The organism is Pseudomonas sp. GW821-FHT01A09 (assembly GCF_058986725.1).
Genome location: NZ_JBYSWB010000023.1, coordinates 1 through 57671, shown reverse-complemented (window position 1 = coordinate 57671; position 57671 = coordinate 1). Strand labels below are relative to the sequence as shown.

At 61.7% G+C, this 57671-nt stretch carries 51 protein-coding genes and 2 pseudogenes (1 of these 53 running past the window's edge); 25 read left to right on the top strand and 28 right to left on the bottom strand.

All coding sequences use genetic code 11. From position 1 onward, the window contains the following. Window positions 1-849 carry the 3' end of a cytochrome c biogenesis protein DipZ gene (locus tag AC3WJP_RS22170; protein WP_493723107.1) on the top strand. The gene continues 879 nt to the left of window position 1, outside the view, so only the last 849 of its 1728 coding nucleotides appear in the window; the start codon falls outside the window, past its left edge; its stop codon occupies window positions 847-849. 168 nt (window positions 850-1017) lie between these two features. Here the strand turns inward: AC3WJP_RS22170 and AC3WJP_RS22165 are convergent, their stop codons facing one another. Continuing rightward, window positions 1018-1905 (bottom strand): LysR family transcriptional regulator, encoded by an 888-nt coding sequence (locus tag AC3WJP_RS22165; RefSeq protein WP_493723108.1) that lies wholly within the window; start codon window positions 1903-1905, stop codon window positions 1018-1020. 126 nt (window positions 1906-2031) lie between these two features. Between AC3WJP_RS22165 and argC the strand changes: the two genes are divergently transcribed. The 5 genes and pseudogenes from argC to AC3WJP_RS22140 all read left to right on the top strand — a co-directional run bounded on the left by argC (window position 2032) and on the right by AC3WJP_RS22140 (window position 7150). Next, on the top strand, window positions 2032-2958 hold the full coding sequence (gene argC, locus AC3WJP_RS22160; protein ID WP_493723109.1) for an N-acetyl-gamma-glutamyl-phosphate reductase: 927 nt from the start codon (window positions 2032-2034) through the stop codon (window positions 2956-2958). A 130-nt stretch (window positions 2959-3088) separates the two neighbouring features. Beyond that, window positions 3089-4117, top strand: a pseudogene (locus AC3WJP_RS22155) (TRAP transporter substrate-binding protein). Between the two features lie 2 nt (window positions 4118-4119). Next, complete coding sequence (locus tag AC3WJP_RS22150) at window positions 4120-4614, top strand: TRAP transporter small permease (protein WP_493723110.1); 495 nt, start codon at window positions 4120-4122, stop codon at window positions 4612-4614. Beyond that, window positions 4611-5897, top strand: coding sequence for a TRAP transporter large permease (locus AC3WJP_RS22145; protein ID WP_493723111.1), 1287 nt, complete (start codon window positions 4611-4613; stop codon window positions 5895-5897). Before AC3WJP_RS22150 ends, AC3WJP_RS22145 begins: the two co-directional genes overlap by 4 nt. Before the next feature lie 26 nt (window positions 5898-5923). Next, on the top strand, window positions 5924-7150 hold the full coding sequence (locus AC3WJP_RS22140) for an aminotransferase class III-fold pyridoxal phosphate-dependent enzyme (RefSeq protein WP_493723112.1): 1227 nt from the start codon (window positions 5924-5926) through the stop codon (window positions 7148-7150). On the opposite strand, the gene AC3WJP_RS22135 is transcribed toward AC3WJP_RS22140, so the two are convergent. Then, window positions 7123-8010: a LysR substrate-binding domain-containing protein gene (locus tag AC3WJP_RS22135; RefSeq protein WP_493723113.1), complete on the bottom strand. Its 888-nt coding sequence runs from the start codon at window positions 8008-8010 to the stop codon at window positions 7123-7125. The two genes, AC3WJP_RS22140 and AC3WJP_RS22135, sit on opposite strands and share 28 nt — an antisense overlap. Window positions 8011-8254: 244 nt before the next feature. Beyond that, window positions 8255-9136 carry an Abi family protein gene (locus AC3WJP_RS22130; RefSeq protein WP_493723153.1) on the bottom strand — a complete coding sequence of 294 codons (882 nt, stop codon included), beginning with the start codon at window positions 9134-9136 and terminating at the stop codon, window positions 8255-8257. Between the two features lie 385 nt (window positions 9137-9521). On the opposite strand from AC3WJP_RS22130, the pseudogene AC3WJP_RS22125 reads away from it, so the two are divergent. Further along, window positions 9522-9752: pseudogene (locus tag AC3WJP_RS22125) on the top strand (TauD/TfdA dioxygenase family protein); the annotation flags it as partial. Window positions 9753-9776: 24 nt separating this feature from the next. Here the strand turns inward: AC3WJP_RS22125 and AC3WJP_RS22120 are convergent. Beyond that, window positions 9777-11282 (bottom strand): PAS domain S-box protein, encoded by a 1506-nt coding sequence (locus AC3WJP_RS22120; protein ID WP_493723114.1) that lies wholly within the window; start codon window positions 11280-11282, stop codon window positions 9777-9779. 272 nt (window positions 11283-11554) lie between these two features. Between AC3WJP_RS22120 and AC3WJP_RS22115 the strand changes: the two genes are divergently transcribed. Together AC3WJP_RS22115 and AC3WJP_RS22110 are read left to right on the top strand one after the other, a co-directional pair. Then, window positions 11555-12544 carry a tape measure protein gene (locus AC3WJP_RS22115; RefSeq protein WP_493723115.1) on the top strand — a complete coding sequence of 330 codons (990 nt, stop codon included), beginning with the start codon at window positions 11555-11557 and terminating at the stop codon, window positions 12542-12544. A gap of 151 nt (window positions 12545-12695) precedes the next feature. Beyond that, complete coding sequence (locus tag AC3WJP_RS22110; protein WP_493723116.1) at window positions 12696-13547, top strand: urea carboxylase-associated family protein; 852 nt, start codon at window positions 12696-12698, stop codon at window positions 13545-13547. Window positions 13548-13590: 43 nt separating this feature from the next. Here AC3WJP_RS22110 and AC3WJP_RS22105 read toward each other — a convergent pair whose 3' ends face one another. From AC3WJP_RS22105 to msrA, 18 genes are all read right to left on the bottom strand, one after another. Continuing rightward, window positions 13591-14172, bottom strand: coding sequence for a DedA family protein (locus AC3WJP_RS22105; protein ID WP_493723117.1), 582 nt, complete (start codon window positions 14170-14172; stop codon window positions 13591-13593). A 2-nt stretch (window positions 14173-14174) separates the two neighbouring features. Further along, on the bottom strand, window positions 14175-16007 hold the full coding sequence (glmS, locus tag AC3WJP_RS22100; protein WP_493723118.1) for a glutamine--fructose-6-phosphate transaminase (isomerizing): 1833 nt from the start codon (window positions 16005-16007) through the stop codon (window positions 14175-14177). Between the two features lie 2 nt (window positions 16008-16009). Beyond that, window positions 16010-16789, bottom strand: a complete 780-nt coding sequence (locus AC3WJP_RS22095) for a DeoR/GlpR family DNA-binding transcription regulator (RefSeq protein WP_493723154.1) — start codon at window positions 16787-16789, stop codon at window positions 16010-16012. A gap of 243 nt (window positions 16790-17032) precedes the next feature. Further along, complete coding sequence (glmU, locus tag AC3WJP_RS22090; RefSeq protein ID WP_493723119.1) at window positions 17033-18400, bottom strand: bifunctional UDP-N-acetylglucosamine diphosphorylase/glucosamine-1-phosphate N-acetyltransferase GlmU; 1368 nt, start codon at window positions 18398-18400, stop codon at window positions 17033-17035. 112 nt (window positions 18401-18512) lie between these two features. Further along, window positions 18513-18941 carry a F0F1 ATP synthase subunit epsilon gene (locus tag AC3WJP_RS22085; RefSeq protein WP_493723120.1) on the bottom strand — a complete coding sequence of 143 codons (429 nt, stop codon included), beginning with the start codon at window positions 18939-18941 and terminating at the stop codon, window positions 18513-18515. 44 nt (window positions 18942-18985) lie between these two features. Then, entirely contained in the window at window positions 18986-20365 is a 1380-nt protein-coding gene (atpD, locus tag AC3WJP_RS22080; RefSeq protein WP_493723121.1) for a F0F1 ATP synthase subunit beta, read from the bottom strand. A gap of 27 nt (window positions 20366-20392) precedes the next feature. After that, window positions 20393-21253, bottom strand: a complete 861-nt coding sequence (gene atpG, locus AC3WJP_RS22075) for a F0F1 ATP synthase subunit gamma (protein WP_493723122.1) — start codon at window positions 21251-21253, stop codon at window positions 20393-20395. 50 nt (window positions 21254-21303) lie between these two features. After that, window positions 21304-22848, bottom strand: coding sequence for a F0F1 ATP synthase subunit alpha (gene atpA, locus AC3WJP_RS22070; RefSeq protein WP_493723123.1), 1545 nt, complete (start codon window positions 22846-22848; stop codon window positions 21304-21306). Between the two features lie 21 nt (window positions 22849-22869). Then, the gene (locus AC3WJP_RS22065; RefSeq protein WP_493723124.1) at window positions 22870-23406 is read right to left on the bottom strand and encodes a F0F1 ATP synthase subunit delta; all 537 of its coding nucleotides are present in this window, start codon (window positions 23404-23406) and stop codon (window positions 22870-22872) included. Between the two features lie 12 nt (window positions 23407-23418). After that, window positions 23419-23889 (bottom strand): F0F1 ATP synthase subunit B, encoded by a 471-nt coding sequence (locus AC3WJP_RS22060; RefSeq protein WP_493723125.1) that lies wholly within the window; start codon window positions 23887-23889, stop codon window positions 23419-23421. Between the two features lie 57 nt (window positions 23890-23946). After that, a complete protein-coding gene (gene atpE, locus AC3WJP_RS22055) occupies window positions 23947-24204 on the bottom strand; it encodes a F0F1 ATP synthase subunit C (protein WP_194788647.1) in 258 nt (85 codons plus the stop codon). A gap of 93 nt (window positions 24205-24297) precedes the next feature. Continuing rightward, a complete protein-coding gene (gene atpB / locus AC3WJP_RS22050) occupies window positions 24298-25167 on the bottom strand; it encodes a F0F1 ATP synthase subunit A (RefSeq protein ID WP_493723126.1) in 870 nt (289 codons plus the stop codon). 16 nt (window positions 25168-25183) lie between these two features. Beyond that, window positions 25184-25591, bottom strand: coding sequence for a F0F1 ATP synthase subunit I (locus tag AC3WJP_RS22045; protein ID WP_493723127.1), 408 nt, complete (start codon window positions 25589-25591; stop codon window positions 25184-25186). A gap of 149 nt (window positions 25592-25740) precedes the next feature. After that, entirely contained in the window at window positions 25741-26613 is an 873-nt protein-coding gene (locus AC3WJP_RS22040) for a ParB/RepB/Spo0J family partition protein (RefSeq protein WP_493723128.1), read from the bottom strand. A gap of 9 nt (window positions 26614-26622) precedes the next feature. Continuing rightward, complete coding sequence (locus tag AC3WJP_RS22035) at window positions 26623-27414, bottom strand: ParA family protein (RefSeq protein ID WP_226503834.1); 792 nt, start codon at window positions 27412-27414, stop codon at window positions 26623-26625. 18 nt (window positions 27415-27432) lie between these two features. Further along, window positions 27433-28080: a 16S rRNA (guanine(527)-N(7))-methyltransferase RsmG gene (gene rsmG, locus AC3WJP_RS22030; protein ID WP_493723129.1), complete on the bottom strand. Its 648-nt coding sequence runs from the start codon at window positions 28078-28080 to the stop codon at window positions 27433-27435. Next, window positions 28077-29975, bottom strand: a complete 1899-nt coding sequence (gene mnmG / locus AC3WJP_RS22025) for a tRNA uridine-5-carboxymethylaminomethyl(34) synthesis enzyme MnmG (RefSeq protein ID WP_493723130.1) — start codon at window positions 29973-29975, stop codon at window positions 28077-28079. Before mnmG ends, rsmG begins: the two co-directional genes overlap by 4 nt. Window positions 29976-30430: 455 nt before the next feature. Beyond that, window positions 30431-31138: a peptide-methionine (S)-S-oxide reductase MsrA gene (gene msrA, locus AC3WJP_RS22020; protein ID WP_493723131.1), complete on the bottom strand. Its 708-nt coding sequence runs from the start codon at window positions 31136-31138 to the stop codon at window positions 30431-30433. A 237-nt stretch (window positions 31139-31375) separates the two neighbouring features. On the opposite strand from msrA, the gene AC3WJP_RS22015 reads away from it, so the two are divergent. The 5 genes from AC3WJP_RS22015 to AC3WJP_RS21995 all read left to right on the top strand — a co-directional run bounded on the left by AC3WJP_RS22015 (window position 31376) and on the right by AC3WJP_RS21995 (window position 37637). Continuing rightward, window positions 31376-32113 carry a response regulator transcription factor gene (locus AC3WJP_RS22015; protein WP_493723132.1) on the top strand — a complete coding sequence of 246 codons (738 nt, stop codon included), beginning with the start codon at window positions 31376-31378 and terminating at the stop codon, window positions 32111-32113. Then, window positions 32110-33567 carry a sensor histidine kinase gene (locus AC3WJP_RS22010; protein ID WP_493723133.1) on the top strand — a complete coding sequence of 486 codons (1458 nt, stop codon included), beginning with the start codon at window positions 32110-32112 and terminating at the stop codon, window positions 33565-33567. The genes AC3WJP_RS22015 and AC3WJP_RS22010 overlap by 4 nt, the downstream gene beginning before the upstream one ends. Before the next feature lie 68 nt (window positions 33568-33635). After that, window positions 33636-34142, top strand: a complete 507-nt coding sequence (locus AC3WJP_RS22005) for a sigma-70 family RNA polymerase sigma factor (protein ID WP_493723134.1) — start codon at window positions 33636-33638, stop codon at window positions 34140-34142. Beyond that, a complete protein-coding gene (locus AC3WJP_RS22000) occupies window positions 34143-35087 on the top strand; it encodes a FecR domain-containing protein (RefSeq protein WP_493723135.1) in 945 nt (314 codons plus the stop codon). Between the two features lie 102 nt (window positions 35088-35189). Beyond that, complete coding sequence (locus AC3WJP_RS21995) at window positions 35190-37637, top strand: TonB-dependent siderophore receptor (RefSeq protein WP_493723136.1); 2448 nt, start codon at window positions 35190-35192, stop codon at window positions 37635-37637. A 20-nt stretch (window positions 37638-37657) separates the two neighbouring features. Here AC3WJP_RS21995 and mnmE read toward each other — a convergent pair whose 3' ends face one another. From mnmE to rpmH, 5 genes are all read right to left on the bottom strand, one after another. Next, window positions 37658-39028, bottom strand: coding sequence for a tRNA uridine-5-carboxymethylaminomethyl(34) synthesis GTPase MnmE (gene mnmE, locus AC3WJP_RS21990; protein WP_493723137.1), 1371 nt, complete (start codon window positions 39026-39028; stop codon window positions 37658-37660). An 84-nt stretch (window positions 39029-39112) separates the two neighbouring features. After that, complete coding sequence (yidC, locus tag AC3WJP_RS21985) at window positions 39113-40801, bottom strand: membrane protein insertase YidC (RefSeq protein ID WP_493723138.1); 1689 nt, start codon at window positions 40799-40801, stop codon at window positions 39113-39115. 2 nt (window positions 40802-40803) lie between these two features. Beyond that, a complete protein-coding gene (yidD, locus tag AC3WJP_RS21980) occupies window positions 40804-41049 on the bottom strand; it encodes a membrane protein insertion efficiency factor YidD (protein ID WP_493723139.1) in 246 nt (81 codons plus the stop codon). Continuing rightward, entirely contained in the window at window positions 41042-41443 is a 402-nt protein-coding gene (gene rnpA / locus AC3WJP_RS21975; RefSeq protein WP_493723140.1) for a ribonuclease P protein component, read from the bottom strand. The genes yidD and rnpA overlap by 8 nt, the downstream gene beginning before the upstream one ends. 16 nt (window positions 41444-41459) lie before the next feature. Beyond that, window positions 41460-41594 (bottom strand): 50S ribosomal protein L34, encoded by a 135-nt coding sequence (rpmH, locus tag AC3WJP_RS21970; protein WP_003213577.1) that lies wholly within the window; start codon window positions 41592-41594, stop codon window positions 41460-41462. 603 nt (window positions 41595-42197) lie between these two features. On the opposite strand from rpmH, the gene dnaA reads away from it, so the two are divergent. Genes dnaA through gyrB form a run of 4 tightly spaced genes read left to right on the top strand, consistent with a single transcriptional unit; the run spans window position 42198 to window position 48397 of the window. Continuing rightward, window positions 42198-43712 (top strand): chromosomal replication initiator protein DnaA, encoded by a 1515-nt coding sequence (dnaA, locus tag AC3WJP_RS21965; RefSeq protein ID WP_493723141.1) that lies wholly within the window; start codon window positions 42198-42200, stop codon window positions 43710-43712. A 38-nt stretch (window positions 43713-43750) separates the two neighbouring features. Next, window positions 43751-44854: a DNA polymerase III subunit beta gene (dnaN, locus tag AC3WJP_RS21960; protein WP_493723142.1), complete on the top strand. Its 1104-nt coding sequence runs from the start codon at window positions 43751-43753 to the stop codon at window positions 44852-44854. 17 nt (window positions 44855-44871) lie between these two features. Next, window positions 44872-45975, top strand: coding sequence for a DNA replication/repair protein RecF (gene recF / locus AC3WJP_RS21955; protein ID WP_493723143.1), 1104 nt, complete (start codon window positions 44872-44874; stop codon window positions 45973-45975). Between the two features lie 4 nt (window positions 45976-45979). Then, entirely contained in the window at window positions 45980-48397 is a 2418-nt protein-coding gene (gyrB, locus tag AC3WJP_RS21950; protein WP_493723144.1) for a DNA topoisomerase (ATP-hydrolyzing) subunit B, read from the top strand. Window positions 48398-48440: 43 nt separating this feature from the next. Here gyrB and AC3WJP_RS21945 read toward each other — a convergent pair whose 3' ends face one another. Then, window positions 48441-49379, bottom strand: coding sequence for a LysR family transcriptional regulator (locus AC3WJP_RS21945; protein WP_493723145.1), 939 nt, complete (start codon window positions 49377-49379; stop codon window positions 48441-48443). Between the two features lie 205 nt (window positions 49380-49584). On the opposite strand from AC3WJP_RS21945, the gene AC3WJP_RS21940 reads away from it, so the two are divergent. From AC3WJP_RS21940 to AC3WJP_RS21910, 7 genes are read left to right on the top strand one after another with little or no spacing between them, the layout of a single operon-like run. Next, window positions 49585-51105 carry an ABC transporter substrate-binding protein gene (locus tag AC3WJP_RS21940; protein ID WP_493723146.1) on the top strand — a complete coding sequence of 507 codons (1521 nt, stop codon included), beginning with the start codon at window positions 49585-49587 and terminating at the stop codon, window positions 51103-51105. A gap of 57 nt (window positions 51106-51162) precedes the next feature. Next, window positions 51163-52080: an ABC transporter permease gene (locus AC3WJP_RS21935; protein WP_226503813.1), complete on the top strand. Its 918-nt coding sequence runs from the start codon at window positions 51163-51165 to the stop codon at window positions 52078-52080. A gap of 8 nt (window positions 52081-52088) precedes the next feature. Then, entirely contained in the window at window positions 52089-52991 is a 903-nt protein-coding gene (locus AC3WJP_RS21930) for an ABC transporter permease (RefSeq protein WP_493723147.1), read from the top strand. A 12-nt stretch (window positions 52992-53003) separates the two neighbouring features. After that, window positions 53004-54017: an ABC transporter ATP-binding protein gene (locus AC3WJP_RS21925; protein WP_493723148.1), complete on the top strand. Its 1014-nt coding sequence runs from the start codon at window positions 53004-53006 to the stop codon at window positions 54015-54017. Next, a complete protein-coding gene (locus AC3WJP_RS21920; RefSeq protein WP_493723149.1) occupies window positions 54014-55003 on the top strand; it encodes an ABC transporter ATP-binding protein in 990 nt (329 codons plus the stop codon). Before AC3WJP_RS21925 ends, AC3WJP_RS21920 begins: the two co-directional genes overlap by 4 nt. Next, window positions 55000-56406, top strand: coding sequence for a M20 family metallopeptidase (locus AC3WJP_RS21915; protein ID WP_493723150.1), 1407 nt, complete (start codon window positions 55000-55002; stop codon window positions 56404-56406). The genes AC3WJP_RS21920 and AC3WJP_RS21915 overlap by 4 nt, the downstream gene beginning before the upstream one ends. Then, window positions 56406-57554 carry a M20 family metallopeptidase gene (locus AC3WJP_RS21910; RefSeq protein WP_493723151.1) on the top strand — a complete coding sequence of 383 codons (1149 nt, stop codon included), beginning with the start codon at window positions 56406-56408 and terminating at the stop codon, window positions 57552-57554. Before AC3WJP_RS21915 ends, AC3WJP_RS21910 begins: the two co-directional genes overlap by 1 nt. Window positions 57555-57671 lie beyond the last annotated feature (117 nt).

Sequence of the window (57671 nt, the reverse complement as noted above, 5' to 3'; positions counted from 1 at the left end):
TGCATCAACTGCCTGCGCACCCTGCCCTACATCACCGCCTGGGCGGACAAATACCGCGATCAGGGCCTGGTGGTGATCGGCGTGCATTCACCGGAATTCGCCTTCGAGCAGGACGTGGGCAACGTTACCAAGGCCATGAAGAAGCTCGGCGTCAACTACCCGGTGGCCATCGATAACGACTTCAAGATCTGGCGCGCCTTCGACAATCAATACTGGCCGGCGCACTACTTCGTCGACGCCCAGGGCCATGTGCGCTATCACCACTTTGGCGAAGGCAACTATGCCGAGTCGGAAAAAGTCATTCAGCAACTGCTGCGCGAGGCCGGGCACAAGAACGTCAGCAGCGACCTGATCACCGCCAGGGCCAGCGGCGTGCAGCAAGGTTCCGATGGCCAGGACATGCAATCGCCGGAAACCTACGTGGGCTATCGCCGCTCGGAGAATTTCGCCTCGACGCCCGATATCGCGGCCGACAAGAACGCCACCTATCAGCTGCCCGCGCAGCCGACTCTCAACCAATGGGGCGTCGAAGGGCGATGGATGCTCGGCTCCGAGCAAGCCACCCTGGCGACCGCAGGCGGCAAGATCGGCTATCGCTTCCACGCCCGCGACCTGCACCTGGTGCTGGGCCCGGGTCAGGACGGCAAGCCGGTGCGCTTCAAGGTGATGATCGATGGCAAAGCGCCAGGCGACGCCCACGGTACCGATGTCGCGCCCGATGGCACCGGCACCGTCACCGAGCAGCGCCTCTATCAACTGGTACGTCAGCCGAGTGATGTGAGTGATCACACCTTCACCATCGAGTTTCTCGATCCGGGTGTGAATGCCTACGCGTTTACCTTTGGTTGATCGACGCGATCTGGACCGCTACTCCTGTGGCGAGGGGACTTGCTCCCGATACGGGGTGTCAGATTGACATGTGTGTCTGCCACCCCGTATCGGGAGCAAGCCCCCTCGCCGCAGGGTTGTCCCAGGTGAGCCAGGCGCCCACGCCTTGTCCTCGATCTCTGAAGCGCCTCAGGCGTTGACTTCCATCTCGCTCAGCACATCCAGCACGTGCTGGGTGCTTTGCTCTACTGCCCCGGCGCGATGGGCGATGCCCAGTTCGCGCCACAGCGCCGGGCGCAGCGGGCACATGACCAGGCGCGGGTCCGGCTGCGGGGAATGGGCCTCGAACGGCAGCAAGGTGGCGCCGTAGCCCGCCGCCACCAGGCTCTTGATCGCATCGTTGTAGTTGAGCTGGATCCGCGCCTGGGGCTGCAGGCCGGCGCTGGCGAACCACTCCCCCGTGACCCGGGACAACTGCGTGGTCACATCGTTGAGGATCAGCGCTCGGCTGGCCAGCCAGCTCGGCGTGACGCGGGCGGGAACATCCCAGCTGGCAGGCAGAAAGGCCAGGATCGGATCGCGGCGCCACGGCTGCAGTTCAAGCCCGCCCACCGCCGCCTGCGGCAGCGCCACCAGGCCGATGTCGAGGCTGCCATCGACCAGCCGTGCGAGGGATTGCCGGGACGTCAGCACCGCCACCTGCACATCGATGCCCGGATGGCGCTTGCCCAGCACATCCAGCACCTGGGGCAGCAGATAGGCCAGCGCCCCGGTCGAGGCACCGAGGCGCACGCGGCCGGCCAGGCCCTGGACCTGACGCTGCACGTCGTCCAGCGCCTGGGAGGCATCCTCCAGCAACCGCCGCGCCCGCTCGATCAGGGTTTCGCCGATCGCCGTGGGATGCACCTGCCCGCGTTTACGCGACAGCAAGGGCGCGCCGATGCGCGCTTCGAGGTCGGCGATATGCAGGCTGACGGTGGGTGGCGCGAGGTTCAAGGCACGGGCGGCCTTGGCGAACGAGCCGAGTTCGGCGATCACCACCAGGGTGCGCAGGCGATCCAGACTGATTTCACGCATAGGCAGGCTTATCCGGGGCAATAACGTTCAGGAAACATGCACCTGATCGTCACTATATTCAAATTTTCTTTATCTCAAGCTTGTTCGATGATGACATCTCACCCAGCCTCCTCGCGAGACAGCGTCATGACCCAGCCCATTGTTTTCATCGACGGCGACCAAGGCACCACCGGTCTGCAGATCCATGCCCGCCTGCGCGGGCGCAGCGATATCCAGCTGCTGACCTTGCCCGCCGCCGAGCGCAAGGACCCGCAGCGCCGCGCCGAGGCGATCAACAGCGCCGACGTGGCCATCCTCTGCCTGCCCGACGACGCGGCCCGTGAAGCAGTCGCCTCGGTGGTCAGCCCGACGGTGCAGGTCATCGATGCCAGCTCCGCGCACCGCACCGCGGCCGGCTGGGTCTACGGTTTCCCGGAAATGGACGAACGCCAGGCCGAGCTGATCGCCCAGGCCAAGCGCGTCAGCAACCCCGGCTGCTATCCCACCGGTGCCATCGCCCTGCTGCGGCCGTTGATCAGCGCCGGGCTGGTGCCGGCCGACTACCCGATCACCATCAACGCCGTGTCCGGCTACTCGGGCAGCGGCCGCGCCGGCATCGAGCAGTACGAGACAGCGGGCGCGGCACCCGGCCCGGCGCTGCGCGTCTATGGCCTGCAACTGGCGCACAAGCACGTCCCCGAGATGCAGCGCCACGCCGGACTGGCGTTCGCGCCTGTGTTCGTGCCGGCCTATGCCGCCTACGCTCAGGGCATCGTGCTGACCATCGCCTTGCAGACGCGCCTGCTGCCCACTGGCGTGCAGGCCAAGCAACTGCACCAGCGGCTGAGCGAGTTCTATCAGGGCTCGCGCTATGTGCAGGTGGCGCCGCTGGAACAGGCCAGCGCCACGGCGCAGCTGGACCCGCAGGCCTTGAACGGCAGCAACGACCTGCGCCTGGCGGTATTCAGCAATGACGCACAGGGGCAGGTGCTGCTGACGGCGGTGTTCGACAACCTCGGCAAGGGCGCGTCAGGGGCGGCGGTGCAGAGTCTGGAGTTGATGTTGCAAGGCTGAATGGGCGGGGTGTCGCGGGATCACCTGCACACCCCGACAACCGCTGCATAAATAATCGTATGGATGCATTTCGTAGTTTAATCGCAAATGGCCAGCCCTTGATTGACGCTGCGCGGACCTGTCGTAGTTAATAGCTTCAACGCTATTTCACTTCGAGGTCGCCATCGTGTTCAGATCCCTGTCCCGTAAAAATCTCGCCGTCAGCGCCCTTACCGGCCTGGCGCTATTCATCGGTGCAGGGAGCGCCATGGCCGACCAGACCCTGCGTCTGGCCCACGCGTCCAGTTCCGACAGCCTGATCAACCAGGCCATGGTGCGCTTCGCCGCCGAAGTCAGCAGCGAAACCAAAGGCGAGCTGAAAGTGCAGATCTACCCCGATGGCCAGCTGGGCGACGAAGCCCCCATCGTCGACTCGGTGGGCGCCGGGGCGATCGACATCGGCCTGGGCGGTTCCACCGACGGTATCGACCCGCGCCTGAATGCCTTGTCGCTGCCGTTTCTGTTCAAGGACGCGGCCGCCGTGCATGCTTATCTGGACAGCCCCGCTGGCAAGACCTTCTTGCGCATGGGTGAGGCCCACGGCTTCATCATGCTTTCGGCGCTGGATTCGGGCTTTCGCCAGTTCGCCAACAGCAAGCACCCGATCCTCAAGCCCGCCGACCTCAGCGGCCTGAAGATTCGCACCCCGCCGAACCCGGTGATCCTGGCGACCATCAAGCAGCTCGGCGCCTTGGGCCAGTCGATTCCGTTCGGCGAGGTCTATACCTCGCTGCAATCGGGCGTGGTGGATGGAGTCGAGCCTTAACTGCGCGATTTCTATGACCAGAAATGGTACGAAGTGGCGAAAAACGTATCGGTCTCCAACTACGTCTGGTCGGCCAACTTCTGGTTCATCAACAAGGACAAGTACGAGAGCCTCAGCGCGACCGAACGTACTGCCCTGGACAAGGCCGTGGCCGACGCCACCGTCTGGTACCGCTCGCAGCTCGAAGCCGTGTACAGCAAAATCCAGACTGAAATGCAGAGCAAGGGCGTCAAGTTCAACGAGGTCGACACCGCCCCGTTCCGCGAGCTGACCGGCCCGGTCTATGCGCAGTTCGGCAAGGTCTGGGGTGAAGCCTTCGTCAACCAGCTGCGCCACGACGCGCAAGGCCAGTAGCCATGTCCATCAGCCAGCACCCGGACCAGCCGGCGCGCGGTTGGCCTGAACGGGTCCTCGCCGTGGTCGGCGCGGTGATGTTCGCCATCACCTTCCTGGCCATCCTGGCCGGGGTGTTCTCGCGCTACTTCAACCTGCACGGCTTCGAGTGGTCGTTCGAGATCGCCACCATCGGCTTCATCTGGGTGACCTTCATCGGCACGGTGATCGCCGAGATCCGCCATGAGAACGTGCGTTTCCAGGGCCTGGTCAATCTGCTGCCGCCACCGGTGCACAAGGTGCTCGATGCGGTGGCCAGCGTGGCGCTGCTGGGTATCAGCCTGTGGCTGCTGTACAGCGGTAGCGCATTCATCGCCCGCACTGGCTGGGCACCGACGCCGGTGCTGCGCTGGCCTGCGGGCTTGAGCTCGGCGGCGCTGATCAGCGCCGCGGCCATGCTCGCCCTGTTGGCCTTGGTGCGCTTGGCTCGCCTGATTCGTACCGGAGCTCGTTCATGACCGTCGTGATTCTGTTTCTGGCCTTCCTGTGTCTGCTGCTGGCCGGCTTGCCCGTGGTCTGGGCGATGGCCGGTGGCTCGATCGCTGCATTGCTGTTCGGCGACCTGCACCTGCCGTTGGCCTGGCTGGCTCAGCAGACCCTGCGCGGCGCCGATTCCTCCACCCTGGCTTCGATCCCGCTGTTTCTGCTGGCGGGCGAGCTGATGAACCGTGGCGGCCTGACCCTGCGGATCATGCGCGTGGCCGAGCACTGCTTCGGGCGCCTGCGTGGCGGCCTGGGCCTGGTCAACGTCGCCACCGCGTTCATCTACGGCGGCCTGACCGGCTCGGCCACCGCCGACACCGGCACTGTGGCCAAGGTGATGATTCCGGTGATGGAAGCCCGGGGCTATCCCCGAGATTTCGCCGCCGCAGTCACGGCGGCGTCCGGCACGCTGGGCATCATCGTCCCGCCGAGCGTGATCTTGATCATGTTCGGGGTGCTCACCAATACCTCCATCGGCGGCCTGTTCATGGCCGGGGTGATCCCGGGCGTGATGCTGGCGGCGGTGTTCATGCTCACGGCCTATGTGGTCGGCGTGCGCGAACACTTCCCCAAGGTCGAAGGCCGGATGGACTGGCCCGAGTTCCTGCGCGACCTACGCGGAGCCTTGCCGGCGCTGCTGATGCCGATCATGGTGTTGGGCTCGATCGTCAGCGGCTTCGCCACCGCTACCGAAGCCGCCTCACTGTCGGTGCTCTACGCGCTGGCCGTGGGCACCCTCATCTACCGGCAACTGGGCTGGCGCGATCTGTTCCCGGCGGTGACCGAGGCGGTGACCATCACGGGCTCAGTGATGATCATCATGGCGGTGGCCATGCCCTTCGGCTGGATCCTCACGTTCGAGTTGGTGCCGCATACCGTCGCCTCGTGGATCGTCAACCTGCACACCGGGCCGCTGATCACCATCCTGCTGGTCATCCTGGTGCTCAAGGTGGTGGGCTTCTGGCTGGATCTGGGGCCGGCGATGATCATCCTCGCGCCGATCCTGGTGCCGGTGGCCAAGGCCGCGGGCTTCGAGCCGTACCAGATCGGCTTGATCTTCACCATGACTCTGGGCTGGGGGCTGTTCACGCCGCCCATCGGCACCAATATTTTCGTGGTGTGCAATGTGGGGCGCATCGACATCGGCTCGGTATCGAAACGGCTGGTGCCCTTCTGGATCGCCACCGCCTGCGCCATCGCCCTGCTGGTGTTCTTCCCCGGCCTGACCCAGTGGCTGCCACGGGTCATGGGTTACTGAATTCCCTTACTGCCTAGAGACAATAGATGAAACATTTGATCGGTGGAATTTCCAGCGGCGGCCGCGCTTTGCCTGAAATCGATGGCCAGGCCTTCGAGGTTGCGCGCTCTCAAGGCCCATGGCTATGGGATACGCAGGGCGTGCGCTATGTCGATACCGCCATGGGCTTTGGTGCGACGATGCTCGGTCACGCTCAGCCGGATGTGGTCGCTGCCAGCAGCGCGGCGCTGCGCAACGGGCCCATGCCGTCGTTCGCCCATGCCGACGAAGAACGCGCCGCTGCTGCTTTGGCGGCCTTCACCGGCGACCTGAGCCAGGTGATCTTCCTCAATACCGGCAGCGAGGCCGTGCACCTGGCGTGCCGCACCGCCCGGGTGGCCACCGGCCGCCAGCGCATCGTCAAGTTCGCCGCCGGTTACGACGGCTGGTACGACATCGTGGCCTTCGGTAACGCCGGCCATGACACGGCGCTGATGACCGGCACCCAGCGCCCGGAGCGCGATGGCGTGGTGCTACTGCGCTACAACGACTTCGCCGACGCCGAGCAGCTGTTCAAGGACTGCGCCGACATCGCCGCAGTGGTGGTCGAGCCGGTGCTGGCCAATGCCGGCTGCATCGCCCCGGCGCCCGGTTACCTGAAGCACCTGAGCGACCTGGCTCATGCCCACGGCGCCTTGGTGATCCTCGATGAAGTGCTGATGGGGTTGCGTCTGCAACCGGGCCTGAGTGGCACCTTGCTGGGCGCCGAGCCCGACCTGGGCTGCGTCGGCAAGGCCATCGGCAGCGGCGTGCCGGTAGCGGCGCTGGTGGGCAAGCCGCAGTACATGAGCCTGTTCGAACAGGGCCGGATCGTCCGGGCCGGCACCTACAGCGGCGCACCACCGGCCTGCGCGGCGGTGCTGGCGACCCTCAAGCACCTCGCCGTGGCCGACTACCCGGCACTGCTGGGCCGGGGCGAGGCCTTGCGAACCGCGCTAGTCGCCGCCTTTGCCGCCAAGGGCATGGCCGCGAGCACCAGCGGCTATGGCTCGGTGTTCACCCTGTGGCCCTCGGCCGAGGCACCCAAGGATTACGCCGAGGCCGCCAGGCTGGCCGACAGCGACTGGACGCTGGCGCTGCACAAGGCCCTGCGCCGTCATGGGGTGATGACCATGCCCTTCGCCTTCGGCCGCGTCTACTTGACCTTCGCCCACGATGACGAGGCCCTGCAGGCCCTGCTCGATGGCTACAAGGCGGCAATCGCCTCGCTCTGAACGCTGTCTTCGCGCGCCGCCTGAAACCAGTCGTGAACGAAATGCGCCAGGCGGCGGGTGTTCAGCAGCGCGTGCTCGGGCTTGATCAGCGCCAGTTCGATGCTGGGCAACGGCGGCAACTGCTCGCCCTGCAGCACTCGCCAGCCAGGCGGCACCACCGAAGCGGGCAGCACAGTGATCGCGGTGCCCAGGCGCACCGGGTGCATGACGCCCGGCAAATGCGACGACGAACTCACCACACGCCAGGGCGTGCCCAGGCGGTCGAGGGCCTCGATGATCTGCGGCCGCGCCCGGCAGCTGTCGGTGAACAACGATAACGGCAAGGTGCGCTGCTGTTCGGGAAAGTGTCCCGGCGCGGCGCACCAGTGCATCGGCTCGCAACGCAGCAGCTCGCCCTGCTGCTTGGTGCTGGCGCGGGTAATGATCGCCAGGTCGATACTGCCCTCGGCGATCAGTGCTTCGAGCCGTGAGGAGAAGTCACAGATGATCTCCACCTGCAGGTGCGGATGGCGCTGGGTGAACGCCTGCATCAGCTCGCAGCCCAAGGTTTCGAGATAGTCGTCCGGCATGCCGATACGCAGCCGCGTAGCCTCCTGCCCGCAGTCGAGCGCCGCCAGCGCCTCGTCTTCGAGCATCTGGATGCGCCGCGCATAGCCGATCAGGCGTTCACCGTGCTCGGTCAAGGTCACGCCCTTGCGGGCCCGCTCCAGCAGTTTGCGGCCCACCCTGGCCTCCAGACGGCCGAGCATCAGGCTCACCGCGGCTTGGGTCTTGCCGATACGTTCACCGGCAGCGGTGAATCCGCCGCAGTCGATGACCGCGACGAAGGCGGCCAGACAGTCAGTGTCGAGATGGCGCATGGGGTGGGTACCTCGGTATAGGTGACGACTTGAACCACCCTTTATGCATTTTCCATTCCGTTGTCTTCGCGCCTCTATCCTGTCCGCTGTCGGGCATGGGGTGCACCAGGATGGCGCGGGTGCCTGTTATCGGGCGAAGGGTAGCGTGGGCTGTTCCACAACACATTGCTCAAACGTCGCTTGTCATCGGTGTTGCGCATAGGTAAGGCTGAGCACGACTTGAAGTGGCATGAGCCAACCGGCCTCAAAATCCGAATGCCGCCCGAGGAAAGCCGGTCTCGTCCGGGAAGCCCATTGCCTTGAAGGTACAGCCAGGGAGCATCGGTTTGCTATCGATCAAGTCCGCGACATCGTTGATCCAGGTCGACGAAGGGGCGATCCGCTGCAGCAGAAACCATATGATCGCAATCGTCCCGTAGATGCGCTTGAGCGCATGTTGATCCAGCATCAACCTTCGGAAATAGGGATCAACAGGGACGGACAATGGATTGAGCGAAGCCTGATTCCAGATACGAGTATGGTGCGCGCATCGGTTACGAAGATGACTGGTTTGTTGCATCCAGCGGCTGAGCATTTTCGCGTTGTTCAAGCCCAGCCTGGAGAGTACGAGGTTCTGATATCGGCTATTCAGCAACTCGAAAAATTCAGAGAGATCACGAAAATCCCAAGCTTCCACAGCGACCCAGACAGGGATGGATTTGCCTGCGCGCAAGTGCCACTGGATGCAATCTTCTTTACTGCGTGCGATATGCGACTGCTGTTTCTGGCTCCACTCATTCCACTTGTTCCGCACATTACCGCGGCTATCCGTATAGGGCTGGGTCCATTTGCGCAGCATGAAGCTCGCATTGGTGTAAGCCATAGGATCGTGATACCCGACCTCGTGGGCGATCACTGTCTTGAAATGGACCTCCAGACGCTCGATCGCATCGAGCATCAGCATTCGCAGGTGTTTGTCGAATTGGTATAGCTCGACAGCTTTATCGAAACAGGTAGCTGCCTGGAAAGTATCCAGACGCTGCGGCTTGCCGGTGACCGCGCATAATTCAGGCTGCGCACCGCACATCTTGAAATTCCGAGCTGGATACCAGAACCCGCTGAGGCGGTAATAGCCTAGCTGCGCCAGCTTGCGCTAAGCACGAGATGGGTCATTGATAGTGATGCCCCGATGGACGAGCAGCGCCACGAGATCGGTATAGGTACGGAACGGTTTCGGAGGGGCGGGTACTGACAACTTCCGTGTCCCAGAAATAAGAAGGCCCAAACGTAATGCCGGACTAGCCAGCACCAGAGGATCGGGCGCGATTGCGATCAAGTCTGCCGTTGGGCAGCCACCGTGTCAACGGCAGCAGGGGAAGGCTGCAGGAGTGTTTCGTATCGAGGTGTAACCGGCCGAGCGCGTCATACCTGACCGGCGGCGCTTATCCGACCACGATAAATCAGTAAATTTGATATTGAAATCCATAAAAATAACGGATTTACATAATTAGCTTAGCGCTAGACAGTTCGTCGGCTGGTCCGTCGAAGACAGCCGCGAACTGGTGGCCGAGTTGCTGCGCGAGTTCAGCAACCCCGAGTATCAGCTGCGCTTCAAGTGGACGCCGGGCACCGTGGCGTTCTGGGACAACCGCGCGTTGCTGCATTACCCGGTCTACAACTACGGTGATTTCGACCGGGTGATGGAGCGGGTGCTGATTGCCGACACGGATATCCCGCATCGGGTGCGCAAGCCGCGAGGCTGATGCCAAGGCAGGTCTGTCTACCTCTTAGCCATCGCGCTTGGCCTTAGCCTTAGGCTGCCCCGCAAACAGGTGACGCTCCCGGGCCCAGACGATCGCCTCGCTGCGGCTATGGACATCGAGCTTGGAATAGACCGTCGCCACATGATTGCGCACGGTATTGAGCGCAAGATTGAGCCGCGCGGCGATCTCCTTGTCGGCCAGCCCCTCGCAGATCAACCCCAGCACGTCGCGCTCACGGGCGGTGAGGTCGGTAAAGGAAGCACTGGGGAACTGCCGGTTACTGACGCTCTTGGCGTTCGCCAGCTTCTCGATCAGGGTCTGGCTGAACCACGACGCATCCTGCATGACGGTTTCAATCGCCTCGACCAGTTCCAGCTCCGAACGCTTGCGCTCGGTGATGTCCACCAGCACCAGCAGGTAGCACGCGGCGTCCTGGATGCTGACGGTATCGGCGGCGAGCACGCAGTCGAGGGTCTCATCGCCTTTTTTGCGCAACTTGAGATCCAGCCCGTCGATGCGGCCGGTCTTCTCCAGCACGTCGAACAGCCTGGCGGTCACCCCTGCGCCTTCGATGAAATCGAGCTCCGCGACGGTTCGGCCGATCAACTCCTGGGCGGTATAGCCAAGGGTCGCGAGAAAGGCTTCGTTGGCATCGACCACTTGCTGGCGATCGGCACTGCACACCAGGGTTGGCACCGGCGTCAGACGAAAGGCCTTGGCAAAGCGCTCCTCGCTTTGTCGCAGTGCGGTTTCGGCCTTGCGCCGTGGCTCCAGGTCGGTGAAGGAGAACAGCATGCAGTCCTCTTCGTTCATGTCCAGCGGCTGACCCGCCACGATCACCAGCTTGGTGCCGCCGCCGGGCATTTTCAGCTCGGCCTGCATCTGCGGAATGGTTGCGCCCTGGGTCAAGCGCTCGATGGCCAGATCCTTGCGCTCGGCGTTTTCGAGCACGTCGACTTCATATACCGAACGGCCGATCACGTTCTCCCGCGAATGCCCGGTCATTTCCAGAAACCCCTGGTTGACCTTGATGAACCGCAGGTCGCTGAGACGGCAGATCACCGCCGGCGCCGGGTTGGCATTGAAGGTCTTTTCGAAGCGCTGCTCGGCGCTGGCCCACTCGGTGGCATCGGCGATGATCAGCACCAGCGACTCCGCCGTGCCGTCGCTGTCTTCCAGCACCATGCTGCGAATCCGGTGCACGCGGCTGCGTTCTTCCTCGTCACCGGTGCGGCTGACTTCAACCACCACATCGCTGAACACGTCACCCGCCGCCACGCGGCTGAAGGGGTGTTGCTCGACGTCCAGCGGATGATTGTTGCGGTAGCGCAGCGCAAAACGCTCCCGGTACTCGTCACCATTGGCGCCCAGTTCGCCAATCTCCTCGACTCCGTGCATCTGCAGGGCCGCTTCGTTGGCCCAGATGATGGTCTGGTCGACCTCGATGAGGATCACGCCATCCGACAGCCCCGAAATGATCTGCTGCAATTGGCGGCGGTTGGTTTCTCTGGCGAGCACAGCGTCGCTCATGACTTGGTTCTCCGGTGATTTGCGCATCAAGGCCGAGCCCGAAAGACGCCTTCGCGCCTTGGTGCATCGGACCGGATGCCCGCAGCTTAGTGCAGTGCTCGACCACGGCGGGCGGTGCGAATGCACCAGATGCAGGGGTGCATATGCGCCAATACAAGGTGCATGCGGGGGCGGCAGACTGAGATCCATGCCGCACCAGACGGCGGTCGCGCTATCTCGCCGACGCCCTGGGCGCATCGACTGATATGTACTCACTGCCCGAGGAATCCTTCATGACAACAGCCTATGTAAACGCTCCCGCGAGCACCGCGTCGCCCTTCAGAGTGTCCTGGAGCTCGATCTTTGCCGGTGGCGCGATCGCTCTGGTCACCTACCTGGTACTGAGCGTGCTCGGCACAGCCATCGGCGCTGGCGCGGTCGACCCCATGGCCCAGGGTAATCCCCTGAGTGGATTCGGCACCGGCGCGGGCGTCTGGTTATTCGTGAGCACTTTGATCGCCGTGGCTGCGGGCGCTTGGGTGGCCGGTCGCACGGCCCCTGACCGCGGTGGCCTGCACGGCCTGCTGAGCTGGACCGTCACCACCTTGCTGACCACCTGGTTGCTGGCATCGCTGGCCGGTAGCCTGGTCGGTACCGCCGGCAATATCGCTGGCAAAGGCTTGTCCCTGGCTGCCGACGGTGTGGCCGCGGCGGCGCCGGGCGTGGGTCAGAGCATCAAGCAGCAGCTCGACAAGAACGGCATCAGCCTGGATTGGGACAGCCTCAAGTCGCAGCTGGACACCACGCTGAAACAATCGGGCAAGGCCGAGCTGGATCCTTCGAAGCTCGAGCAAAAAACCGATCAGGCCAGCACCGATGCCAAGCAAACGGCGGCGCAGGCGTCGAACGACCCCACTCAAGCGGGCGATCAACTGAAGCAGTGGTTCGACCGCGTGCAGAAATCCGGTGAGCCCGCGCTGAATGCTGCCGACAAGGATGCGTTGGTCAACATCGTTGCCGCACGTACCGGCAAGAGCCACGAAGAGGCGCAGCAGGTTGTGGATAACTACGCGCAGGCTTATCAACAGGCTGTCGCCAAGGTTCAGGAGCTCAAGCAACAGGCCGAACAGCAGGCGCGCCAGGCGGCTGATGTCGCGGCGAAAAACCTGTCGAAAGCCGCCTGGGGCACGCTGATCATGCTGTTGATCGGTGGCGCGCTCAGCTTCGGAGTAGGCCGTTTTGCGCTGTCGTCACGTCCTCGCGTAGTGATCGCTACCGTGTAGCCACTGAAGTGGTGAATAAACCGGTCCGCCTGTGCGGGCCGGTTTTTTTTGGTCTGCAATGACAGGTGGCACGGTAATCGCTAAGCCAGAACGATTACGAAGCCGTGCTGCTAGACATCCTGCGCAGCGCTCTTGAACGAGAGGACTCACCATGTACAAGGACTATCCAGCCGCCTACCAGGTCAGCAAAGGCAGCGCCCTGCAGGTCGACAAGGACTTTTACGACCGTATTCGCACCAGCAAGGACAGCCGCACCCTGGTCGAGCAGTTCGAAGTGCCGATCCGCACCGGTCGCGCCTGGAAGGTCCCGGCCGGCCATGTGTTCCGTGTTACCACTCCGGTGGGCCCGCAGGTTGGCGACTTCAACATCTGGAACGCCAACGATCCGCGCGAACGCCTGTGGGCGGCACGCACCCGCCAGTTGCAGGGTGCCCATGTCACTACCTACGACCGCCTGTGGTCGAACCTGCCGTTCCTGCGCCCGATGGTGACCATCACCGACGACAGCCTGGCCGGCTATGGCATCGACGAACACGGCGGCCGCCTGCACGACCTGCTGGGTACCCGCTGCGATCCCTACGTCAACCGCATGCTTACCGGCGAGGACTTCCACCACCATTGCCATTCCAACCTGACCCGGGCGGTGTTGCCGCACGGGCTGACCGAGTTCGATGTGCATGATGTGTTGAACATCTTCCAGTGCACCGGACTGAACGCGGACGACATGTACTTCATGAAAGCCTGCCCGGCCAAGCAGGGGGACTATCTGGAGTTTTTTGCCGAGATCGATGTGCTGTGTGCGCTGTCGACCTGCCCGGGGGGTGATCTGTCGCTGCCTATGTGGGGACCGGATGCGCAGGATCCTTTAACCGTCTGCCGGCCGTTGGGGGTGGAGATTTATAGTGTGGACAAGGCGCTGCTGACGGGCTGGAGGTCGCCGGAACGGGCGGCCTATAACGGCAATCATGGGTTGATGATTGCCAAGGCGGATTGGGAGAAGTAGGCGCAACGATGGCGCTTGGTTGGGTGATATGGCTTCCTCGGCCTCAGGAGTGGGACGCTGTGCGTCGGCGGCGCCAATACCGCACCAGCGCCGCAAGGGCCACCAGGGCGACCACCGCGATGAAGATCGGCAGGCGATAGGGCTTCAGGTCACCAAAGAAATGCTCCAACGCTTCGCCGGCCCAGTAGCCGGCGCAGACGAACAGCGTGGCCCAGACCGCCGCACCCAGCATGTTGATCAGGGCGAAACGCCAAGGCGACAGGCGACTTGCCCCTATCACCATGGGCCCCACCAGGCGCATGCCATAAAGGAAGCGAACGGCGAATACCGAGGTCGTGGGGTAGCGCTGGATAAGACCTTCGACCCGTTTGATGGCCGCCTGGTGGCGCTTGAGCTTGGGCAGCACGCGCCCACCGGAATAACGTCCGGTCCAGAACAGCAACTGGTCGCCGAATATGCCGCCCAAGGTGGCCCAGCCGATCACCTGCAGCACTTGCAGAGTGCCTTGGTGCGCAGCCATGCCGCTGAGGATCAGCACCGTTTCGCCTTCCAGCAGGCAGCCGATGAAGATGACCCAATAGCCGTAGGCGGCAATCAGCGCGTTGAGGTCGAGGTGTTCGAGCATGGTTATTCCACCGTCACCGACTTCGCCAGATTCCTCGGCTGATCCACATCCGTCCCCTTCAACACCGCCACGTAATACGACAGCAACTGCAGCGGCAAGGTGTACAGAATCGGCGCCAGCGCATCGTGGATATGCGGCATCGCCACCACTCGAGTGCCTGGGCCATCGGTGAAGTGCGCTTGCTCATCCGCGAACACCACCAGCTCCCCGCCACGGGCACGGACTTCCTGCAGGTTGGACTTGAGCTTTTCCAACAGCTCGTTGTTCGGCGCGACGGTGACCACCGGCATGTCGGCATCCACCAGCGCCAGCGGGCCGTGCTTGAGCTCACCGGCAGGATAGGCTTCAGCGTGGATGTAGGAAATTTCCTTGAGCTTGAGGGCGCCTTCCATCGCCACAGGGAACTGCGCGCCACGGCCGAGGAATAGCGTATGGTGCTTCTCGGCGAACAGCTTGGCGATTTCTTCGACGGTGCTGTCCATGGCCAGGGCTTCGCCCAGGCGGGTCGGCAGGCGGCGCAGCTCGGCCACCAGTTCGGCTTCGACGCCTTCGGCGAGGGTACCTTTGACCTGGCCGAGGGACAGGGTCAGCAGCATCAAGGCGACCAGTTGGGTGGTGAAGGCCTTGGTGGAGGCGACGCCGATTTCCGGGCCGGCCTGGGTCAGCAGGGTCAGGTCGGATTCGCGCACCAGCGAGCTGATGCCGACGTTGCAGATCGCCAGGCTGCCGAGGAAGCCCAGTTCCTTGGCGTTGCGCAGGGCGGCCAGGGTGTCGGCGGTTTCACCGGACTGGGAGATGGACACGAACAGGGTGTCCGGCTGTACGACGACGCGGCGGTAGCGGAATTCGCTGGCGACTTCGACCTGGCAGGGGATGCCCGCCAGGCCTTCGAGCCAGTAACGGGCGACCATGCCGGCGTGGTAGCTGGTGCCGCAGGCGACGATCTGCACGTTGCGAACCTTGGCGAACAGCTCGGCGGCCTGGGGGCCGAAGGCCTGCACCAGAACATGATCCTGGCCCAGGCGGCCTTCGAGGGTGCGCTGCACGACTTTGGGCTGCTCGTGGATTTCCTTGAGCATGAAGTGGCGATACTCGCCCTTGTCGGCGGCTTCGGCACCTTCGTGGTACTGCACCGCTTCGCGCTGCACGGCTTGGCCGCTAGCGTCCCAGATATGCACGCTGTCGCGGCGAATGTCGGCGATATCGCCTTCTTCCAGATACATGAAGCGGTCAGTGACCTGACGCAGCGCCAGCTGGTCGGAGGCGAGGAAGTTTTCCCCCAGGCCGAGGCCGATCACCAGCGGGCTGCCGCTGCGGGCCGCGACCAGGCGATCGGGCTGAGCCAGGTGCACAGCGGCCAGACCGTAGGCACCGTGCAGCTGCTTGACCGTGGCCTTGAGCGCGTCGGCGATATCCGGCACGGTTTTCAGGGTGTGGTTGAGCAGGTGGGCGATGACCTCGGTATCAGTCTCGGAGGCGAACACGTAGCCCTGCGCGCTCAGCAGTTCGCGCAGCGGTTCGTGGTTTTCGATGATGCCGTTGTGCACTACGGCCACGTCACCGGAAAAATGCGGGTGTGCGTTGCGTTCGTTGGGCGCGCCGTGGGTAGCCCAGCGAGTGTGGGCGATGCCGAGCTTGCCCACCAGCGGTTCGGCGGCCAGGGAGGCTTCGAGCTCGCTGACCTTGCCGGTACGGCGGCGACGCTGCAGTTGCCCGTCGTTGCTCACGACCGCCACGCCGGCGCTGTCGTAGCCCCGGTATTCAAGACGTTTCAGGCCTTCGAGGAGGATGGCCGTGATGTTGCGCTCAGCGATGGCGCCGACGATTCCACACATGTTTATAACTCCTGATTGACGGCGGCGATGATGAGGTTGATGCCGCGGGCCTGAATCTGGTCGCGTGCCTCACGGGGCAGGCGATCATCGGTAATGAGGGTATGTACACTGCCCCAAGGCAGTTCGAGATTGGGGATCTTGCGCCCGACCTTGTCGGACTCGACCATGACGATCACTTCGCGCGCCACTTCGGCCATGACCCGGCTCAGCCCCAGCAGTTCATTGAAAGTGGTGGTGCCGCGCAGCAGGTCGATGCCATCGGCGCCGATGAACAGCTGGTCGAAATCATAGGAGCGCAGCACCTGCTCCGCGACCTGGCCTTGAAAGGATTCCGAATGTGGGTCCCAGGTGCCGCCGGTCATCAACAGCACGGGCTCATGTTCCAGTTCGCTGAGGGCGCTGGCGACGTTGAGCGAGTTGGTCATCACTACCAGGCCCGGCTGCAGCCCGAGTTGCGGGATCATCGCAGCGGTAGTGCTGCCGCTGTCGATGATGATGCGCGCGTGTTCCTTGATCCGCTGCACGGCCGCGCGGGCGATCGCCAACTTATACACAGACACCGGCTGGGCGGCTTCGCTGATCAGTTCCTGGGGCATGGTGACCGCGCCGCCGTAGCGACGCAACAGCAGGCCATTACTTTCCAGTGCGGCGAGGTCCTTGCGGATGGTGACTTCCGAGGTTTCGAAACGTTTGGCCAAGTTATCCACACTGACCTCGCCCTGCTCTGTGAGCAAGGCGAGGATGTTGTGGCGGCGTTGGGGGGTATTTCGTTTCGACATGATTGCTTTAAGTTTCGATTCGAAAGATAAGTGGCGCAATCAAAACTTAAATCGGCGGATGGGTCAAGGGGTGGATGGAAATTAGCGATTGTGGATAACTATTATGGATTTCGAGCGTTCTGAATGACGTCTTCGCGGGCAAGCCTTGCTCCTACAAGAGTACGATTCAGGATCGTTTTTCACTGTAGGAGCAAAGCTTGCTCGCGAAGGGGCCGGCCCGGGCAACATTCAGCTCTGTGGATATCTTCAGGGCTTGCGAACCTTCACTGGCCGCGCCCAGCCTTCGATATTGCGCTGACGGGCACGGCCCACTGCCAACTGGTCCTGCGGCACATTCTGGGTGATGGTCGAACCGGCTGCCGTCGTGGCGCCGGAGGAGATATCCACAGGCGCAACCAGCGAGTTGTTCGAACCGATGAATACATCCTCGCCCATGGTGGTGCGCCACTTGTTCACACCGTCATAGTTGCAGGTGATGGTGCCGGCGCCGATATTGGTGCGCGCGCCAATGTCAGCGTCGCCCAGGTAGCTGAGGTGGCCCGCCTTGGCACCCTCTCCCAGCACGGCATTCTTGAGCTCGACGAAGTTACCCACATGGGCCCGCACGCCCAGTACAGTGCCCGGACGCAAGCGCGCGAACGGGCCGGCATCGCTGCCCTCGCCCATCACCGCGCCATCCAGATGGCTGTTGGCCTTGACCACCGCGCCTTTGCGCAAGGTACTGTCCTTGATGGTGCAGTTGGCGCCGATCACCACGTCGTCCTCGATGATCACGCGGCCTTCGAGCACCACGTTGACGTCGATCAGCACATCACGACCCACGATGACTTCACCGCGCACATCGAAGCGTGCCGGATCGCGCAGCGTCACACCCGCCGCCATCAGGCGCCGGGCTTCACGCCATTGATAGTGGCGCTCCAACTCGGCGAGTTGCTTGCGATCGTTGGCGCCCTGCACTTCCATCGGGTCTTGAGCGGTCTCGGTGGCGACCACCAGGCCATCGGCCACGGCCATGGCGATCACGTCGGTCAGGTAGTACTCACTTTGGGCGTTGTGGTTCGACAGGCTGCCCAGCCACTGGGCCAGGCGCGCGGCAGGGACGGCGAGAATCCCGGTGTTGCCCTCGCGGATCGCCCGTTGCGCCTCGGTGGCGTCCTTGTGCTCGACGATCGCCTGCACGCGCCCCTCGGTATCGCGGACGATGCGGCCATAGCCGGTGGGGTCGGGCAGGTTGACCGTCAACAGGCCCAGTTGATCGGGCGTGACCTTGGTCAGCAGGCGCTGCAAGGTCGCCACTTCGATCAGCGGCACATCACCGTAGAGGATCAGCACGGTGTCGGCGGTCAGGTTCGGCAGCGCCTGGGCCACGGCATGGCCAGTGCCCAGTTGCTGGTCCTGCAACACGAAGCTCAGGTCATCGGCCGCCAGGCGCTCACGGACCAACTCGGCACCATGACCGATCACCACATGAATGCCCTGTGGATCGAGCTGCCGAGCGCTGTGGATAACATGGCCGAGCATCGAGTTGCCAGCAACGAGGTGCAAGACCTTCGGCAAAGCCGAGCGCATCCGCGTGCCTTGGCCTGCGGCGAGAATGACGATATCAAGGGACATTGACGAGCTACCAATCCTGAGCGGCCAGCGGACGTGACCGATGAATGAAGGGGCGGAAAAAGAAAAAGGGTAGCCGAGGCTACCCTTTTACTCAATCGCGCAAAGCGCAGCCTTATTGGCCGTACTTCTTGCGAATCTGCTGGACGGTGCGCAGCTGAGCTGTCGCCTCGGCCAGACGTGCAGCAGCAGCGCCGTAGTCGAAATCAGCACCTTGCTCATTAAGCGCTTTTTGCGCTTCTTGAACAGCGAGCTGCGAAGCGGCTTCGTCCAGATCTGCAGCGCGTTGCACGGTGTCGGCAAGAACCTTGACCATGTTCGGCTGCACTTCGAGGAAACCACCCGAGATGTAGAACACCTCTTCTTCTGCGCCGTCCTGCTTGATCAGGCGGATAGGGCCTGGCTTCAAGCTGGTGATCAGCGGCGCGTGGCCCAGAGTGATACCCAGATCACCCAAAGCACCGTGCGCAATCACCATCTCCACCTGACCGGAAAAAATCTCTCCTTCCGCGCTGACGATGTCGCAATGGACTGTCATAGCCATCTGCTTGCCTCAACCTGAAGAGCGCCCGTTGCCGGGCGCCGAAATTACAGTTTCTTGGCTTTCTCGATCGCTTCTTCGATGCCGCCGACCATGTAGAACGCTTGTTCTGGCAAGTGGTCGTAGTCACCCTTGAGGATGCCGGAGAAGCCAGCAATGGTGTCTTTCAGGGAAACGTATTTACCCGAAGCGCCAGTGAAGACCTCAGCCACGAAGAACGGCTGCGACAGGAAGCGCTGAATCTTACGAGCGCGGGATACGAGTTGCTTGTCGGTTTCCGACAGCTCGTCCATACCCAGGATCGCGATGATGTCTTTCAGCTCTTTGTAGCGCTGCAGCACGAATTGAACGCCGCGAGCGGTGTCGTAGTGCTCCTGGCCGATCACGTTCGGGTCCAGCTGGCGCGAAGTCGAGTCCAGTGGATCGACCGCTGGGTAGATACCCAGGGAGGCGATGTCACGGGACAGTACGACGGTGGCGTCCAAGTGGGCGAAGGTGGTGGCTGGCGACGGGTCGGTCAAGTCATCCGCCGGTACGTATACAGCTTGTACCGAGGTGATCGAACCGTTCTTGGTCGAAGTGATGCGCTCTTGCAGCACGCCCATCTCTTCAGCCAGCGTCGGCTGGTAGCCTACTGCCGAAGGCATACGGCCCAGCAGTGCGGATACTTCGGTACCGGCCAGGGTGTAACGGTAGATGTTGTCGACGAACAGCAGAACGTCGTTACCTTCGTCACGGAACTTCTCGGCCATGGTCAGGCCGGTCAGTGCGACGCGCAGACGGTTGCCCGGCGGCTCGTTCATCTGACCATAGACCAGTGCCACTTTGTCCAGAACGTTGGAGTCCTTCATCTCGTGATAGAAGTCGTTACCTTCACGAGTACGCTCACCCACACCGGCGAACACGGAATAACCGCTGTGTTCCATCGCGATGTTACGGATGAGTTCCATCATGTTTACGGTCTTGCCGACACCGGCACCACCGAACAGACCTACTTTACCGCCTTTGGCGAACGGGCAGACCAGGTCGATAACCTTGATGCCGGTTTCCAGCAGGTCGTTGCCGCCTGCCTGTTCCGCGAAAGTAGGAGCGGCGCGGTGGATACCCCAGCGCTCTTCGGTGGCGATCGGGCCAGCTTCGTCGATCGGGTTGCCGAGCACGTCCATGATCCGGCCCAGGGTCGCTTTACCGACAGGTACGGAAATGGCAGCGCCCGAATCGGTCACTTCCAGGCCACGTTTCAGGCCTTCGGTGGAACCCATGGCGATGGTACGAACCACGCCGTCGCCCAGCTGTTGCTGAACTTCGAGGGTCGTGCCGGCAGCGCTTTGTACCAACAGCGCGTTGTAGATGCTCGGTACGCTGTCACGTGGGAATTCCACGTCGATAACGGCGCCGATGATTTGAACGATACGTCCGCTACTCATAGCTGGATCCTCTGAATATTTGAACCGTTAAACCGCGGCAGCGCCGCCAACGATTTCCGAGATCTCTTGGGTGATCGCAGCCTGACGCGCCTTGTTGTAAACCAACTGAAGATCCTTGATCAGGTCTCCGGCGTTATCGGTTGCATTCTTCATTGCGATCATCCGCGCGGCTTGTTCAGCTGCGTTGTTCTCGACCACCGCCTGGTACACCTGCGATTCCACGTAACGCACCATCAGGCCGTCAAGCAGCTCTTTGGCGTCGGGTTCGTAGAGGTAATCCCAGTGGTGCTTGAGATCCTGATCCGGGGTTGCCTCCAACGGGATCAACTGCTCCACCGTCGGTTTTTGCGTCATGGTGTTGACGAACTTGTTGGATACCACGGACAGGCGATCGATACGGCCTTCCAGGTAAGCATCCAGCATGACCTTGACGCTGCCGATCAGGTCATTGATCGACGGCTCTTCACCCAGGTGGCTGATAGCAGCGACGACGTTGCCGCCGAAGTTGCGGAAAAACGCCGCACCCTTGCTGCCGACCACGCACAGGTCGATCTCTACGCCATTTTCGCGGTTTACCGCCATGTCCTTGACCAAGGCCTTGAACAGGTTGGTATTCAAGCCGCCGCACAGACCACGATCACTGCTCACTACCACATAACCGACGCGCTTTACTTCGCGATCGATCATGAACGAGTGGCGGTATTCCGGGTTGGCGTTGGCGAGATGCCCAATCACCTGGCGGATACGCTCCGCGTAAGGACGGCTGGCTGCCATGCGCATTTGTGCCTTGCGCATTTTGCTGACCGCCACTTTCTCCATGGCGCTGGTAATCTTTTGCGTGCTTTTGATGCTCGCAATCTTACTGCGAATCTCTTTTGCGCCTGCCATGTAACACCTATCAGGTTAGCAAGCGGGAGCCTTGCGGCTCCCGCTGCGGCTTACCAGGTTTGGGTGGCCTTGAACTTCTCGATACCGGCCTTGAGGCCCGAATCGATTTCGTCATTGAAGTCACCCTTCACGTTGATCTTGGCCATCAATTCGGCGTGATCGCGGTTGAAGAAAGCAATCAGCGCTTGTTCGAAGCTGCCGATCTTGGTGATTTCGATGTCGGTCAGGAACCCACGCTCAGCGGCATACAGCGACAGCGCCATGTCAGCGATCGACATTGGTGCGTATTGCTTCTGCTTCATCAGCTCGGTAACGCGCTGACCATGCTCAAGTTGCTTGCGGGTCGCTTCGTCCAGGTCAGAAGCGAACTGGGCGAATGCCGCCAGTTCACGGTACTGAGCCAGAGCGGTACGGATACCACCGGAGAGCTTCTTGATGATCTTGGTCTGAGCGGCACCACCCACACGGGATACCGAAACACCGGCGTTCACTGCTGGGCGGATGCCCGAGTTGAACATGGCCGATTCCAGGAAGATCTGACCGTCGGTGATGGAAATCACGTTGGTCGGAACGAACGCGGAAACGTCGCCAGCCTGGGTTTCGATGATCGGCAGTGCGGTCAGCGAGCCGGTTTTGCCGGTCACTGCGCCGTTGGTGAACTTCTCGACGTAGTCAGCCGATACGCGCGATGCGCGCTCCAGCAGACGGGAGTGGAGATAGAACACGTCGCCTGGGTAAGCTTCACGGCCTGGCGGACGGCGCAGCAGCAGGGAAATCTGGCGGTAAGCCACTGCTTGCTTGGACAGATCGTCATAGACGATCAGCGCATCTTCACCGCGGTCGCGGAAGTATTCACCCATGGTGCAACCGGAGTACGGAGCCAGGAACTGCAGTGCTGCAGATTCCGAAGCGCTCGCGGCAACGACGATGGTGTTAGCCAGTGCGCCGTTTTCTTCCAGCTTGCGAACCACGTTGGCGATGGTCGACTGCTTCTGGCCGACGGCCACGTAGACGCAGAAGATACCGCTGTTTTTCTGGTTGATGATCGCGTCGATCGCCATGGCAGTCTTGCCGATCTGGCGGTCACCGATGATCAGCTCGCGCTGGCCACGGCCGACAGGGATCATGGCATCGACAGCCTTGTAGCCAGTCTGTACAGGCTGGTCTACCGACTGACGCCAGATCACGCCTGGAGCAACTTTCTCGACCGCATCGGTCTCGGTGTTGTTCAGCGGACCTTTGCCATCGACAGGGTTACCCAGTGCGTCGACGACGCGACCCAGCAGTTCCTTGCCAACCGGAACCTGCAGGACGCGGCCAGTGCACTTGGCGCTCATGCCTTCGGCCAGGGACTGGTAGGCACCGAGTACGACGGCACCGACGGAGTCCTGCTCCAGGTTGAGGGCCATACCGAAGACGCCGTCCGGGAACTCGATCATTTCGCCGTACATGACGTCGGCCAGACCGTGAATCCGTACGATACCGTCAGACACGCTGACGACAGTGCCTTCGTTACGGGCTTGGGAGGTCACATCGAGCTTTTCGATGCGGCCCTTGATGATTTCACTTATTTCGGAAGGATTGAGTTGCTGCATTGCTCTGCTGCCCCTTCAAACTCAAGATTTCAATGCTTCGGCAAGTTTCGCGATTTTGCCGCGAATCGAGCCATCGATAACCAGGTCGCCGGCACGGATGACGACACCACCAATCAGGGCAGCGTCCTCCGCAACTTGCAGGCGCACTTCCCGGTTGAGTCGTGCACTAAGAACCTTGGCGAGTTTGTCTTGCTGTTCTTGGTTCAACGCGAAGGCACTGGTGACTTCCACATCGACCGTTTTCTCTTGCTCGGCCTTGTACAGGTCGAACAGAGCGGCAATCTCCGGCAACAGCAGGAGACGGTCGTTTTCGGCAACGATGTGGATGAAATTCTGTGCCTGGGCATCGAACTTGTCGCCGCACACGTCAATAAACGTGGCGGCCTTGTCTGCGCTCGTCAGTCGCGGGGCCTTGAGCACGCGCCGCATGGTGTCATCTTGTGACACCGCTGCAGCCAGGCCGAGCATGGCTGACCAATTGGCCAGTTGCTGGTGGGCCTGAGCGTGCTCGAAGGCCGCCTTAGCGTAAGGTCGGGCCAACGTGGTCAGTTCTGCCATGATCGCCCTCGCTTAAATTTCAGTAGCCAGTTTGTTAACCAGCTCCGCGTGCGCGTTTTGATCGATTGTGGCACCCAGGATCTTCTCGGCACCGCCGACTGCCAGCAAGCCCACTTGGGCACGCAGCGCGTCTTTGAGGCCATTCAGTTCCTGCTCGATCTCGGCCTGAGCCTGGACCTTCACACGGTCAGCGTCGATACGGGCCTTTTCAACGGCCTCTTCAACGATCTGGTTACCGCGTTTCTTGGCCTGCTCAATGATTTCAGCTGCTTGAGCTTTCGCGTCGCGCAGTTGTTGACCCGCTTTCTCTTGGGCCAACTCCAGGTCGCGAGCCGCTCGGCTGGCAGCGTCCAGTCCATCCGCGATCTTCTTCTGACGTTCGTGCAAAGCCGCGATGACCGGAGGCCACACGAACTTCATGCAGAACAGCACAAAGATGAAGAACGCAACGGACTGGCCAATCAGGGTTGCATTAATGTTCACGCCAACACCTCGCTCATTCGTTGTCCATCACACCACTTTCGCTCAAAGATCGAGCGATTAGCCGGCGATTTGAGCAACGAAGGGGTTTGCGAAGGTGAAGAACAGTGCGATACCAACGCCGATCATGGTCACGGCGTCGAGCAGACCGGCGACGATGAACATTTTAACTTGCAGCATTGGGACCATTTCTGGCTGACGCGCTGCGCCTTCCAGGAACTTGCCGCCCAGCAGACCAAAGCCGATAGCAGTACCCAGAGCACCCAGGCCGATCAGCAGAGCAACAGCGATAGCGGTTAGACCAACTACAGTTTCCATCTTTCCTCCCGACTTTTACGTCGTATTTGCTAGGTTTTTTTAGATTGAATCGGTAAAGCTAAATCGTTACATCGAGTAGCGCCGAGGCGACACTCAATGGTTATCTTCGTGTGCCATCGACAGATAGACGATGGTCAGCATCATGAAGATGAACGCCTGCAAGGTGATGATCAGGATGTGGAACACCGCCCACGCCCATTGCAGCACCACGCCCAAGCCGCTCAGCCACAGCAGGCCGCTGCCGAACATGACTGCGATCAGGATGAATACCAGCTCGCCTGCGTACATGTTGCCGAACAACCGCAAAGCCAGAGAGATTGGCTTGGCGATCAGGGTGACGAATTCCAGCAGGAAGTTCACCGGGATCAGCAGGATCTGAACGAAAATGTTCTTGCTGCCGAACGGGTGCAGGGTGAGCTCGCCAATGAAGCCGCCCAGGCCCTTGATCTTGATGCTGTAGTAGATGATCAGCGCGAACACGCAGAAGGCCATGGCCAGCGTGGCGTTCGGGTCGGTCGTCGACACGGCGCGGAACGGAATCTCGTGGTCACCGGAAATCGCCGCGGCCAGCTGAGGAATCCAGTCGACCGGTACCAGGTCGATGGCGTTCATCATGAAGACCCAGACGAAAATGGTCAGCGCCAGCGGTGCGATCACGGCGTTGCGGCCGTGGAAGCTGTCTTTGACGCTGCCATCGACGAACTCGACCAGCACTTCGACGAAGTTCTGCAGAGCGCCCGGTTGACCGGAAGTGGCCTTTTTCGCCGCCGCGCGGAAAATCAGGATGAAAATCAGGCCCAGCGCGAACGACCACCCCAAGGTATCGAGGTGGAATGCCCAGAAGCCCATTTGCTTGGCTTCTGCAGCGGAGTGGGCAAAGCCCCATCCGCCTTCTGGTAACTGCCCGAAGGTCAGGTTCTGCAAGTGGTGCTGGATATAGCCCGAAGCGGTTTCTGCTGCCATGGTTGCCTCAAACGCCCTAAGGTCTCGAAAGTCTTGTTCTCATCAGCAAGGGTGAAAACCAGCTGACCCCCTGTGTCAGCATGACAACGCCGAATACCGCCAGCGGTGCCAAGGGTTTCACCCCCGCAAACGTCAGTGCGAACAGCACTGCCGTCAAAATAAGTTTGCCCGCCTCGCCGGCATAGAATGACCGAACGATGGCTTGAGCTGCCCTGGCCCCGGTAAACCGGAAAGCCTTGTAGGCGAAGTACAGATTTGGCAGCCAGATGATCAAGCCTCCGCAAAGGCCCGAGTACCCACTGACTGCTCCGTGCCACTGCCACAACCCCAATGCCGCAAGCAAAAACACTACAAATTGCGCCATCAGGACCGGAAAAACTGCCCAGCGATGGAACGGCAGCCTGTTTAGCGTGCGGGTTTCCATCGTGTTGGCTCCTGTTGGGTCGGCGTGCCGTAAATCAATGACTTGGCATAAATTGTGCCGACAAAATGCGCGCAGAGTATAGGGGCGGTTAAGCCCCTATTCAACTGCCGGGTAGTGATTTCCGACTGGACGCTACAAACTCAATTGTTTCAACGGATGTGCGCGAGCACTCCCTGAAGCTCATCGAGCGAGTTGTATCTGATCACCAGCTGGCCCTTACCCTTCTGTCCGTGGCGTATTTGCACCGCAGAGCCTAGGCGTTCGGCCAGTTTCTGCTCAAGACGGCTGATGTCCGGGTCAGGTTTGGCCGCTTCCACAGGCTGCGGTTTACCACTCAACCACTGCCGCACCAAGGCCTCGGTCTGGCGAACCGTGAGACCTCGTGCGACAACGTGTCGCGCCCCTTCGACCTGCTGTTCTTCCGGCAGACCGAGCAAAGCGCGAGCGTGACCCATTTCCAGGTCGCCATGGGCCAGCATGGTCTTGATGACTTCCGGCAAGGCAATCAGGCGCATCAGGTTGGCCACGGTCACCCGGGATTTGCCCACCACGTCGGCGACCTGCTGCTGCGTCAGATTGAATTCCTGCTGCAGACGGGCCAGGGCGTTGGCTTCTTCGACCGGGTTGAGGTCTTCGCGCTGGATGTTCTCGATCAGCGCCATGGCGATGGCGGTTTCATCCGGCACATCGCGAACCATGGCAGGGATGGTTTCCATCCCGGCCTGCTGGCTGGCGCGCCAGCGGCGCTCACCGGCGATGATCTCGAAACGATCGCCGCCGATCGGCCGTACCACGATGGGCTGCATCACGCCCTGGCTCTTGATCGAGTGGGCGAGTTCTTCGAGCGCCTGCGGATCCATGTCGCGGCGCGGCTGGTACTTGCCGCGCTGGATCAGGTCCAGGGGCAGGTGCTGCAGCTCTTTCTGGTCGATCTGCACCGCTTGTTCTTCAAGCGAGCTGACGGTCGGGCCACTCAGCAGCGCATCCAGTCCGCGTCCCAGACCTCGTTTCTTGACGGCCATGTGGATTCCTTAAAGTGCCGCAACGGGGCGTGACGGGCGGCGTTGACGGCGGACCATCTCGCCGGCGAGGGCCAGATAGGCCAGCGCACCCCGGGATTGTTTGTCATAGGCCAATGCGGGCATCCCGAAACTCGGGGCCTCGGCCAGGCGAATGTTGCGCGGAATGACCGTGTCGTAAAGTTGTTCGCCGAAGTGCGCCTTGAGTTGCGCGGACACATCGTTGATCAGACTCAGCCGCGGATCGTACATGGTCCGCAGCAGGCCTTCGATTTTCAGCTCGGGGTTGAGCAGTTCAGCGATGCGCTTGATGTTATCCACAAGATCGCTGAGCCCTTCGAGGGCAAAGTACTCGCACTGCATGGGGATGATCACGCCATCGGCGGCCACCAGCGCATTGAGGGTCAGCATCGACAGCGAGGGCGGGCAGTCGATGAGGATGTAATCGTAGTTTTCCCGCACCGGTGCCAGGGCCGTGCGCAGCCGGCTCTCTTTCATCTGCATTTCCAGCAGGACGACTTCGGCCGCAGTCAGGTCGCGGTTGGCCGGCAGCAGTTGATAACCGCCGTGCTCGGAGAATTGCATGGCTTCCTGCAGATCGCATTCGCCGATCAGCAGGTCGTACACGGAGTTTTCCAGGGTGTGTTTATCCACACCGCTGCCCATGGTGGCGTTGCCCTGTGGATCGAGGTCGATCAACAGCACACGACGCTTGGTCGCGACCAGCGATGCGGCGAGGTTGATGCAGGTGGTGGTCTTGCCCACACCGCCTTTCTGGTTCGCGATTGCTAATACCTTAGCCATTCTTGCTTGTGTTCCCAATCATGCCGTGCGGCGCAGTATCAGCAGATGGCGTTGGCCTTGGCAACCGGGTACGGCCAAGGCGTTTTCGCTATCGAGGTGGAAGTCTGCCGGCAATGCTACCAGTTCGTCGGCAGGATGCAGCCCTTTCATTGCCAACCAGCGCGTTTGCCCGTCGCCGAGGTGGCGCGTCCAGTTGGCGAAGTCTTCCAGGCTGCTGAAAGCGCGGGAGACGATACCCGCGAACGGCTGCGCCGGCTGGAAGTTTTCGGCGCGGCTGTGGACAACTTGGAGGTTGTCGAGCTTGAGCTCGAGTTTGACCTGGGTCTGGAAGCGGGTTTTCTTGCCGTTGCTGTCGAGCGTGGTCACCTGTTTCTCGGGAAACATGATGGCCAGCGGTATGCCCGGCATGCCGCCGCCGCTACCGACGTCCAGCCAGCTAGGGCTGTCGCCGATGTGCGGGAGAATGCTCAGGCTGTCGAGCAGGTGGCGCGAAACCATTTCGTCCGGATTACGCACGGCCGTCAGGTTGTAGGCCTTGTTCCATTTTATCAACAGGGCCAGGTAGCCCAGCAGTTGCGCGTGCTGCTGCTCGCTCAGCTCGATGCCCAGCGCGCGGGCACCTGTGGATAACTCTTCTGCGTGTTGCTCGGTAACCAGAGAACTCAAGCGCTTTGCTCCAACGCACGACCGGCGCCGCGTTTTTTCAGATGAATCAGCAGCAACGAAATGGCCGCCGGGGTGACGCCGGGAATGCGCGAGGCCTGGCCAAGCGTCTCGGGACGCGTGTTGCCGAGCTTGCCCTGGATCTCCTTGGACAGCCCGGAAATCGTCGTGTAATCGATATCCACAGGCAGACGGGTGTTCTCGCTGGCGCGCAGACGAGCGATCTCGTCCTGTTGGCGGTCGATGTAGCCGGCGTACTTGGTCTTGATCTCGACCTGTTCGGCGACCTGTGGATCGATTGCGCCATTGCCGGTGATATCCACGAGGCCGAGGTAGTCGATTTCCGGACGGCTGAGCAGATTGAGCAGGTTGTATTCGTGGGTCAACGGCGTGCCGAAACGCTCGGCGATCGAGTCGCCCAGCTCGGTGCCTGGGCGTACCCAGGTGTTTTTCAACCGTTGTTCTTCCTGGGCAATGGCTTCGCGCTTGGTGCAGAACGCCGCCCAGCGCGCGTCATCGACCAGGCCGAGCTCGCGACCTTTTTCGGTCAGGCGCAGGTCGGCGTTGTCTTCGCGCAGGATCAGCCGGTATTCGGCCCGGGAAGTGAACATCCGGTACGGTTCCTGGGTGCCCAGGGTGATCAGGTCGTCGACCAGCACGCCGATGTACGCCTCGTCACGACGCGGGCACCAGCTTTCGCGGCCCTGTGCGCGCAATGCGGCGTTGGTACCGGCGAGCAGACCTTGCGCGCCGGCCTCTTCGTAACCGGTGGTGCCGTTGATCTGCCCGGCGAAGAACAAGCCCGCGATCACTTTGGTCTCGAGACTGTATTTCAGGTCCCGTGGATCGAAGTAGTCGTATTCGATGGCGTAGCCGGGCCGCACGATATGGGCGTTCTCCATGCCGCGGATCGAACGCACGATCTGCAACTGCACATCGAACGGCAAGGACGTCGAAATGCCGTTGGGATACAGCTCATGGGTGGTCAGGCCTTCCGGCTCGATGAACACCTGATGGCTTTCCTTGTCGGCGAAACGGTGAATCTTGTCTTCGATCGACGGGCAATAACGCGGGCCGATGCCTTCGATTTCGCCAGCGGCCGAGTACATCGGCGAGCGATCGAGGTTGGCCGCGATGATTTCGTGGGTGCGGGCGTTGGTATGGGTGATCCAGCAACTGACCTGGCGCGGATGCTGCTCCTTGGAGCCCATGAACGACATCACCGGAATCGGCGTATCGCCGGGTTGTTCGGTCATCACCGAGAAATCCACCGATTTGCCATCGATGCGCGGCGGGGTGCCGGTCTTCAGGCGCCCTACCCGCAACGGCAATTCACGCAGGCGATGGGCCAGAGCGATCGAAGGCGGATCGCCGGCACGGCCACCGGAATGATTCTGCAAACCAATGTGGATCAGACCGCCGAGGAAGGTGCCGACGGTCAATACCACGGAATCGGCCAGGAAGTGCAGGCCCATCTGGGTCACTACGCCTTTGACTTCATCCTGTTCGACGATCAGATCGTCGCAGGCTTGCTGGAATATCCACAGGTTGGGCTGGTTCTCGAGGATTTCGCGGATCGCGGCCTTGTACAGGATGCGATCGGCCTGGGCCCGAGTGGCGCGCACGGCCGGGCCTTTGCGTCCGTTCAATACGCGGAACTGGATGCCGCCCTTGTCGGTGGCCAGCGCCATGGCACCGCCGAGGGCATCGATCTCCTTGACCAGGTGGCTTTTACCAATGCCACCGATCGCGGGATTGCAGCTCATCTGCCCGAGCGTTTCCACGTTATGGGTCAGCAGCAGGGTTTTGGCGCCCATGCGCGCTGACGCAAGTGCGGCCTCGGTACCGGCATGACCGCCGCCGATGACGATCACTTCAAAACGGGAAGGGAAATCCACCACGCACCTCGTGCCTGTTTCTGTGGGTAATTGGGATAGCCGACAAGTATAGGGCCTGGTCCCGGTCTAAGGAACCCGTCTGCACAAAAAATAACCAGCTGTGGATAATCGAGAGCAATAGAAATTAAAAAGAAAGAAATTTATTAAAGCTTTGTTTTTATGTTTATTTATACACAGGCTTTTTTCTGTGGATAGATTCACGTAGACCTTTAACCACTTGATGTACAGCGATTCAAAAGGTTGTGGTCATGTGCCAAGGAGCCTTTGGGATAAGCGGCTTAAACCTGTGGATTAAATGGGTGCTTATGCACAGTGGTAGACATCCACAGCCAGGAAGCCCGGTTATCACCAGAGCTTAGACGCGGTTTTCCACAGGGCTTAATCCACAGATTTGGCAATTTGGAGGGCGTAGCGAGGGGGCTTGCCCCCGAAAAGATGTTCGGGGGCGACGCGTATCAGGGATTTACCAGCACCGGCTTGTCGCGATAACGGTCCTTGAACGTGGCCTCGAGCGCCGCCACCTTGGGTTGATCGTTGATCATGATGTAAGGGCTGTAAGGGTGCTGAGTCAGGTAATCCTGGTGATAACCCTCGGCTGGGTAGAAGCCCTTGAGGTCTTCGACCGTCGTTGCCAGTGGTTTGGACCAGGCCTTGGTGCCATTGAGCTGGGTGATATAGGCCTGGGCGATCTGCCGCTGGTCGGCGTCGCCAACGAAAACCGTCGAGCGATACTGGGTGCCGCTGTCCGGACCTTGACGATTCAGCTCGGTGGGATCGTGGATCACCGAGAAGTAGATCTGCAGCAATTGGCCGTAGGTGATCTGGGTGGGGTCGTAGGTCACCTGCACCGACTCGGCATGGCCGGTCTCGCCGCTGCCGACCTCTTCATAGTGAGCGGTCTGCGCCTGGCCGCCGGCATAGCCGGACACCGCCTGGGTCACGCCGTTGACGTGTTGGAACACGCCCTGCACGCCCCAGAAGCAGCCGCCCGCGAATACCGCGGTCTCGCTGTGGACAGTTTTGCCAGGGGTCTCGTCCTGCACCGGTGCAGGGATGATCACCGCCTGCTCGGCATGGGCAAAGGAGGCGCCCAGCAGGGCGGTGGCGAAGGCGCCCCAATGCAAGGGTTTGTGCAAAGCTCGCCAGGTTCGGGCCAGAATCATGTCGTGTGCTCCGGGGACTGTGGATAATTCAGTGTAGCGAGGGAGCTTGCTCCGGATTGCTGCGTATTTTCGGGGGCAAGCCCCCTCGCTACAGGGTTCGATGGCGCCAGGTGGTGTGCAGCCATAGTCGCGGTGCGGCGTTCGCCAAGTCCTCACGCAAAGTTAAATTAAATGTGACAACTCCCCAGGCCGTTCTTGGCCACAATGGGCCCTTTCAAAGCGACGGGAATCAGGCGAATGGACCGGACCAAGCGGGTACTGATCGTAGAAGACGATGCACACATCGCCGACCTGCTGCGCCTGCACCTCAAGGACGAAGGCTACGAGGTGGAGCATGCCAGCGACGGCGACCAGGGCATGCGCCTGCTCGAGCTGCAAAGCTGGGACGCCTTGGTGCTGGACCGGATGCTCCCCGGGGTCGACGGCCTGGAGATCTGCAAGCGCGCCCGCGGCATGGCGCGCTACACGCCGATCATCATCATCAGCGCCCGTTCCAGCGAGGTGCACCGCATCCTCGGTCTGGAACTGGGCGCCGACGATTACCTAGCCAAGCCGTTTTCCATGCTGGAGCTGGTGGCACGTGTGCGCGCGCTGTTGCGCCGTACCGATGCGCTGGCGCGCAATGCGCGGCTGGAGTCCGGGCTGCTGGAAAGCCACGGCGTGGCCATCGACCCCCTCGCCCGCGAATCCTTCCTGCATGGCAAGCCGCTGGGGCTGACGCCGCGTGAATTCGACCTGCTGTACTTCTTCGCCCGTCATCCGGACAAGGTCTTTTCGCGCATGGACCTGCTCAATGAAGTCTGGGGTTATCAACACGATGGCTACGAGCACACCGTCAACACCCACATCAACCGCCTGCGTACCAAGATCGAAGCGGACCCGGCCAATCCACAGCGGATTCTGACGGTCTGGGGCCGCGGCTATAAATTCAGCGCCAACCCCTCGGTGGGTGTTGGCACAGAGGGTACGTCGTGAAAAGTCTTACCCAGCGCCTCTCCCTGGTCTTCGCCGTACTGCTGATTGCCTGCAGCGGGGTGTCGGTGTGGCTGCAGATCAACGCCAGCAACCGTCATGAACAAGTGGTAGTGCAAAAGTTGTCCACAGGCCTGGCCGCGCATATCGCCGAAACCGCGCAGTTGATGGATGCGGATGGCTGGCGGCCCGACGCCGTGCGCGGCCTGTTCGACAAGCTGATGGCGGTCAACCCCGCGGTCGAGGTGTACCTGCTGGCCAAGGACGGGCGCATCGTCGGCAACGCGGCGCCCCCGGGCAAGGTGCAGTTGCAACGCGTCAACCTGGCGCCGATCGGGCAATACCTGAACGGCGCACCGTTGCCGATTCTGGGAGACGATCCTCGTAATCCACAGGCGCAGAAGGTGTTCAGCGCCGCGCCCGTCACCGTGAACGGGCGCGAGGGCGGCTACGTGTACGTGGTCCTGCAGGGTGAGGCCCGCGACGCGCTGGTGGCGGCTTTATCCACAGACTCCGTGCTACGGGCGACGCTGTGGGCCATGGCGATCATGGCGCTGTTCAGCCTGATCATGGGACTGATCGCATTCCGCCTCATTACCCGGCCGTTGCGGGATCTGACTCAGGCTGTGGGTAACTTCGATCCTCATGGTCAAGCCGCAGCGGCGCTCGGCAACGACGGCCCTGAAGCTGTCCACAGGGACGAGATCGCGACTCTGCGCGCGGCCTTCGCACAGATGGGCCAACGCATTACTGCCCAGTGGCGAGAGTTGTCCACACAGGACCAACAGCGCCGCGACATGGTCGCCAATATCTCCCACGACTTGCGCACGCCCCTCACCTCCCTGCACGGTTACCTGGAGACACTACGCCTCAAGGACGGGACACTCAGCCCCGAAGAGCGTCGTCATTATCTGGATATAGCCCTGGGCCAAAGCAGCAAGGTCGGGCGTCTGGCTCAGGAACTGTTCGAGCTGGCGCGGCTGGAATCCGGGTTGGTGCACCCTGAACTCGAACCTTTTGCCCTGCCGGACCTGGTGCAGGACGTGATGCAGAAGTTCGAGCTGGCAGCGGAGGCGCGGCAACAGCGGCTGTCGGCAGAAATGCCCCCCACACTGCCGGCAGTGCGTGCTGACCTGGGCATGATCGAGCGGGTGCTGACCAATCTGCTCGACAACGCCATCCGTCATAACCCGGCGGGCACCCATATTCTGGTGCGCATGCAAGCGCAGTTGACCATGGTGCAGGTCGAGGTGGCCGACAGTGGCCAAGGCCTCTCGCCTCAAGTGCGCAAAGGGTTGTTCACAAGGGCGTCGGCCCTGCAGCGGGTACCGGGAGAAAGCGGCGGCCTGGGCCTGATCATCGTGCAGCGGATGCTGCAATTGCATGGCAGCGAAGTGCGACTGGTCGAGGCGGTGCAGCCGGGGACGGTGTTCCGCTTCCATCTGCAGGCGGCCTGAACGGGGGTATTGTGAGATGTGTAAACAAAAGCTAATAATAGGCATTATCATTAGCGCGTCTCGCCTCCATGCCCTCTGTCCCTCATACCGACGCCGTCCAGCGTATCTACCAGCAGCACCATCACTGGTTGCAGGGGTGGCTGAAGGGGCGTTTGTCCTGCGCCAGCGATGCCGCCGATGTCGCCCACGATACATTCGTGCGCATGCTCAGCTCGCGCAGTGCTGATCAGATCCGTGAGCCGCGGGATTATCTGGCCACGGTGGCTCGCGGGCTGGTGATCGATCGCTACCGCCGCCGGGCAATCGAGTCAGCCTATCTGCAGAGCCTCGCCGCGCGCCCGGAACAACTGGCGCCCAGCGAAGAAGACAAGGCGATCATCCTCGACACGTTGGTGGCTGTGGATAAAGCCTTGACCCAGCTCGGCGCTCGGACCCGACAGATCTTCCTGCTGTCGCAACTGGACGGCCTGACTTATCAACAGATCGCCATGCAGCTCGATGTGTCCCTGACCACAGTCAAAAAGCACATGATCCGCGCCTTTACCGAATGCACCCTGATCATGGCGGCCGCCTGAATGGCCAGCCTGCCCCAGCGCAAGATCGTCGAAGCGGCGGCCACCTGGTACGTCCAGTTTCAAAGCGAGGCGCCGACTGACCGGCAACGTCAGGCCTGGCAACGCTGGCTCGACAGTGACCCGGCGCACCGTCTGGCCTGGGAGCAGATGGAGCAGATGCAGCGTCACCTCGGCGCCCTGCCCCGCGAGGCCAGCCGGCGCGCCTTGTCGGCCGGGCAGCAGCGGCGCCAGGTGCTCAAGTTGCTGGCGCTGATCGGCGCCACCGGCTATCTGGGCTGGAACCTGCAGGATCGGATCAGCCCCTTGGCACTGTGGGCCGACTATCGCACCGCTGTGGGCGCCCACCGTTCCATCGAGCTGGCCGATGGCACCCGGCTCGAGCTCAATACCGATACGGCTGTGGATATCCTCTATGACGCGCAGCAGCGTGTGATCCGGCTGCGGCAAGGGGAAATTCTCGTCAGCACCGGTAAACGGGGTGATCAACGCCCGTTGTACGTGGCTACCCGCGAGGGACGGGTGCAGGCCCTGGGGACAGTTTTTTCCGTCCGGCAGTTATCCACAGCCACCCGGGTCGGCGTGCTGGAAGACCAGGTACGGCTGTCGCCACGGGATGCCCCAGCGGACGATCAGCGCCTCAAGGCAGGTGAAAGTGCCGAGTTCGATCGCCAGCATGTTTCCGCGCACCAGCCCTATTCGGCGGCACAGGCGGCCTGGGTCAATGGCCAGTTGATCGTGCTCGATGCCACGCTGGGTGAGGTCGCCGCAGAGCTGGAGCGCTATCGGCCGGGCAGCCTGCACTGTGAACCGCAGGCGGCGCGGCTCAGGGTGTCAGGGACTTTCAAGGTCAATGACAGCGATGCGGTGCTGAGCAATCTGCAGGCAACGCTGCCCATCAGCGTCAGTTATTTCAGCCGTTACTGGGTCACCATCAGGCATCGCTGAAAATATCCACAGCTGGGGTTACCTTTTTCGAAGCTGGCGCGGCCCTACAGATAACCGCGGATCAACGCGAACGTCTGTCACCTTCCAGAGCCGAATATCACCATGCGCTTTCCCCCAGTGACCTTGTCTGCCCGCCGGCATCTATCCCGACACTGCGTTGCCTATGGCTTGCTGATCAGCAGCGCCAGCCTGATGCCGCTGCTCAGCGCCAATGCCTATGCGGCCAGCGCCACGCAAAGCTATACCATCGCCGCCGGCCCGCTGGACAAGGCGCTGAGCCAGTTCGCCGCCTCGGCCAACGTGATCCTTTCGTTCGCGCCCGGGCAAACCGCCAATCGCCGCACCGCCGGCTTGCAGGGCAGTTATTCGGTGGAACAGGGGTTCGCCACGCTGCTGCAGGGCTCGGGATTACAGGCTGCCAGCCAGGCGCCGGGCAGCTATGTGCTGCAAGCCGTGCCCGCCAGTGACGCCGTCAACCTCGCGCCCACTCGCATCGACTCCTCGACGCCGGGCATCCAAGGGCAATACGCCGAGCCTGACGTGGGCTACAAGGCCGACCGCAGCCGCGCCGCGACCAAGACCAGCACTGCCCTGTCCGAGACCCCACGCTCGGTCTCGGTGGTTACCGCACAGCGCATGAAGGATCAGAAGTCCCAGAGCCTCACGGAAGTGCTCGGCTACGTGCCCGGTATTTTCGCGCCGCCCTTCGCGGCGGGCGACAGCCTGGCCGGCGACCTGTTCTTCATCCGCGGCTTCAACGCCACCGATTACGGCTACGGGCTGCTGCGCGACGGCCTGCGCGTGCAGGGCAACCGCTACGACACCACCACCGAACCCTATGGCCTGGAGCGGGTGGAGATCTTCCGTGGCCCGTCGTCCATTCTCTATGGCGAAAACGCCCCGGGCGGGCTGGTCAATCTGGTCAGCAAGCGGCCGACCGCCGAGTCCCAGGGCGAGGTGCAACTCGGCTACGGCAGCAACAACCGCCGGCAGTTGGGCGTCGACGTGTCCGGGCCGTTGAATGACAGCGGTACCGTGCTGGGGCGGATGGTGATGTTCGGCCGCGAATCCGACACCCAGACCGACCACGTGCCCGACGATCGCTTGTATGTGGCGCCGTCCATGACCCTCAACTTTGATGACTACAACACGCTGACGCTGCTGGCCAACTACCAGAAGGACCACACCAATCTCGAACTGGGCCTGCCGGCCGCCGGCACCCTGCTGAACAACCCCAATGGCAAGCTGAGCAAGCACACCATGCTCGGCGATCCGGACTGGAATCACTTCAAGCGCGAAACCTGGAGCGTCGGCTACGAATTTGCCCACAGCTTCAACGACGACTGGCAGTTCCGCCAGAATTCGCGGTTCATGGAGTCGCGCATCGATCGCCATGAAACCTGGCCGACCGCGCTGAACAATGGCGGTTATGGCACCAATGTGACCATGACCGCTTACGACCGGGACAATCAGTCCCTGGTCTACTCTGTGGATAACCAGCTGGAAGGCAAATTTGCCTTGGGCGCTGTGGATAACACCTTGCTGCTGGGCGTCAGCCACGACCGCACCTCGTTCAACCAGGACTGGGATGCCGGTTTCGGCGGCGTGATCAATGTCTTCAACCCTGTGTACACCCGCACCCCCACAACCCCGGTGCATGTGCAGAACACCGTGCTCGAGCAGGACATGAACGGCGTTTATGCACAGCTCCACAGCAAGTATGACCACTGGATCATGCTGCTCGGCGGGCGCCAGGATTGGGTCGACAGCGATTACAGCGACAAGGTGAGCCCGGCCAGCAACATCAGCTCCAGCGACAAGAAGTTCACCTACCAAGGCGGTTTGATGTACGCCTTCGATAACGGTGTCACGCCTTATGTCAGCTACTCCACGGCGTTCGTGCCCGTGCAACAGATCTCCAACGCCGGCGCCCCGCTCAATCCGATCACCAGCCGTCAGTACGAAGTGGGGATGAAGATCGAGCCGATCGGCTGGAACACCTCGATCACCGCATCTGTGTACGACCTGTTGAAGAAGGACGACACCTATCTGGACTCGACCACCAACACCTATCGCCAGGTCGGCCAGAGCCGCTCCAAAGGCATGGAGCTCGAGGTCAACAGCGACGTCACCGCCAACCTCAATCTGGTGGCCTCCTACAGCTACACCGATGCGCGCATCACCAAGGACAAGGCTGGCTCGATCGTCGAAGGCAAGCAGATGACCGGCGTGCCGCGCAATCAGGCCTCGGTCTGGGCCAAATACCGCTTCCTCGATGGCTACCTCGACGGCCTGCATGTCGGCGCCGGGGTGCGCTACTTCGACAGCACCTTCTCGTACACCGGCGCCAGCCTGTACGGCAAGCTCGATGCCGGGGACGTGACGCTGGTGGACGCCAACGTCGGCTACCGCATCGATCCGCACTGGTCCGTCGACCTCAACGCGAAAAACCTCTTCAACAAGGACTACGTGTCAGGCTGCAACGACGCCGGCCGCTGCTATTGGGGAGACAGTCGCACCCTGCTGGGGACGGTTTCCTACAACTGGTAACCGTTCACCCTGTTGATAACTTACTTGCCGATACAGAAGCTCGAGAAAATCCGCCCCAACAGATCATCGGAGCTGAAGGCTCCGGTGATTTCCCCCAGCGCCTGCTGTGCCTGGCGCAAATCCTCAGCCAACAGCTCACCGGCGCCGGCCAGTGTCAGCTGCTCACGGCCGTGATCGAGATATCCACAGGCCTGACGCAGCGCCTCCAGATGGCGGCGCCGCGCACTGAAGCTGCTTTCGGCCGTCTGTTCATAACCCATGCAGGCCTTGAGGTGCTCACGCAGCAGCTCCAGGCCCGCGCCCTCGGTCTTGGCGCTGAGGCTGATGGTCACGTGGCCATCGGCGCTGGTGCTCATGCTGATGGGCTCGGCGCTGAGGTCGGCCTTGTTGCGGATCAGCGTGACCTTGGCCGGGTCCGGGCGCTGTTCAAGGAATTCCGGCCACAGCGCGAAGGGGTCATCGGCTTCCGGCGCGGTGGCATCGACCACCAGTAGCACGCGGTCAGCCTCACTGATCGCCTTGAGTGCACGTTCGACGCCAATCTTTTCCACATGGTCTTCGGTGTCGCGCAAACCAGCGGTGTCGACCACGTGCAGCGGCATGCCGTCGATGTGGATATGTTCGCGCAGCACATCCCGAGTAGTGCCGGCGATATCGGTGACGATCGCCGCTTCGCGCCCGGCCAGCAGGTTGAGCAGGCTGGACTTGCCGGCATTGGGGCGGCCGGCGATGACCACGCTCATGCCATCGCGCAGCAGGGCACCCTGCCCGGCCTCTTTGAGCACTGTGGATAACTCCGCGCGGACTTTGTCCACCAGGGCCAGGACGTGGCCATCGGCGAGGAAGTCGATTTCTTCCTCGGGAAAATCGATCGCTGCTTCTACGTAGATGCGCAGGCTGATGAGTTTTTCCGTGAGGTCGTTGACCCGCAGTGAAAATGCGCCCTGCAGCGAACGCAGGGCATTGCGCGCCGCCTGTGCCGAACTCGCTTCGATCAGGTCGGCGATGGCCTCGGCCTGAGCCAGGTCGAGCTTGTCGTTGAGGAAGGCGCGCTCGCTGAACTCCCCTGGCCGTGCCAGCCGGCAGCCGAGTTGTACACAGCGTTGCAGCAACATATCGAGCACCACCGGGCCGCCATGGCCCTGCAGTTCAAGCACGTCTTCACCGGTGAACGAGTTGGGCCCGGGGAAATACAGCGCCAGACCCTCGTCGATCACCTCGCCTTCGCCATCCCGAAACGCACCGTAGTGGGCGTATCGGGGGGTCAGGGTGCGAGCAGTGATGGCTTGCGCCGCGCTGCTGGCCAGAGGCCCGGAAATACGCACTATGCCGACCCCACCGCGGCCCTGGGCAGTGGCAATGGCAGCGATGGTTTCGCGGGGGATGTTCATGGCTCTGGCCTCTCGACAGATATACACAGATAGCAAAACGCCCCACGACGGGGGCGTTTTATCCACAGATCACAGCTTGATCTGTCAGGCGGCGGCCTTAGCGGCGTTGGCCCGTTCAATGCTGCGGGTAATGTACCACTGCTGCAGGATCGACAGCGTGTTGTTGGTCACCCAGTACATGACCAGACCGGCAGGGAACCACAGGAAGAAGAAGGTGAACACGATCGGCATCAACTTCATTACCTTGGCCTGCATCGGATCCGGCGGCGTCGGGTTCAAGCGCTGCTGGATGAACATGGTCGCGCCCATGATGATCGGCAGGATGAAGAACGGATCCTTGATCGACAGGTCGGTTATCCACAGCAGCCAAGGGGCCTGACGCATCTCGACGCTTTCGAGTAGTACCCAGTACAGTGACAGGAAGACCGGCATCTGCACCACGATCGGCAAGCAGCCGCCCAGTGGGTTGATCTTCTCTTTCTTGTACAGCTCCATCATTGCCTGCGACATCTTCTGGCGATCGTCACCGTGCTGCTCTTTCAGTGCAGCCAGTTTCGGTGCCACGGCACGCATGCGCGCCATCGATTTGTAGCTCGCCGCGGACAGCGGGAAAAACAGCAGCTTGATCAGGACGGTCAAGCAGATGATCGAGAAGCCCCAGTTACCGAGGATCGCGTGGATGTGCTTGAGCAGCCAGAAGATCGGTTGCGCGATGAACCACAGAATGCCGTAGTCGACGGTCAGTTCCAGACCTGGCGACAGCGCTTTCAGGCGGTCCTGGGTTTTCGGGCCAGCGTACAGGGTCGCGGTGGTCTCAGCCTTGGCACCTGGCGCGACGGTGATGGTCGGGCCGGTGAAGCCGATGATGTAGTTACCCTGGCTGTCCTTGCGAGTGGTGACGTTGTTGCTGTCGTCCTTCGCCGGGATCCACGCCGTCACGAAATAGTGCTGCAGCCAGGCGACCCAGCCCCCTTGCACGGTTTCTTTCAGGTTGCCCTTGTCGATGTCTTTCATCGACACTTTTTTGTACGGCTCGTTGCTGGTCCACATGGCCGCACCCAGATAGGTGGCGGTGCTGGTGGCAGTGCTGGCCGAAGGGTCATCGCTGTGGTCGCGCTTGAGCTGGGCGAACAGGTTGCCGTTCCAGGCTTGCGCACTCTGGTTGTCGATCAGGTACGTGACCTTGAGGTCGTACTCGCCGCGGTCCAGGGTGAAGCGCTTGATGTAGTTGACGCCGTTGTCGCTGAACTTCAGGTCGACGACCAGTTGGTTCTGGCCGTCAGCCAGCTGGTAGCTCGGCTGCGCAGTGGCATACAACGGGCGACCGGCCGCGCGGACGTCCGGGCCATTGGCGCCGGTCAGGCCGCTTTGCGCCAGATAGGTACGTTCGCCACCGTCATCGAACAGCTGGAACGGGATTTCCGGATGGTCCTGGCGACGCGGGAATTTGGGCAGCGTCAACTGGACGACATCGCCGCCTTTTGGATCGATAGCCAGGTCGAGAACGTCGGTCTTGACGCGGATCAGGTTGCTGCTGGTAGCGACCGGCGCGATGGCAGGTGCTGCGGTAGAACCGTCGGTTCCGGCGTTAGGGACATCGGCGCTGGCGGCTGCGGCAGGGCCGGCAGGTACGTCAGGCAGTTCCGAAGCACGGGTGGCGGCAGCATTCTGATTCGGCGGCGGCGTCTGGCCGTAGTCCTGGTTCCACTTGAAAACCATGACGTAGGCGACGATTGCCAGGGCGACGATCAGGATCGTGCGTTTAATATCCATGATTACTCGGCTATCGAAGAATTACGGGGAGAGTGGGCAGACGGAACAGGGTCGAAACCACCGGTGTTCCAAGGATGACAGCGACCCAGACGACGAGCTGCCAACCAGCCACCACGCAATACGCCATGTTGTTCAATGGCTTCGATCGCGTAGCAGGAGCAACTGGGGTAGAAGCGGCAGTGGTCTGCCATCAATGGGCTGATGGCATAGCGATAAAACTGGATCGGTACGAGTGCCAGTTTACGCATCTTGACTGTCCACCCCTTCAGGTACGGTGCTGGCCACTGGAGCAGGCCGGCTCCGAGCAAGGCGTTTCCAGAGCTTGCCCAAATGTTGATGCAGTTCCGGATTTTCCACGTCGCCCAAACCCTTGCGAGCCACGATCACTATGTCCCATCCGGCCAGGAGTTCCTGGTGCAGACGGAATGAATCGCGCATCACACGTTTGAGGCGGTTGCGCTGAACGGAGAGCTTGACGCTCTTTTTCCCGATCACCAGCCCGAGACGGGGGTGTTCGAAATCGTTTTCGCGCGCAAGGAGCAGGAGGTTTTTCCCTGGAACCTTGCCGGTTGGGGAGTCGAAGACTGTCTTGAAGTGACGGGGTGTAAGCAGACGCTTATCCCGATTGAAGTCCTGACTCACCCCCTGTGCCGGAGAATCAAACGGCCAGACGCGCACGGCCTTTGGCACGGCGACGCGACAGTACGGCGCGGCCGTTCTTGGTGGCCATGCGAGCACGGAAACCGTGGGTGCGGGCGCGTTTGATGGTGCTGGGTTGGAAAGTACGTTTCATGGCGTGCTACCTGGTTGTTCGACTACGGGCCGGAATGGCCCCCGTTTTAAGAGACCGGCGATTCTAGTGGGTGCAACGCCGCAGGTCAATTTCCAACCAGCTTTTCCTTCAATAAGGCATGACCGCCCGTCTGCCTGGCCTCCCATTCATCTTTTCCCTGACCGCCCGCTTTTGCTTCGAGGCCGTGTGCTTGAAATAGAAATAAAGAAGGGACTTATTTTAAAGCTCTTTTGTAAAGCTTACTGATGTTAGGCACGTACCCTTCTGTGGATAACCCATTTCAGCCCCATGAAACCGGTGCCGCCGCCGTTTCACAAGTCTGTCCGCAAGCGGTGCCGTTCCTGTGCTGCGCCCGCGTACAACCTGTGCATGAAATAGCGACTTTTCCACAGGGTGGTTATCCACAGATTTCAACCCTGACTTGTGCAAAGGGCTTGTGCATGGTTATCCACAGATCTCAGCCGGCGGATTCTGAGGGCGGGAAAACCTCTAAGAGGCTGATTTATTGTGGGCCTTGGCGCTTGTGCATGTGGATAAGTGTCACGGTGGCCGGTACAATGGCCGCTGTTTTTGCCTCAGCTGTGCTCAAATCAGGGGATATCCGTGTCAGTGGAACTTTGGCAGCAGTGCGTAGAGCTTCTGCGCGATGAACTGCCTGCCCAGCAATTCAACACCTGGATCCGTCCGCTACAGGTCGAAGCCGAAGGCGACGAGTTGCGCGTCTATGCGCCTAACCGGTTCGTGCTCGATTGGGTCAACGAGAAATACCTGAGCCGTCTGCTCGAGTTGCTCGGCGAGCACGGCAACGGCATGGCGCCCGCACTCTCCTTATTGATAGGCAGCCGTCGCAGCTCGGCTGCGCGTGCCGCACCCAATGCGCCACTGGCTGCTGCGGTGGCTGCATCGCAAGCCGTCAGTGCGCCTGCCCCCGAGCCTGTCACCGCCGCTGCCCCTGCGGTCGTGGCAGCCGCCGTGGTCGCGGTCGCCCATGACGAGCCTTCCCGAGACAGCTTCGATTCCATGGCCGGTGCCAGTTCGCAGCCTGCGCCGGTGCGCGCCGAGCAGCGTACCGTTCAGGTAGAAGGCGGCCTCAAGCACACCAGTTATCTGAACCGCACCTTTACCTTTGAAAACTTCGTCGAAGGTAAGTCCAACCAGCTGGCCCGCGCGGCCGCCTGGCAGGTGGCGGATAACCCCAAGCACGGTTACAACCCGCTCTTCCTTTATGGTGGCGTCGGCTTGGGTAAGACTCACTTGATGCATGCTGTGGGTAACCACCTGCTCAAGAAGAATCCCAACGCCAAGGTGGTGTACCTGCACTCCGAGCGCTTCGTGGCCGACATGGTCAAGGCGCTGCAGCTCAATGCCATCAATGAGTTCAAGCGCTTCTACCGTTCGGTGGACGCCCTGCTCATCGATGACATTCAGTTCTTCGCCCGCAAGGAGCGTTCCCAGGAAGAGTTCTTCCATACCTTCAATGCCTTGCTCGAAGGTGGCCAGCAGGTGATCCTCACCAGTGACCGCTATCCGAAGGAAATCGAAGGCCTCGAAGAGCGTCTCAAGTCGCGCTTCGGTTGGGGCCTGACGGTTGCCGTCGAGCCACCGGAGCTGGAAACCCGCGTTGCGATCCTGATGAAAAAGGCCGATCAGGCCAAAGTCGAGCTGCCACACGACGCAGCGTTCTTCATCGCCCAGCGCATCCGCTCCAACGTGCGTGAGCTCGAGGGCGCGTTGAAGCGCGTGATCGCCCACTCGCACTTCATGGGCCGAGACATCACCATCGAGCTGATTCGCGAATCGCTCAAGGACTTGCTCGCGCTGCAGGACAAGCTGGTCAGTGTGGATAACATCCAGCGCACCGTGGCCGAGTACTACAAGATCAAGATTTCCGATCTGCTGTCCAAGCGTCGCTCGCGCTCGGTGGCGCGTCCTCGCCAGGTGGCCATGGCCTTGTCCAAGGAACTGACCAACCACAGTCTTCCTGAAATCGGCGACGTATTCGGCGGCCGCGACCACACTACCGTGCTGCACGCCTGTCGCAAGATCAACGAACTCAAAGAATCCGACGCGGACATCCGCGAGGATTACAAGAACCTGCTGCGGACGCTGACGACGTGATCCGCGCAGCGCAGCTCATCAAGGCAAGGGACTAGACCATGCATTTCACCATTCAACGCGAAGCCCTGTTGAAACCCCTGCAACTGGTCGCAGGGGTCGTCGAGCGCCGCCAGACCTTGCCGGTCCTGTCGAACGTATTGCTCGTCGTCGAGGGTCAACAACTGTCGCTCACCGGTACCGATCTCGAGGTCGAACTTGTGGGTCGCGTGCAGTTGGAAGAACCTGCCGAGGCGGGCGAAATCACCGTTCCGGCGCGCAAGCTGATGGATATCTGCAAGAGCCTACCCAACGACGTGCTGATCGACATCAAGCTCGATGAGCAAAAGCTCGTGGTCAAGGCCGGTCGCAGCCGGTTCACCTTGTCGACCTTGCCAGCCAACGATTTCCCGACGGTCGAGGAAGGCCCTGGCTCCCTGACCTGCAGCCTGGCGCAGAGCCGCCTGCGTCGTCTGATCGAACGCACCAGCTTCGCCATGGCCCAACAGGATGTGCGCTACTACCTTAACGGCATGCTGCTGGAAGTCTCCGCCGGCGTGATGCGCGCAGTCGCCACCGACGGGCACCGTCTGGCCATGTGCTCGATGCAGGCCGATATCGGTCAGCCGGATCGTCATCAAGTCATCGTGCCGCGCAAAGGTATCCTCGAACTGGCGCGTCTGCTCACCGAGCCGGATGGCATGGTCAGCATCGTGCTGGGTCAGCATCACATCCGCGCGACCACAGGTGAATTCACCTTCACTTCGAAACTGGTAGACGGCAAGTTCCCTGACTACGAGCGCGTGCTGCCCAAGGGTGGCGACAAGTTGGTACTGGGTGATCGCCAGGCGCTGCGCGAGGCTTTCAGCCGTACCGCCATCCTGTCGAACGAGAAGTACCGTGGTATCCGTCTGCAACTGGCTAGCGGCCAGTTGAAGATTCAGGCCAACAACCCCGAGCAGGAAGAGGCGGAAGAAGAAGTGGGCGTCGATTACAACGGCGGCTCGCTGGAGATCGGCTTCAACGTCAGCTATCTGCTGGACGTGCTGGGCGTCATGACGACTGAGCAAGTGCGCTTGATCCTGTCCGATTCCAACAGCAGCGCGCTGCTGCAGGAATCCGACAACGATGACTCCGCATACGTCGTCATGCCCATGCGCCTGTAATGCTCAGCACAGACTAGATGTCCCTCAGTCGTGTGTCCGTCACCGCGGTGCGCAATCTGCACCCGGTGACTATTTCCCCCTCCCCGCGTATCAATATCCTTTACGGTGCCAACGGCAGCGGCAAGACCAGCATGCTCGAAGCCGTGCACCTGCTGGGCCTGGCTCGGTCGTTCCGCAGCACTCGGCTGTTGCCGGTCATCCAGCATGACCAGGCCGCTTGCACGGTCTTCGGCGTGGTGGATGAGGCAGAAGGCGGCCCCCGTAATTTAGGCGTATCGCGTGAGCGCAACGGTGAATTCACCATCCGTATCGATGGCCAAAACGCGCGCAGCGCTGCGCAGCTGGCTGAAATCATGCCGTTGCAGCTCATCAATCCGGACAGCTTCCGCTTGCTCGAAGGCGCGCCGAAAATTCGTCGTCAGTTCCTCGATTGGGGAGTGTTCCACGTGGAACCTCGCTTCATGGGCACCTGGCAGCGCCTACAGAAGGCATTGAAGCAACGGAACTCATGGCTGCGACATGGTACACTTGACCCCGCTTCACAAGCGGCATGGGACAGGGAACTGTGCCAGGCCAGTGCAGAGATCGATGAGTATCGCCGAGCCTATATCAAGGCGTTGAAGCCGGTTTTCGAGCGGACCTTGAGTGAACTGGTCGCGCTTGAAGGGCTCACATTAAGCTATTACCGCGGCTGGGATAAAGATCGCGAACTGGTTGAGGTGCTGTCTACCTCCCTGCTTCGTGACCAGCAAATGGGACACACCCAGGCGGGACCGCAACGCGCCGATCTGCGCTTGAGATTGGGTGGCCATAACGCTGCCGAGATTCTCTCCAGGGGTCAGCAGAAGCTGGTGGTGTGCGCCTTGCGCATAGCTCAGGGGCATCTGGTGAGCCAGGCCCGTCGCGGACAATGCATCTATCTGGTGGACGACTTACCGTCGGAGCTCGATGAGCAGCACCGTCGCTCGTTATGCCGCTTGTTGGAAGACTTACGCTGCCAGGTGTTCATCACCTGTGTAGACCACGAATTATTGAGGGAAGGCTGGCAGACGGAAACGCCAGTTGCCTTGTTCCACGTGGAACAAGGCTGTATCACCCAGACCCACGATCATCGGGAGTGAAGGCATGAGCGAAAACCAAACGTACGACTCCTCCAGCATTAAAGTGCTGAAAGGGCTTGATGCCGTACGCAAACGTCCCGGTATGTACATTGGCGACACCGATGATGGTAGCGGTCTGCACCACATGGTGTTCGAGGTCGTCGACAACTCGATCGACGAAGCCTTGGCCGGCCATTGCGACGACATCACCATCACCATCCACCCAGATGAATCCATCTCGGTGCGCGACAACGGTCGCGGCATTCCAGTCGACGTACATAAAGAGGAAGGCGTTTCCGCCGCCGAGGTCATCATGACCGTCCTCCACGCCGGTGGTAAGTTCGACGACAACTCCTACAAGGTATCCGGCGGTCTGCACGGTGTAGGGGTATCCGTAGTAAACGCCCTGTCCGAATCACTGCTGCTGACCGTACGCCGCAGTGGTCATATCTGGGAACAGACATACGTCCACGGCGTACCGCAAGAGCCGATGAAAATCGTTGGCGACAGCGATACCACCGGCACCCAGATCCACTTCAAGCCATCGGCTGAAACCTTCAAGAATATTCACTTCAGCTGGGACATCCTGGCCAAGCGGATTCGCGAACTGTCGTTCCTCAACTCCGGCGTCGGCATCCTGTTGAAGGATGAGCGCTCGGGCAAGGAAGAGCTGTTCAAATACGAAGGTGGTCTGCGTGCGTTCGTTGAATACCTGAACACCAACAAGACCCCGGTCAACCAGGTGTTCCACTTCAATATCCAGCGCGAAGACGGCATCGGTGTCGAAATCGCCCTGCAGTGGAACGACAGTTTCAACGAGAATCTGCTGTGCTTCACCAACAACATTCCGCAGCGCGATGGTGGTACGCACCTGGTGGGCTTCCGCTCCGCCCTGACGCGTAACCTCAATACCTACATCGAGCAGGAAGGTCTGGCCAAGAAGAACAAGGTCGCGACCACCGGTGATGATGCCCGTGAAGGCTTGACCGCGATCATCTCGGTCAAGGTGCCGGATCCCAAGTTCAGCTCGCAGACCAAGGACAAGCTGGTTTCGTCCGAAGTCAAAACTGCGGTCGAGCAGGAGATGGGCAAGTACTTTTCCGACTTCCTGCTGGAAAACCCGAACGAAGCCAAGGCTGTGGTCGGCAAGATGATCGACGCTGCCCGCGCCCGTGAAGCTGCGCGCAAGGCCCGTGAGATGACCCGCCGCAAAGGTGCATTGGACATCGCCGGCCTGCCCGGCAAATTGGCTGACTGCCAGGAGAAAGACCCTGCTCTCTCCGAACTCTACCTGGTGGAGGGTGACTCCGCAGGTGGCTCGGCCAAGCAGGGCCGTAACCGCAAGACTCAGGCGATCCTGCCGTTGAAGGGCAAGATCCTTAACGTCGAGAAAGCCCGCTTCGACAAGATGATTTCTTCCCAGGAAGTCGGCACCTTGATCACGGCGCTGGGCTGCGGTATCGGCCGCGAAGAGTACAACATCGACAAGCTGCGCTATCACAACATCATCATCATGACCGATGCTGACGTCGACGGTTCGCACATCCGTACCCTGTTGCTGACGTTCTTCTTCCGTCAACTGCCGGAGCTGGTCGAGCGTGGCTACATCTATATCGCTCAACCGCCGCTGTACAAGGTCAAGAAGGGCAAGCAGGAGCAGTACATCAAGGACGACGACGCCATGGAAGAATACATGACGCAGTCGGCCCTCGAAGACGCCAGCCTGCACCTCAATGAGTCGGCACCCGGCATCTCCGGTGAGGCGCTGGAGCGTCTGGTCAATGATTTCCGCATGGTGATGAAGACCCTCAAGCGCCTGTCGCGCCTGTACCCGCAGGAGCTCACCGAGCACTTCGTATACCTGCCGGCGGTCTCCCTCGACGACCTGTCCAATCATGAAGGCATGCAAGCCTGGCTGGCCAAGTTCGACGAGCGCCTGCGCAACACCGAGAAGTCCGGCCTGGTCTACAAGGCCAGCCTGCGCGAAGACCGTGAACGTAACGTCTGGCTGCCGGAAGTGGAAATCACCTCCCACGGCCTGGCCAACTATGTCACCTTCAACCGCGACTTCTTCGGCAGCAACGACTACAAGACGGTCACTGCTCTTGGCGCGCAGTTGAGCACCCTGCTGGATGAAGGCGCGTACGTGCAACGTGGCGAGCGCAAGAAGGCGGTAGTGGAGTTCAAAGAAGCACTGGAATGGCTGATGACCGAAAGCACCAAGCGTCACACCATCCAGCGCTACAAAGGACTGGGCGAAATGAACCCGGACCAGCTGTGGGAAACCACCATGGACCCGACCGTACGCCGCATGCTGCGTGTAACCATCGAAGACGCGATCGCTGCCGATCAGATCTTCAACACCTTGATGGGTGATGCGGTAGAGCCGCGCCGCGACTTTATCGAGAGCAATGCGTTGGCGGTGTCGAACCTGGATTTCTAAGGTTCGCCCCCTCAAACCCCGGCCTCATCCGCCGGGGTTTTTATTACCCGCCGTTGCTCCCCAGCAGCGAAGGCTCCGCCGCCGCCAACTTGCCCACCAGAAAATCCCGAAACACCGCCACCGCCGACGGCAATGTCCGCCCGGCCATGCTCTGCAATTCCACCCGCCGTTTCTGCATCTCGCCATCGGCAATCACGATCGCTTGTACGTCCTTGTGCACCACGCGGTTATGCAGTGTCAGCTCCCCTGCCAGGCTTATCCCGCCGCCATCCATCACGAACTGGTACATCGCCCCAAAGTAGTTGCTCGTGAGCGCCGGTTCGAAGTACAGCCCCTGCACGCCGCAGCAGATATCGAACAACTGACGCAGCGTGGTATTCGGCATGGGCAGGGCGATGGGGTATGGCTGCAACTCGGCCAGGGTGACCTGCGCCCTCCCCGCCAGCGGATGATTGTTGGCGACTATGGCTTTGACGATGCCCAGGAATGCATGCTCGACCTTGATCTCGCGCTCCGGCGACAGGCTGAAGGTCAATGCCAGGTCGACGTCGCCGGTGCGTACCTTCTCGGTGGCCACGGTGGGCGGGAACACTTCGAGGGTGAAATGAATGCCCTCGTACTCGCGCCTGAATTCGGCGATGGCCCCGGGCAGGAACTCCATGGCGAACCCCTCGGAACAACCGATCTTCACCACGCCACGTTGCAGCCCCTGCAGGTCGCGGATCTCAGCGATGACTTCGCGAGCTTCCAGCTCAGCCTTGCGCGCATAGGCAGCCAGGCGCACACCGGCATCACTCAGCAGCATGCCCCGTGCACGACGTTCGAACAGCACACAGTTCAGATCCCGCTCCAGTTTGGCGATCTGCCGGCTGACGGCGGAAGCGGCGACATTGAGATGTTCAGAGGCTTCGCTGATGGATCCACAGCGCGCTACCTCGAGGAAATGCCGCAAAGCGATGGATTGCACACCGTACAGCTGCATGACACCTCCAACGTGGTGGGTTGCCTTTTAGGCAATGAAGAATTCGAAAGAAGATGCTTGTGGCATTGATACGCTATGCATAGGATCAAGTCGAGTCCTCCCGCGGCTCGCCCATAAAAGCATCTCCATAAGAAAAACAGCTTCGCCCTCTACCCTCTTGCAGTCCCTGCCCTTTGACACACTCACTCGCCAAGGAGACGACGGCATGGGCATCAAAGGTTTCGCCTGCAGTGCAGCACTGCTGGCCTTGTTCTGCACCACCCCGGTATTCGCCAACAAAGCCAATGACACACTGGTTTACGCCTCCGACAGCGAGCCAGAAAACATCAGCCCGTATCACAACGACTTGCGCGAAGGCGTGGTGCTGGCGCGCCTGGCCTGGGACAACCTGATCTATCGCGACCCCGACACCGGCGAGTACAAACCCATGCTCGCGCAGAGCTGGAAACAGGTTGACGACACCACCATCGATTTCACCCTGCGCCAGGACGTGAAGTTCCACGACGGCACGCCGATGACCGCCGACGACGTGGTGTTCACCCTCAACTGGGTGGTGTCGCCAGACTCCAAAGTGGTCACCGTGCAGAACGTCGACTGGATCGCCAGTGCGGAAAAACTCGGTGACTACCAAGTGCGCTTGCACATGAAGAAGCCCTTCCCGCCCGCGTTGGAATACCTCTCCAATGCCGTGCCGATTTTCCCCAAGGTCTACTTCGAAAAAGTCGGGCTGGCGGGCTTCGCCAAGCAGCCGATCGGGACCGGGCCGTACAAAGTGGTCTCGGTCACCCCCGGCGTCGGGGTCACGCTGGAACGCTTCGATGACTACTTCAAGGAAAGCCCCCAGGGCCCCGCGCACATCAAGCATCTGCAGTTCCGCGTGATCCCCGATGCCGAAACCCGCACCGCCGAGCTGATGACCGGTGGCGTGGACTGGATCTGGCGAGTGGCGCCGGATCAGGCCGAGCAGCTCAAGGCCATGCCCAACCTGTCGGTCGTCAGTGGTGCCACCATGCGCATCGGCTTCTTGATCCTCGATGCCCGCGGCACGTCCAGCGACAACTCGCCGATGAAGAACCTCAAGGTGCGTCAGGCCATCAACTACGCGATCAACCGTGACGCCCTGGCTTCGCAACTGGTCGGTGGCGAAAGCAAGCCGCTGCAAGTGGCGTGCTACCCGGCACAGTTCGGCTGCGACACCAGCGTTGCCACGCAATACAACTACGACCCGGCCAAGGCCAAGGAACTGCTCAAGGAAGCGGGTTATCCACAGGGCTTCGAAACCGAAATCTACGCCTACCGGGATCGCGACTACGCCGAAGCCATCATCGGCAACCTGCGCGCCGTCGGCATCAACGCCAAACTGCGTTACCTCAAGTACGCGGCGCTGCGCGATCAGCAACGCGGCGGCCACGTGCCCATGTCCTTTCAGGCCTGGGGTTCGTTCTCGATCCTCGACACTTCGGCGTCGGCCGGCACCTGGTTCAAGGGTAACCCGGACGACAACATCAAGGACCCGGACGTACAGAAGTGGTTGCAGACCGCCGACAACGCCCTCGATCCCCAGGTGCGCAAGGAGAACTACAGCAAGGCGCTCAAGCGGATCAGCGAGCAGGCCTACTGGGCGCCGCTGTTCAACTACTCGCTGAACTACGCCTTCAATCAGGATCTGCAGTTCAAGCCGTATCCGGACGAGCTGCCACGCTTCGTTCTTTCTCGCTGGAAATGACCCTCGTGGCCAGTCGGGCGCATCCCCGCTGGCCTTCACGTGAGCAGGATATCGGCCATGTTGGGATTTCTCTTGCGGCGCCTGGGTATTGCCCTGTGCGTTGCCATCACCGTCTCGATCATCAGCTTTTCGTTGCTGCATCTGTCCGGCGATCTGGCCACGGCCATCGGCGGGCCCGAGGCCAGCAGCGAGCAGATCGAGCAGATTCGTGTGCAATACGGCTTGAACAAACCGTTGGCTGCCCAGTACTTCAGCTGGCTCGGCGACCTGGCGCATCTGGATCTGGGCAATTCGTTTTTCTTTCAGGAGTCGGTGTACAACCTTATCGCCGCGCGCCTGCCCATTACCCTCGGACTGGGCGCCATGGCGCTGGCCGTCGCCTTGCTGGTGGCCATCCCGCTGGGCGTGCTGGCGGCGGTCAAGCGTGACACCTGGATCGATCGGCTCGCCCTTAGCATCGCGGTGCTGGGGCAAGCCATGCCGAGTTTCTGGTTCGCGCTGATGCTGATCGTGCTGTTCGCTGTCACCCTGCACTGGCTGCCAGTGTCCGGCAATTCCACCTGGCAGCACTTCGTGATGCCCGCCATCGCCCTCGGCTATTACGCCACGCCGGCGATCATGCGCCTGACCCGTGCCGGCATGCTTGACGTGCTGGCCGCGGATTACATCCGCACCGCGCGGGCCAAGGGCCTGAGGCCCGGGCGGGTGCTGTTCAAACACGCGCTGCGCAATGCACTGATCCCGGTGGTGGCGCTGGCTGCGGTGGAGTTCGGCTTCATGCTGGGCGGCTCGGTAGTGATCGAGACCGTGTTCTCGCTGCAGGGCGTCGGTCAGTTGGCCTGGGATGCCATTGCCCGGGATGACTTCCCGGTGGTGCAAGCCGTGGTGCTGCTGATCGCCCTGATCTACATCGTTCTGACGCTGCTGGCCGATCTGCTCAATGCAGTTCTCGACCCGCGCATTCGCGTGCGCTAGGAGGTCCTATGACCACTGTGACTACTCTGGCTCTCAACGAGCCCACCCTGCCCGTCACCGGCCTGCGCCGCACGTTGCGCAAATGCCTGCGCCACAAGGGCTTCACCCTGGGCGCGGTGTTGTTGCTGCTGATTGTGTTGGCGGCGTTGTTCGCACCTTTGCTCGCCCCTCACGACCCCTATGCCCAGGACGTGGTGCAGCGGATGAAACCGCCGGTGTGGATGGCCAAGGGCAGCTGGGACAACATCCTGGGCACCGACAAGTTGGGCCGCGATTACCTGTCCCGGCTGTTGTTCGGCGCGCGGATCTCGCTGTTCATCGGCTTCGCTGCCGCGATCATTTCCGGGGCCATCGGCACGGTGATGGGCCTGGTCGCCGGTTATTTCGGTGGCAAGACCGACGCCGTCATCAGTTACCTGATCACCACACGTTTGGCGATGCCGGTGGTCATGGTCGCGCTGGCCTCGGCGTCGCTGCTCGGCGGTTCGCTCAAGGTGGTGATCATCCTGCTTGGCTGCCTGCTGTGGGACCGGTTCGCGGTGGTGGTGCGAGCGGCGGTGCAGCAGATTCGCGATGCCGAATATGTAGCTTCGGCGCAGGCGCTGGGTTGCTCGACCCTACGCATTCTGGCCAGTGAAATCCTGCCCAACGTCCTCGGCGCGCTGATCGTGGTGGCCACCCTGGAGATGGCCCACGCGATCCTGCTGGAGTCGGCCTTGTCCTTTCTCGGCGTCGGCGTGCAACCGCCCATCCCGTCCTGGGGGTTGATGATCGCCGAAGGCAAACCGTACATGTTCTTTTCCCCTTGGGTGATCGCCATTCCCGGTGTCGCGTTGATGGTGCTGGTGCTGGCGATCAATCTGCTGGGTGACGGCATCCGTGACCTTATCCTGCCTGACGGCCGCAACTAGGAGGCTCGCGCCATGGCACTTCTGCACGTAGAAAACCTGCGCGTCGACATCCCGCTGGAACACGGCATGCTGCATGCCGTGAGGGGGCTGGACCTGCATTTGGAGCGCGGCGAGATGCTGTGCATCGTTGGTGAATCGGGCTGCGGCAAATCCCTGACCTCATTGGCCCTGATGGACTTGCTGCCGGGCAAGGCGCAGCGCACCGCCACGTGCTTGACCCTCGATGGCGTAGATCTGCTGGCGCAGAGCGAACGGGCCATGTGCGATGTGCGCGGCAACCGCATGGCAATGATCTTTCAGGAGCCCATGACCTCCCTCAACCCGGCCTACAGCATCGGCGATCAACTGGCCGAAGTGCTGCGCCAGCATCGCAAGGTCTCCTACAAGGAAGCCCTGGTGCGTGCCGGGCAGATGCTGGAAAAGGTCGGCATCAGCAATCCTGTGGAGCGCTTGCGCCAGTTCCCTCATCAGCTGTCTGGCGGTTTGCGCCAGCGGGTGGTGATCGCCATGGCGCTGATGTGCGAGCCGGACCTGATCATCGCCGACGAGCCGACCACGGCCCTGGACGTGACCGTGCAGGCGCAGATTCTGCGGTTGCTGCGCGATATCCAGAAAGAGACCGGCACGGCGGTGATCTTCATCACCCACGACCTGGGCCTGGTGGCGCGCATCGCCGACCGCGTCGCGGTGATGTACGCCGGCGAGGTGGTGGAGGCCGCCAGCGCCGCGCAGCTGTTCGGCAACCCGCAGCACCCCTATACCCGCGGGCTGCTGGAAAGCATTCCGATCCCCGGCCGAACTCGACCAGGTCAGCCGTTAGGGTCGATTCCGGGGCTGGTGCCCAGCCTGGTCGGCGAGCAGCAAGGCTGCGCCTTTCGTAACCGCTGCAGCCAGGCCGATCAGACCTGCCTGCAGACCGAGCCGCAACATGAAAGCAGCGGGCATAGCGTGCGCTGTCATTTCGCCCAGCCGCCTGAGGCTCACCCTCATGAACAGCTGCTGCAACGCAACGGAGGTGTGCAATGAGTCGCGACATAGCCCTGGAACTGTGTGACATCCGTCGCGAATTCACTATCGGCCGCGGCCTGTTCAAGGCGCCCGCGACCTTGAAAGCGGTGGACGGCGTGTCCCTGCGCCTGATGCGCGGTGAAACCCTCGGCCTGGTCGGCGAGTCCGGCTGCGGCAAGAGCACCCTGGCGAAAATGCTCCTGGGCCTACTGCCACCGACCAGCGGTGATGTGCTGGTCGGTGGCAAGCACCTGACCGCCGCCGATCGCCGGCAGATGGCGCGCCACATTCAGCCGATCTTCCAGGACCCCTACTCGTCCCTCAACCCGCGCAAGACGCTGCGCCAGATCGTCACCCTGCCCTTGATCGTGCACGACATCGACCGCCCTGAAGAGCGGCGCAAAAAGGTCGAAGCCATGTTCGACGTGGTCGGGCTGCCCAAGCGGGTGATCGACAGCTACCCGGCGCAACTGTCCGGTGGCCAGCGCCAACGCGTGGCCATTGCCCGGGCCTTGATCATGCGCCCGGACGTGCTGATCTGCGACGAACCGACCTCGGCGCTGGACGTCTCGGTGCAGGCGCAGATCCTCAACCTGCTGCTCGAGCTGAAAAAGGAATTCGGCCTGACCTACCTGCTGATCAGCCACAACCTGGCGGTGATCGAACACCTGGCCGACCGGGTAGCGGTCATGTACCTGGGGCGCATCGTCGAGGAGCGCGAGCGCGCGGCGGTGTTCAGCCGCCCCGCCCATCCCTATACCCGCGCATTGCTGGACTCGGTGCTGACCCCGGACCCCTCCCTGGGCATCCCCGATATCGGCCTGCGCGGCAGCTTCCCCAATCCGATCCATCCACCCACCGGCTGCGCTTTCCATCCGCGCTGCCCGAAAGCCTTGCCGATGTGCAGCACCGTACCTGTGGATAAAAGCGCGGTCGACGGTGGTTCAGTCGCCTGCCATCTGAACGCCCAGCCCTCCCATCCTCTGGAGTTGATAGCCTCATGAGTCGCGCCCTGGCCATTGATTACGCAAGTGAACACTTCGACAACGGCGAGTTTCTCGCCCTGCTGCAGCGCAGCGTCGCCCACCCCACCGAGAGTCAGGAGCCCGAGCAACTGCCTGAGCTGTACCGCTACCTCGAGAGCTTTATCACCCCGCACCTGCGGGCCTTGGGTTTCGACACGGCGATCTACGACAATCCGGTCGAAGGCCGCGGGCCGTTTCTGATTGCCACACGCATCGAAGACCCGGCACTGCCGACCCTGCTCAGCTATGGCCACGGTGACGTGGTGCGTGGCTACGCGGCGCAATGGCGCGAAGGCCTGTCGCCGTGGCAGGTCGTGGTCGACGGCGAGCGCTGGTACGGCCGCGGTACCGCCGACAACAAGGGCCAGCACCTGATCAACATCACCGCTCTCGAGCAGGTGCTCAAGGCGCGGGCCGGCAAGCTCGGTTTCAACACCAAGCTGCTGCTGGAAATGGGCGAGGAAGACGGCTCGCCTGGCCTGGGGAAATTCTGCGCGGCGCACCAGACGGAGCTGGCGGCGGACATCTTTATCGCCTCCGACGGCCCGCGCCTGGCAGCGGCGCGCCCGACGCTGTTCCTTGGCTCGCGCGGCGTGTTCAATTTCGAGTTGACCGTGGACCTGCGCGAAGGCGCACACCACTCTGGCAACTGGGGCGGCCTGCTCGCCAATCCGGGCATCGTGCTGGCCAATGCCATCGCTTCGCTGGTGGACAAGCAAGGGCGTGTGCAGGTGCCGGGGCTCAAACCGCAGCAGCTGCCAGACAATGTGCGCACGGCACTGGCGGATATCGACGTGGGGTCCGGCCCCGGCGACCCCGAGATCGATCACCAGTGGGGCGAACCCGGGCTCAGCGCCAGTGAAAAGGTCTTCGGCTGGAACACCCTCGATGTGCTGGCGTTCAAGACCGGCAACCCGCAGGCGCCGGTGCACGCGATCCCCGGCAGCGCCTGGGCGCTGTGCCATATCCGCTTCACTGTCGACAGCGACTACCGCACCTTTATCGATGCCATTCGCGCCCATTTGGATGCCCATGGCTTCGATACGGTGAAGGTCGCGCAGACGCGCATGGACGTGATGCACGCCACCCGCCTCGACCCCGCCAGCCCTTGGGTTGGCTGGGCGCTGGATTCGCTCAAGCGCACCACCGACAAATCCCCGGCCTTGCTGCCCAACCTCGGTGGCTCGCTGCCCAACGACGTGTTTTCCGAGATTCTCGGTCTGCCGACCCTGTGGCTTCCGCATTCCTACCCGGCCTGCTCGCAGCACGCGCCCAACGAACACCTGCTGGCGCCGGTGGTGCGCGAAAGCCTGCAGATCATGGCCGGTATTTTCTGGGACCTGGGCGATGAAGGACAGCGCCTGGTCAAGGAGGCCAGTTGATGAACGAGGCCATCAATTGGCTGGCCGAGCAGCAGGAGCCTATGCAGGAGTTGTTGCGCAGCCTGGTCGATACCGATTCCAACAGCTATGACAAGGACGGTGTCGACGCTGTGGGTGCGCACCTGATCGCGGTCTTGGCGCAAGGCGGGATCAGCGTGCAGCGTACTGCGGTCGAAGGTTTCGGTGACTTGTTGCTGGCCGAGCTACCGGGGGGTGCTCAGCCGCCGGTGCTGCTGCTTGGGCACCGGGATACGGTGTTCCCCAAAGGCACTGCAGCGACGCGCGGCTACTCCAACAACGGCACCCTGGCGTTCGGGCCTGGGGTCGCGGACATGAAAGGCGGCCTGGTGCTCAACTGTTTTGCGTTGCTGGCCTTGCAGCGCGCAGGGCCGTTGCCCTTCCCGGTGAAGGTGCTGTTCACCGGTGACGAGGAGATCGGTTCGGGTACCGCGCGTGGCTATATCGAACAGGTTGCCCGGGGCGTGCAGGCGGTCCTCAACACCGAGCCGGGGCGTGTCAGCGGCAATGTGGTGAGTGCCCGCAAAGGCGGCGTGCGGCTGTTGATCGAGGTTACTGGTCGTGCTGCGCATTCGGGCGTCAATCACGCCGACGGTGCGAGCGCTATCGAGGCGCTGGCGCGCAAGGTGGTCAAGCTGCACGGGCTCACCGATTACGGGCGTGGGGTTACCACCAATGTCGGTTTGATGAGCGGCGGAACATCCAGCAATACCGTGGCGCCTTCGGCTACGGCGGAGCTGGATATCCGATTCGTCGAAGTGGCGCAGTGGGCGGCGATCAAGGCGGCCATCGTCGCCATTGTCGAAGAGCAGGAGGTGCCGGGCACGCAGGCGGTGTTGACCGAGTGCGCGGTATTCATGCCGATGGAGGGGCGGCACAGTCTGGATTTGCTCGATATCTATCGCGGTCAGGCGCTGGAGTTGGGGTTCAGCGTCGAGGGCGAGTTCACCGGTGGCTGTGCCGATTCGGGGTTCACCGCCAGCCTGGGGATCCCGACCTTGTGTGGCCTGGGACCGGTAGGCGGCAAGGTGCACACGGATCGGGAGTATCTGCAGTTGGATACCCTGGTGCCAAGGGCGCAGGCGTTGGTGGGGACTATTCTGCAGTTGGCCAAGCGCAGCCCGCTCTGATCATCGCGCTGCCTTGACCGGCCCCTTCGCGGGCAAGCCCTGCTTGTATGGTAGAACTTGAAGGGGTGGTGGGACGAACGCTAAGCATCTGACTGCGCCAACAGTACAGACCGTGGG

Coding starts and splice junctions, on each gene's coding strand:
- AC3WJP_RS22165 (WP_493723108.1), bottom strand. CDS start 1,905: ATGCGTGAAATCAGTCTGGATCGCCTGCGCACCCTGGTGGTGATCGCC.
- argC (WP_493723109.1), top strand. CDS start 2,032: ATGACCCAGCCCATTGTTTTCATCGACGGCGACCAAGGCACCACCGGT.
- AC3WJP_RS22150 (WP_493723110.1), top strand. CDS start 4,120: ATGTCCATCAGCCAGCACCCGGACCAGCCGGCGCGCGGTTGGCCTGAA.
- AC3WJP_RS22145 (WP_493723111.1), top strand. CDS start 4,611: ATGACCGTCGTGATTCTGTTTCTGGCCTTCCTGTGTCTGCTGCTGGCC.
- AC3WJP_RS22140 (WP_493723112.1), top strand. CDS start 5,924: ATGAAACATTTGATCGGTGGAATTTCCAGCGGCGGCCGCGCTTTGCCT.
- AC3WJP_RS22135 (WP_493723113.1), bottom strand. CDS start 8,010: ATGCGCCATCTCGACACTGACTGTCTGGCCGCCTTCGTCGCGGTCATC.
- AC3WJP_RS22120 (WP_493723114.1), bottom strand. CDS start 11,282: ATGAGCGACGCTGTGCTCGCCAGAGAAACCAACCGCCGCCAATTGCAG.
- AC3WJP_RS22115 (WP_493723115.1), top strand. CDS start 11,555: ATGACAACAGCCTATGTAAACGCTCCCGCGAGCACCGCGTCGCCCTTC.
- AC3WJP_RS22110 (WP_493723116.1), top strand. CDS start 12,696: ATGTACAAGGACTATCCAGCCGCCTACCAGGTCAGCAAAGGCAGCGCC.
- AC3WJP_RS22105 (WP_493723117.1), bottom strand. CDS start 14,172: ATGCTCGAACACCTCGACCTCAACGCGCTGATTGCCGCCTACGGCTAT.
- glmS (WP_493723118.1), bottom strand. CDS start 16,007: ATGTGTGGAATCGTCGGCGCCATCGCTGAGCGCAACATCACGGCCATC.
- glmU (WP_493723119.1), bottom strand. CDS start 18,400: ATGTCCCTTGATATCGTCATTCTCGCCGCAGGCCAAGGCACGCGGATG.
- AC3WJP_RS22085 (WP_493723120.1), bottom strand. CDS start 18,941: ATGGCTATGACAGTCCATTGCGACATCGTCAGCGCGGAAGGAGAGATT.
- atpD (WP_493723121.1), bottom strand. CDS start 20,365: ATGAGTAGCGGACGTATCGTTCAAATCATCGGCGCCGTTATCGACGTG.
- atpG (WP_493723122.1), bottom strand. CDS start 21,253: ATGGCAGGCGCAAAAGAGATTCGCAGTAAGATTGCGAGCATCAAAAGC.
- atpA (WP_493723123.1), bottom strand. CDS start 22,848: ATGCAGCAACTCAATCCTTCCGAAATAAGTGAAATCATCAAGGGCCGC.
- AC3WJP_RS22065 (WP_493723124.1), bottom strand. CDS start 23,406: ATGGCAGAACTGACCACGTTGGCCCGACCTTACGCTAAGGCGGCCTTC.
- atpE (WP_194788647.1), bottom strand. CDS start 24,204: ATGGAAACTGTAGTTGGTCTAACCGCTATCGCTGTTGCTCTGCTGATC.
- atpB (WP_493723126.1), bottom strand. CDS start 25,167: ATGGCAGCAGAAACCGCTTCGGGCTATATCCAGCACCACTTGCAGAAC.
- AC3WJP_RS22045 (WP_493723127.1), bottom strand. CDS start 25,591: ATGGAAACCCGCACGCTAAACAGGCTGCCGTTCCATCGCTGGGCAGTT.
- AC3WJP_RS22040 (WP_493723128.1), bottom strand. CDS start 26,613: ATGGCCGTCAAGAAACGAGGTCTGGGACGCGGACTGGATGCGCTGCTG.
- AC3WJP_RS22035 (WP_226503834.1), bottom strand. CDS start 27,414: ATGGCTAAGGTATTAGCAATCGCGAACCAGAAAGGCGGTGTGGGCAAG.
- msrA (WP_493723131.1), bottom strand. CDS start 31,138: ATGATTCTGGCCCGAACCTGGCGAGCTTTGCACAAACCCTTGCATTGG.
- AC3WJP_RS22015 (WP_493723132.1), top strand. CDS start 31,376: ATGGACCGGACCAAGCGGGTACTGATCGTAGAAGACGATGCACACATC.
- AC3WJP_RS22005 (WP_493723134.1), top strand. CDS start 33,636: ATGCCCTCTGTCCCTCATACCGACGCCGTCCAGCGTATCTACCAGCAG.
- AC3WJP_RS22000 (WP_493723135.1), top strand. CDS start 34,143: ATGGCCAGCCTGCCCCAGCGCAAGATCGTCGAAGCGGCGGCCACCTGG.
- AC3WJP_RS21995 (WP_493723136.1), top strand. CDS start 35,190: ATGCGCTTTCCCCCAGTGACCTTGTCTGCCCGCCGGCATCTATCCCGA.
- mnmE (WP_493723137.1), bottom strand. CDS start 39,028: ATGAACATCCCCCGCGAAACCATCGCTGCCATTGCCACTGCCCAGGGC.
- yidC (WP_493723138.1), bottom strand. CDS start 40,801: ATGGATATTAAACGCACGATCCTGATCGTCGCCCTGGCAATCGTCGCC.
- yidD (WP_493723139.1), bottom strand. CDS start 41,049: ATGCGTAAACTGGCACTCGTACCGATCCAGTTTTATCGCTATGCCATC.
- rpmH (WP_003213577.1), bottom strand. CDS start 41,594: ATGAAACGTACTTTCCAACCCAGCACCATCAAACGCGCCCGCACCCAC.
- dnaN (WP_493723142.1), top strand. CDS start 43,751: ATGCATTTCACCATTCAACGCGAAGCCCTGTTGAAACCCCTGCAACTG.
- recF (WP_493723143.1), top strand. CDS start 44,872: ATGTCCCTCAGTCGTGTGTCCGTCACCGCGGTGCGCAATCTGCACCCG.
- gyrB (WP_493723144.1), top strand. CDS start 45,980: ATGAGCGAAAACCAAACGTACGACTCCTCCAGCATTAAAGTGCTGAAA.
- AC3WJP_RS21945 (WP_493723145.1), bottom strand. CDS start 49,379: ATGCAGCTGTACGGTGTGCAATCCATCGCTTTGCGGCATTTCCTCGAG.
- AC3WJP_RS21940 (WP_493723146.1), top strand. CDS start 49,585: ATGGGCATCAAAGGTTTCGCCTGCAGTGCAGCACTGCTGGCCTTGTTC.
- AC3WJP_RS21935 (WP_226503813.1), top strand. CDS start 51,163: ATGTTGGGATTTCTCTTGCGGCGCCTGGGTATTGCCCTGTGCGTTGCC.
- AC3WJP_RS21930 (WP_493723147.1), top strand. CDS start 52,089: ATGACCACTGTGACTACTCTGGCTCTCAACGAGCCCACCCTGCCCGTC.
- AC3WJP_RS21925 (WP_493723148.1), top strand. CDS start 53,004: ATGGCACTTCTGCACGTAGAAAACCTGCGCGTCGACATCCCGCTGGAA.
- AC3WJP_RS21920 (WP_493723149.1), top strand. CDS start 54,014: ATGAGTCGCGACATAGCCCTGGAACTGTGTGACATCCGTCGCGAATTC.
- AC3WJP_RS21915 (WP_493723150.1), top strand. CDS start 55,000: ATGAGTCGCGCCCTGGCCATTGATTACGCAAGTGAACACTTCGACAAC.
- AC3WJP_RS21910 (WP_493723151.1), top strand. CDS start 56,406: ATGAACGAGGCCATCAATTGGCTGGCCGAGCAGCAGGAGCCTATGCAG.